This is a genomic window from Streptomyces sp. NPDC050997, assembly GCF_040660135.1.
GTDB lineage: Bacteria > Actinomycetota > Actinomycetes > Streptomycetales > Streptomycetaceae > Streptomyces.
Window position 1 is genome coordinate 1 of the sequence record NZ_JBFAGK010000031.1, and the last position, 56,974, is coordinate 56,974.

Consider the following 56,974-nt stretch of genomic DNA (forward strand, 5'->3'; position numbering starts at 1 on the left):
GAATCGGTTTCTTGAGGAGCGGGCGGTGTTGACGCGCCAACCGCTGCGGGCGGACACCCCCCGGCCCGTCCCCTTGGCGCCGTGGGCGGGTGCGGGTCGCCGTCCAGCCGGATGGGGGCGGAGACCCCTCCCGGCCCGTCCCCTTGGCGCCGTGGGCGGGTGCGGGCTCGCCGTCCAGCCGGATGGGGGCGGAGACCCCTCCCGGCCCGTCCCCCTGGCGCCGTGGGCGGGTGCGGCGGGGGCCGGGGCGGAGCGGGGTGCGGGCCGCCCCGGCCGGTCGGTGCGCGCGTCAGCGCAGGCGGCCGGCGCCCGCGCCGTGGTCGACGATGGTGGGCACCGCCTTCGGGCGGTCGACCTTGGTGCGCAGGGTCGGCTGCCAGCCCGCGCCGGACGGGAGGGTCTCGCCGGGGATCTCCGCGTTGTGCACGGCGATCAGGTCGACGGGCTCGCCGTTGACGTGGTTGTCGGCGGCGGTGACCGGCGACTCGTTCCACCGCTTGAGGACCTTCGCCGCGCTGACACCGGAGGGCAGCGTGAACGCGTTGTGCTCGGCGACGAGTTGGGACTCCTTGCCGACGCCGTAGCTGTAGGCGTAGCCGGAGTCCGCGACGAAGTGGTTGTTGTACGAGTCGACCTGGCCGAAGCGGACCCGGGGGGCGCGCTCGACCAGCTTCGAGAACAGGTTGTGGTGGAAGGTGACCTTGAGGTGGCCCCGGTCGCCCACCGCCGTGGACTCGCTGTCGCTGTTGCCGATCAGGATGGTCTTGTCGTGCTCGGTGAAGACGTTCCAGGAGGCGGTGACGTAATCGGCGCCCCGGACGACGTCGAGTTCTCCGTCGTGCTGCTGGTAGAGCATCCCGAAGTAGGTGGGCGCCGCGCTGTCGGGGTGGGTGCCGTCGGTGAACGTGTTGTGGTCCAGCCACACGTGGGTGGCTCCGTAGACGACGGCGGTGTCGTACTCGGAGTTCCAGTTGCCGGTGTTGCCGTCCGTCGGGTCCCACTGCGGGAAGCAGTCGATCGGGCTCTCGAAGGTGAGGTTGCGGACGATGACGTTGTCCACGGCCTTGATCTGGAGGCTGGCGCCCTTGAAGCCGGCGTTCTTACCGATTCCGATGATCGTGGTGTTGGCCGGGACGGCGGCCTTGATGGTCGTGTCCTGGTTGGTGGCGGAGGCCCTGCGCAGCCCCTCGGGAGTGTCCGCGGGTTCGGCGCTCAGGTCGGTGTCCAGGCCCCAGGTCTCGGGCGAGTACTTCTCCAGGTAGGCGTCGAAGTCGTAGCCGGGCGCGGCGAGCGCGGCGCAGCCCTCCGACACCGCGTCGATGGTCCCCCGTACCTTGATGATCTTCGGGGCGCTGCCCCCGGCGGCCAGTGCGGCCTTGAACTCGGCCCAGGTCGTCACGGTGTGGACGTGATCGGCGTCTGCGGCGGCACCGCCGGTCGTCCCCGTCCCGTACGAGGCCCAGCCGTCGTTCGCGGCGAGCGTGGCCCGGGCCGGGTCGCGGGGCTGGGCCTGGGCGGCGGGACCGGTGGCCGTCAGGGCGAGGGCGGTGCAGCCGACCAGAGCGATCGTGGTGGCATGCCCATGCCATCTTTGTGTGTTCACTGTGCGGCTCTCTCTTCCGGATCGGGGTGGGTTACGCGGCGGCCTGCGGCCAGTTGATCCAGGACGCGGGGATCTCGTCGTGGAGCCGACGGACGTCCTGCGGGGTCAGCACCCGGGTACGCAGCAGTTCCCGGGCCACCAGCCGGGCCACGGCGATCGCGCCCGGCGGGTTGAAGTGTGTGTTGTCCTGCTCGGTCGCGGTCCAGTTGAAGTACGTCTTCGTCTCCTCGACCCCCAGCTTCTGCCACAGCGCGAGCGACAGGGCCTCGATGTCGAGCAGCGCGACCCGCTCCCGCTCGGCGAGCGCACGCATCGCCGCCGGATAGTCGCCGTGGGTCGGCACGGCGTTGCCGCTCGCGTCGAATCTCCTGCGTTCGACGGGCGTGGCGAGCACCGGCCGGGCACCACGGGCCCGGGCGCCGTCGACGTACTGGCGCAGATGATCCTGGTACGTGGTCCAGGGCTCCGTGTAACGAGTCGGGTCGTCCGCCTTCTCGTCGTTGTGCGCGAACTGGACGATCAGGAAGTCGCCGGGCCGGATCGCGCCGAGGACGACATCGAGCCGTCCCTCGTCGATGAAGCTCTTCGAACTCCGCCCGTTCACGGCGTGGTTGGCGACGGGCCGGTCCTGGCGCAGGAAGAACGGAAGCGCCATGCCCCACCCGGTCTCGGGTGCGGCGTCGGCGTACTTCTGCGCGGCGGTGGAGTCACCGGCTATGTAGAGCGTGCGAGGCCTCTTGGAGGAGGCGGAGGCCTGAGCGGCCCCCTGGGGCGCGAAGGCGAGAGGAACAGCGGCAAGAGCCGCGGAGGTGACCTGTCTGCGGGTGAGCGACACGACGATGTGCCTTTCTCGACAGCCTTGCTAGATAAGAGGGCCTTTCGAAATGGGGGTGGTGCCCCCGCGCCCCGAAGGGGCGCGGGGCTGTGCCGGGTACGAGGTCTCAGGCCTTCTGCTCATTCCATTCGGCCTGAGCCGTGTTCAGCTGCTCGGCCAGCGTGTCCAGGAAGTCCTTCGCGCTCATCTTGCCGAGGAGCACCTTCTGGAAGTTCGGCTCGTTGTCCGACTTGGAGATCGTGTTCCAGTCCGGCAGGTAGTACGGCAGTTGCACGATCTTCGTGGAACCGTCGGTCAGCGCGTCCGCGGCCAGTTTCGTCGGCTCGGCCTTGGCGATCCACGCGTCCTTGGCCGCGTCCAGGTTGGCGGGAACCTGCCCCGCCGACTCGTTGAACTTCGAGTTCTCCTCGTGCGAGGTGGCGAACTCGATGAACTTCCAGGCGGCTTCCTTGTTCTTGGAGTTCTTGAACAGTCCGAGCCCGTCCACGGGGTTGGACACCTGGACCCGCTTGCCGTCGGCCCCGGTCGGCTGGGGAATACCCCGGAACTTCCCGGCCCCGAGCGCCTTCACATGGTCCTGGTAGGAACCCAGGTTGTGGTTCAGCATCCCGATCGTGCCGGAGTCCCACTGCGCGACCATCTTGGTGAAGTCGTTGTTCAGGTCGGCGGCCGGAGTGACCTTCTTGAAGAGCTTCGCGTACTTCTCCAGGCCCGCGACGTTCTTCGGGTCGTTGACGGTGGTCTTCTCGCCGCTCGCGTCCCAGAACGAGGTGATGCCGGACTGCCCGTACATCGCGTCCAGTGCCTGGGCGATGGAACCGGCGCCGCCTCGGATGGTGTACCCGAACTCGTTCTTGCTCGCCTTCGTGAGCTTGTCCGCGGCCGCGTAGAAGTCGTCCCAGGTCGTCGGCGCCTCCAGCCCCGCGCTCTTGAACAGGTCGGTGCGGTAGTAGAGGACGCCGTTGTTGGCGGACGTGGGGATCGAGTAGAGCGTGTCGTCCCTGCCGCCGGCGGCCTTCAGCGACTTCACCATGTCCTCGTTGAGCTTGCCGTTCAGGGAGGACTTGGAGAGCCGGTCGTCCAGCGGGTCCAGCGCGTTCTGCGCGGAGATGGACGCGATCATCGCCGCGCCGACACCGCCGACGTCCGGCAGACCGCCGCCCTGGATGGCGGTGTCGACCTTCGACTGGTAGTCGGTGGAGGGGATCCCGACGTACTCGACGTCGATGCCCGGGTTCGCCTTCTCGAAGTCGGCGATGACCTCCTTCCAGATGTCGGTGCGGACACCGCCGTTGTTGTCCCAGAAGACGATCTTTCCCTTGCCGCTGCCCTCGGCTCCCTTGTCACCGCCCGAGCCGCTGCCGTCGTCACCGCAGGCGGTGGCGGTCAGCGCGAGGACGGAGCCCAGGGCGACGGCTGTGGCGACGCGCCTGCTTCTGCGGATGCTGCTCTTCATTGGTCGGCTCTCTTCTTTTTCTGGATCGAGCGGAGATATGAAGTTGTGGGGGGGTCTGCGGTCCCGACAACGGGACTCAATGGCGGGTGTACGGCGCCCAGTTGTCCGTGCCCTTGAGGTAGGCGGTGACGGTGTGTCCCCGCGCCTCTTCGTCGCTCAGCTGCGGCCGGTCCGCGGTGACCGTCGCGCCCGCCCCGCGGTTGCGGTACTCGGCGAACCGCGCGTCCTTCCACGAGAACCCGCTCATGTCGGTCCACGGGGCGGCCTTGACCGCGGCGGGCAGCTCGGTGTCCCGGATCAACACCTGGGCGACGGCGGCCGGTTCACCACCCGGGTGCCAGGGCCGTCCGAGGTGGAAGGTCGCCTCCGGCGCGTCGCTCACGACCTTCGACCGGGTGACGAGGAAGCCGTACGGGTTGCCCGTCCACGTCGAAGCGGCGGTGATGTAGCCGTTGTTGGTGGCCGAGCCACGGCTCAGCGCGCGGATGACGGAGCGCTCGATGACGGTGGTCGCGCGTCCGTAGACGAAGTCGACATCGCCCTCGATGTACGAGTCGCGGATGTAGACCCGGCTGATCACGTCCAGCTTGGGGCTGTCGGTCATCAGGGTGTCCTGGTTGCCCAGGAAGGCGGTGTCCTCGAAGACGATCCGGTCCCCGGTCGTCTTCATGGCGAGGGCCTGCTCGCCGTTCAGCTCGACCGCGGCCTCGTCGAAGTCGTTGCTGAAGGTGAGGTTGCGGGCGGTGACGTCGTTCGCGGCGATCCGTACGGTCGCGCTCCCCGTGGAGCCCCCGTACTCGGCGGGCGTGTCGTACACGAGGACGGTGTCCGAGCGATCGCGTCCGGTCCCCAGCAACACGATGTTCGGCTTGGTCGCCGGGATCAGGACCTTCGCCCGGTAGGTGCCCGGCGCGATCGCGATGGTCACCGGGACGGCGTTGGCGTCGGGGACGGCGTCCACGGCGGCCTGGACGGTCGGGTGGTCGGCCGGGACCCGAAGCGTGACACCGATCTGCTTCTGCGGCCCGGAGAAGCGCTTGACCAGCGCCGGAACAGCCGCGGCCGGGTCCAGTCGGTAGTCGTAGAAGTCACGGGGATCGAAGGCTGCACCCCACTCGTCGTGCCGGCCCGTCGTGTTCTTCAGGATCGACCCGCGCTGCACCAACTCCGCGGTGGCGTCGGCCTGGTAGGGGTGCTGGACGTCCCGGTAGTAGCTGTTCTCGATGACCATCCTGGTCCGGCCGCGCGACCAGTTCCCGTACGTCCACACCGGGTCACCCGGATCCACCTGTGCCGTCAGGTAGTTGTTGTAGAGGTGCGCGTAGGCGGCGTTGTCGACGGACGGGTTGCGCTGCTTGGTGTGCGCGAACCAGTTGTGGTCGATGGTGATCTGCGTCTTGACGTCGGTGGTCCAACCGAGGCCGAACGTCTTGTTGTTGTTCTCGAACCGGTTGTACGAGACGGTCACGTACTCGCTGTCCTTGCGGATGTCGAGTTGCCCGTCGCAGATGTTCGAGAAGCGGTTGTGGTCGACCCACACGTGGTGGACGGTGTCCATCTGGATGCCGTCGAAGTCGGTGTCCTTGCAGTCCCAGTTGCCCTCGATCGCCGAGTCACGGATCGTCAGATTGCGGATGATCACGTTGCTGGTGCCGGGATCGAGGTGCAGCTCGCCGTGGACGATCTCGCCGGTGTCGCCGACGCCCACGATCGTCTTGTTCGAGGCCACGACGACGTTCGCGCCGAAGGGCTCGACGGCCAGCGCCCCCGACACCCTGATGACGTACGGCTCCTCGGCCGCCGCGTACCGGGCCAGCGAGGCCGGTTCTGTGACGGTGACGACCTTGCCGCCCGCGCCGCCCGTTGTGCCGCCGGCCAGCGAGGCGAAGCCGTGCGGCCGGTCGTCGAAGCGGTCCACGGACGCCGGCGCCCGGTCCACGGACGCGGCCTTCGCCTCTCCGCCCGCGGCCTTCGCCTCCCCGATCGCCCCGAGGCTCAGCGCGGCCACGAGGCCGAGCACGGCGGCCATCACCTTGCCGTACCCAGGTCTCGGCAAGCGCTTGCTACGGAGGTGCGTCATTGCGGCTCCCAACAGGCGTACGGGGTGGGTTACAAGGGGGTGATCCGGAACTGCGTGAAGCTCGCCGCGCCGGCGTGTCCCGAGCCGGCGGGCGCGAGGGCGAAGAGGCCGAGCAGGGCACCGACCCAGCGCCAGGGGGTGGCGGCGAAGACGGGACCCGACGGCTCGAGTCCGTCACCGACGTCGTGGAAGAAGCGGCAGCGCGCCCCCGCGCCGATCTCGATCCGCAGTCGCGCGCGTCCCTCGGGGGCCGGCCGCGGGTGCTCGGCGTCGCGTTCCCTCTCGGCGACCGCCTCGGCGAACCGGTGCACCAGGTGCACGCTCCCGTCGGTCCCCCGCTGGAGTCCGATCCAGCCGAAGGCGTCCCCGAGGACCGCGAGCCCTGCCCGCGCCCCCGGCTCCTCGCCGTGCAGCGTCAGCTCCACCTCGACCACGGACGGCACGCCCGGCAGCCGCTGGGTGAGGACGTTCGGCAGTTTCCGCAGGTCATGCGTGTCGACCGAGCGGACGCAGGCCAGCCGTAACCCGTCCCCGGAGTGCTGGGTGGCCCAGCCGTCCCGAGGGTTGGCGCTCCACTGCCACTGGCGGCCGAACCGTCCGCCGGGGAAGTCGTCGTCGGTGACGGGTGCGGTGGGCGGCTGCGGCGGCAGGTCGGGCCGCCGGTGTACGGCGACGGGGGCGCCCTCGGCACCGAGCACCGGCCAGCCGTCGGTGCCCCAGCTCATCGGCTGGAGGTGGACGACCCGGCCGTAGGCGCCGCGCTGCTGGAAGTGCAGGAACCAGTCCTCGCCGGACGGGGTACGCACCCAGCCGCCCTGGTGCGGCCCGTTGACGTCGGTGTCCTTCTGCTCCAGGACGACCTTCTCCTCGTACGGCCCGAAGAAGCCGCGCGAGCGGAAGGCGCCCTGCCAGCCGGTCTCCACGCTCCCGGCGGGGGCGAAGATCCAGAACCAGCCGTCGTGCCGGTAGAGCTTGGGGCCTTCGAGGGTGAACCAGCCGGGGATCCGGTCGCCGTCGACGATCACCTTGCCGTCGTCGAGAAGTGACGTGCCGTCAGGGTGCATGCGGTGGCCGGTGAGCCGGTTCTTGATGCCGGAGCGGGACTTGGCCCAGGCGTGCACCAGATAGGCCTCGCCGGTCTCTTCGTCCCACAGAGGGCAGGCGTCGATCAGGCCCTTGCCCGCCTTGAGGAGGTGCGGGCGGGTCCAAGGGCCGCGTATCTCGGGGGCGTTGACCTGGAAGACGCCCTGGTCGGGGTCGCCCCAGAAGATCCAGAAGCGGTCGTCGTGGTACCGGAGTGACGGTGCCCAGACCCCGCAGTCGGGCCGCGGGGTCCTGAACTCGCCCGCCGGCTCCAGGCGTTCGAGGGCGTGGCCGACCAGGGTCCAGTTCACCAGGTCGCGGGAGTGCAGCAGGGGCAGGCCGGGGGCGCGGCCGAAGCTGGACGCGGTGAGGTAGAAGTCGTCGCCGACACGGACCACGTCCGGATCGGACCAGTCGGCGTTCAGGACCGGATTCGTGTACGTTCCGGCGGTCACAGGCTCACCGCCTTGCGTATGAGGGTGGCGGCCGCGTCCCGGTCGAGGCGGCCGTCGGCCACCACCGTGACGATCCGCCGTACGACGGTGTCGCCGGGCTCGATCGGCAGCCGCTCGTCGGACGCCAGGGACGAGCCGACGCCCGGGTACTCGGCGGTGCGCACGAACCACGGGTCGCGGCGGGTCCGTTCGGTGGCACCGGCGAAGACCAGGGTCCAGGCGGAGCCGGCCAGGGCGAGCCAGTCGGCTCGGGTGCCGTGGATCTCGGCCTCGCCCTCGGCGCCCGCGGTGAACACCCTCGGTGCCTCGCTCTCCTTGCGGGCCCGCCAGAAGTAGCCGCCGTAGGCCGCGCCGGGGCGCCCGTTCGTCGCCGGGGAGCCGATCGACAGCGGGCCCGGGGTGACGTTGGTGAGCGAGAAGGTGAAGTCCAACGCCCAGGCGGAGTCGGTGAGTTCGGTGGCGGAGACGGTACGGCGCTCGCGCAGCAGCTCGGCTCCCGGGGCGACCCAGCGCAGCTCCTGAACGAAGCCGTCGGGATCGCGCAGCTGGAACGTGGTGTGGCGCTGGGCTCCGTGGTTGTCGAGCTCGGTCGGGCCCTGGTCGCGGACGTAGGTGCGTCCGCCCCAGAAGTTGGTCCCCTCGACGTCGGGAACGGCGACACCGACGCCGAGGTGGTGTGTGTGGTCGGCAGGGCTGAGTTCGGTGACCGCCGTGCCGGCCAGGGTGGTGACGGGGTGCAGATACGGGCGCGGGGAGAGCCGGGCGGGCAGTTCGGGCCGGGTGACGTACCGGCCGACCGGCCGGCCCGCGACCCGCAGCACCGGCGTGTCGTTGGTCGTCATCAGGTGCTCACCTCTTTCGGTAGGGCCCAGGTGGCGCCGAGTTCGGAGAAGAGGGCGAGGTTGTCCGCGGAGGCCGCGACGAGTCCGTCGATGCCGGGGACGACCCTGCGGTCCTCTCCTGGGAGCAGATGCCAGGCGGTCTCGGGCAGCGGGGCCGGGTCGGGGGCCCGGCGGATCGCCTCGACGACCTTCATGAAGGCACCCGTCGCGTCCGGCGGCACCAGCAGGTCGACACCGTCGGTGAGGTGCTCGACGAGGTTCTCCAGCAGGTCGGTGCGGCCGTACTCGTACTCCTCGGGGCCGTGGTCGGCGCGCTGGAGCAGCACGCGGTCCTGCTTGTACCAGAACGTGATCCGGCCGCTGTCGCCGTGCACGACGACGTAGGGATCGTCGGGGTCCTCGGCGCACAGGGTCGCGGCGACGGTGACCGGAAGGCCGCGCGTGGTGGTGACGCGGACGCAGGAGGTGTCGTCGGACTCGATGTCGTTGGCGCGCAGCAGCTCGGTCTCGATCCCGGCGACGTCCTCCGCGTGCGGGGCTCCGGCCAGCGCGAGGCCGGTCGCGACGGCGTGCGCGAGCGGGTTGGTCAGCGCCCCGTCGATCACGTCGACGCCGTTCAGCCGCCGCTTGCCCGCCCAGGGAGCGCGCCGGAAGTACGACTGGGGGCGCGCCCAGGCGCCGGCCCCGCCGACTCCGGCCACCTCGCCGATCGCGCCCTCGGCGATCAGCTCCCGGATCGCGGGCACGGCGTGCGAGCCCAGCGACTGGAAGCCGATCTGGCAGACCACGCCGGCCTCGGCGACGCCGTCCGCCATCCGTCGGAACTCGGCGTAGGAGGGGGCGGGCGGCTTCTCCAGCAGGAGGTGCACACCCCTGCGCGCGGCCGTCAGCGCCAGGTCGGTGTGGGTCGGGATCGGTGTGCAGATCACCGCGATCCGGGCGCCGGTCGAGTCGAGGAGGGCGCCGAAGTCCGCGGACTGCTCGGGCGTGCCGAGGCCCTCGGGGAGCTCGTCGGCGGTCAGCGGGTTCAGCTCGCAGACGCCGGCGAGCCGGACGATCCCCTTGTCCTGGAGCCCGCGGATGTTGTCCAGGTGCCAGCGGCCGTGGCCACGCGCGCCCGCCAGGACGATGTCTGTGCTCATGGGGTCCTCCCCGCGCCCGCGCCGCGTGCCACCTCTCGGTCGGCCGTGTCGGCGCTGTCGATCTTTGTGTGCAGGGTAGGTGTCCAGCCGACGTCCGGCGTGAGGTCACGCTCGCTGCCCGAGTTGTAGGCGTTGTAGATGGCGAGCAGATCCACCGGATAGCCGTTGAAAACGGTGCCCGTCTGGTGCAGGGCGGTGCCGTTCCAGCTCTTGACCAGGTCGGCGACCTCGATGTGGCCGGGGGTGTGGAAGGCGTTGTTCTCCGCGTAGATCCGGGACTCGGTCGACACGCCGAGCGAGTAGCGGTAGTCGACCGCGTCCGCGGGGGCCACGTACCGGTTGTCGTAGAGGTGCACCTGCCCGAAGCGGACCCTGGGCGCCCGCTGGACCACCGACTCGAACTCGTTGTGGTGCAGTGTGACCCGGAGCCTGCCGCGGTCGCCGGTCACCGTGTCGCCGTTGCCGATGAGGATCGCCTTGTCGTGGTCGGCGAACCGGCTCCAGGAGACGGTGACCAGGTCGGAGCCGCCCGTGATGTCCAGCAGGCCGTCGTGGCGCAGGTAGTTGCGGGCGAAGTAGGTGGGTTCCCGGTCGTCGGGGTGGCCCTTGTCGGAGGCCGTGACGTGGTCGACCCAGACGTGGGTGGCGCCGTTCAGCCACAGGTTGTCGTACGCCGTCTTCCAGTCGCCGAGGCCGCCGGTGTTGGGCTGCCAGACGGGGAAGCAGTCGTAGGCGTCGCGCAGTTCGAGGTTGCGGACGATGACGTTGTCCGCGTTCCTGACCTGGAGACTGGCGCCCTTGAGGACCGCGCCTTCGAGCCCGACGATCGTGGTGTGGGAGCCGACCGGCAGGACGATCCGCTCGGCCTGCCGCGCCGCCGACGCCTGGCGGGCCTCCTCCTGCGGGCCGCTGGGCCTGGCCGACCCCCAGGTGCGCGGGTCGTAGGCGGCCAGGTACTTCTTGGTGCGGTAGCCGTCGGTGGCGTAGTCGGCGCAGTCCAGGTGGTCGCCGTCGTCGTCGGTGTTGGCGTCGATGGTCCCGGCGATCCTGATGATCTTCGGGGTGTCGCTGCCGCCGTCGAGGGCGCGGACCAGGCCGGCCCGGTCGGTGACCGTGTACACATGGGCGTCGTCGGCGGCCGAGCCGCCCGTGGTGCCGCCCTCGGCCCAGGCCCAGCCGTCGTTCTCGGCGAGGACGTCGCGGCTGATGTCGCGGGCCTCGGCCTGCGCCGGGACGCACAGCAGCCCCAACAGCGCGCCCGCGACGGCCATCTGACGGAGTCTCATCCCTTCACCGCCCCCGCGCTGAACCCGGTGATCAGCCACTTCTGGATGAAGGCGAACACGATCACCACGGGTACGGCCGCGATGATGCCGCCCGCGGCGAGCGCGCCGAGGTCGACGCTGTCCGCGCTCATCAGGGTGTTGAGGCCGACCGGGATGGTCTGCTTGCTCTGGTTGTTCAGGAACATCAGGGCGAACAGGAAGTGGTTCCAGGAGTGCACGAAGGCGAAGGAGCCGACGGCGATCAGACCGGGCCGCAGCAACGGCAGGACGACGATCCTGAAGGCGGTCAACCGGTTGCAGCCGTCGACCCAGGCCGCCTCCTCCAGCGAGTACGGCACATTCTTGATGAAGTTGCTGATCAGGATCATCGACAGCGGCAGCTGGAAGACCGTCTCCGCGATGATGACGCTGCCCAGCGAGTTGATCATGTTCAGCTCGGCGAAGATCTCGAACAGCGGGACCAGCAGCAGCGCGCCCGGCACGAACTGGGAGCACAGCAAGGCCAGCATGAACGCCTTCTTGACCCGGAAGTCGAAGCGGGCGAGGGCGTAGCCGCCGGCCAGCGCGACGAGGGTGGTCATCAGCAGGGTCGCGACACCGACGAGCAGGCTGTTCTGGAAGTAGGTGCCGAAGCTGCGGTCCGTCCACACCTTCTCGAAGTGGTCGAAGGTCATCGGCCAGGGCACGAGCGAGGTCGAGCCGGCCGGGCGCAGCGCGAAGAGCAGGATCCAGTAGAACGGGATCAGGGTGAAGACGAGGTAGATCGACAGCGGCAGGTAGATCTGCCAGCGCGGAACCTCGTCCCAGTTGCGGCCGGCCTTGAGGGGGCGCGGGGGGTCGGCGATCACGTGCGCGGGAGCGGGCGCCGCCTTGGTGGCCTCCTTGGTGATCACTTGTCCGTACCTCCGAACTTGCTCAGCCGCAGATAGACCATCGAGCAGAAGAGCAGGATCACGAACGCGACCGCGGTCAGGGCGGACGCGTAGCCGAAGTTGTGGGCGTCGACGCTGGTGTTGGCGATGTAGAGCGGGAGGGTCGTGGTCTCGCCCGCGGGTCCGCCGCCGGTCAGGGTGTAGAGCAGGTCGACGTTGTTGAACTCCCAGACCGCGCGCAGCAGCGTGGACAGGATGATGGCGTCCTTCAGATGGGGCAGCGTGATGTGCCAGAACTGCTTGACGCGGCTCGCCCCGTCGACCTCGGCGGCCTCGTAGAGGTCCTTGGAGACGGACTGGAGGTCGGCGAGGATGAGGATCGCGAAGAACGGCACTCCGCGCCACAGGTCGGCGACGACCGCCGCCGGGAACACCGTCGAGGTGTCCGACAGCCAGCTGGTCCCGTAGCCGCCGATGCCCATGTCCGCGAGGTAACGGGTGATGCCCGTCTGGGAGTTGTAGAGCAGCACCCAGATCGCGGAGGTCAGCACACCGGAGACGGCCCACGGCGAGAAGACCATCGCGCGGCCGAGGCCCCGCCCCACGAAGGTCTGGTTGACGATCAGCGCCAGCGCCAGACCGAACAGCAGCTGGAGTCCGACCTCGACGACGACCCACTTGGCGCTGAAGGTCAGCGTGTCCCAGAACACCGGGTCGTCGGTGAAGGCGTGGACGAAGTTGTCGAAGCCCGCGTAGCCGTTCCGCCACGGTTTGGTGGGGTTGTAGTTCCGCAGGCTGTAGTAGAAGACGCTGATCACCGGGTAGGCGATGAAGCCCAGCATGAGCAGGGCCGCCGGGGCGATCAGCAGGTACGGCAGCCTGCGCGGCGTGGCGGAGGCCCGGCGCCGCCGGGGTGGCGCGGGCGGTTTCGCCACGGCTGCGGCTTGGGCCATGACAGTTCTCCGTTCTCGTGCGTCTGGCGCACCTTGTGCGTTTCGTGCGGGCAAGCGCTTGCTGTGCGGCGTGCGCGAGGCCGGCCGTCGTGGTGGGGGCGGCCGTGAGGTGGTGCGGTGGCGGCTCTGTGGTGCCGTGACGCTGCGCCGGCATGGGGTGCCGTGGTGGCGGCGGCTCGGTGGTGCCGTTGTGGCTCTTGGTGCCTGTGCAGTGGCGTTGGTGCCGTCGTTCCGGCTGTGCCGTGGTGCGGTCGGTGCCGTGGTGCGGTCGGTGCCGTGGTGCGGTCGTTCAGCCCGCGTACGGGTCCTGCACCTTGCCCGGACGGGCCAGGAACTCGAAGTCGCAGCCGGTGTCGGCCTGCGTGATCTGCTCGTTGTAGAGCGCGCCGTAGCCGCGCTCGTACCGGACGGGCGGCGGCGTCCACTTGGCCCGGCGGCGTGCCAACTCCTCGTCGTCCACGTGGAGATGGAGGGCGCGCGCCTCGACGTCCAGGGTGATCGGGTCGCCGGTGCGTACCAGCGCCAGCGGTCCGCCGATGTACGACTCGGGGGCCACGTGCAGCACACAGGCGCCGTAACTCGTGCCGCTCATACGGGCGTCGGAGATGCGGACCATGTCCCGCACGCCCTGCTTGAGCAGGTGGTCCGGGATCGGCAGCATCCCGTACTCGGGCATCCCGGGACCGCCCTTGGGTCCGGCGTTGCGCAGCACCAGCACGCTGTCCGCGGTGATGCCCAACTCCGGGTCGTTGATGGTGCGTTGCATGGTCCGGTAGTCGTCGAAGACGACCGCGGGCCCGGTGTGCGCGAGCAGGTGCGGCTCCGCGGAGATGTGCTTGATGACGGCGCCGTCCGGGCAGAGGTTGCCGCGCAGCACGGCGACCCCGCCCTCGCCGGCGACCGGGTTGTCCCGGGGTCGGATGACCTCGTCGTTGTGCACCTGCGCGCCGGCGATCTGCTCGCGCATCGTGTCGTACGAGACGGTCGGCCGCTCCAGATGGAGCAGGTCCGGGATCCGGGACAGGAACCCGGGCAGCCCGCCGGCGAAGTGGAAGTCCTCCATGAGATACGTCTGTCCGCCGGGCCGTACGTTGGCCAGCACCGGCACCGTGCGGGCGATGCGGTCGAAGTCGTCGAGGGTGAGCTTCACCCCGGCCCGGCCCGCCATGGCGATCAGGTGGATCACGGCGTTGGTGGAGCCGCCGAGGCCGAGGACGGTCGTCACCGCGTCCTCGAAGGCGTCACGGGTGAGGATGTCGGAGAGCCTGCGGTCCTGGTGGACCAGGTCGACGATCCTGAGGCCCGCGGCGGCGGCCATCCGGTCGTGCCCGGAGTCGACGGCCGGGATGCTGGAGGCCCCCGGGACCGTGACGCCGAGGGCTTCCGCGGCGGCCGTCAGCGTGGACGCCGTACCCATCGTCATGCAGTGGCCGGGCGAGCGCGCGAGGCCGCTCTCCAGTTCGGTCATCTCGCAGTCGCCGATGAGGCCGGCCCGCTTGTCGTCCCAGTACTTCCACATGTCGGTGCCGGAGCCGAGGACCTCGTTGCGCCAGTGCCCCGGCAGCATGGGCCCGGCGGGCACGAAGACGGCGGGCAGGTCGGCCGTCGCGGCGCCCATCAGCAGGGCCGGCGTGGACTTGTCGCAGCCGCCCATCAGCACGGCGCCGTCGACCGGGTAGGACCGCAGCAGCTCCTCGGTCTCCATCGCGAGCAGGTTGCGGTAGAGCATCGGGGTCGGCTTCTGGAAGGTCTCGGAGAGGGTGGAGACCGGGAACTCCAGCGGGAATCCGCCCGCCTGCCACACGCCCCGCTTCACGGCCTGCGCACGGTCACGCAGGTGGACGTGGCAGGGGTTGATGTCGGACCAGGTGTTGAGGATCGCGATGACCGGCTTGCCCAGGTGCTCCTCGGGGAGATAGCCGAGCTGGCGGGTACGGGCGCGGTGGCTGAAGGAACGCAGGCCGTCGGTGCCGTACCACTGGTGGCTTCTCAGTTCCTCGGGGCTCTTCTTGTGCCGCGGCTGGTTCATATGGACCACCCGGAGGCGATGGCGGCGACCTCGGCACGTTCGTCCTCGGGCAGCTGCCGGCTCGGCGGGCGGACGTCGCGGCGGCACAGGCCCAGGGAGGCGAGGGCCTCCTTGACGACGGTGACGTTGTTGGCGGAGCCGTTGGCCGCGCGGAGTTCCTCGAAGCGGCGGATCTGCTCCCAGACCTTCATGGCGGCCGGGTAGTCGCCGGATCGAAGCGCTTCGATCATGTTCAGCGAAACGGACGGGGCGACGTTCACCAGACCCGAGGTGAAGCCGGTGGCGCCCGCGGAGAAGTACGAGGGGGCGTAGGGCTCGGCGAGACCGGCGACCCACACGAAGCGGTCGAGGCCGGCGTCCCGGGCGAACGCCGCGAACCTGGCCGCGTCCGGGACGGCGTACTTCACACCGATCACGTTGGGGCAGGCGTCGGCGAGTTCGGCGAGACGGGCACCGAGCAGTTGGGTGTTGCGGATGTACGGGACGACGCCCAGCTCGGGCACGGCCTCGGCGATCGCGCGGTGGTAGTCGACCCAGCCGCTCTGCGAGACGTACGGGTGGACCGGCTGGTGGACCATGACCATCTGGGCGCCGAGCTCCCGGGCGTGCCGGGCGGAGGCGATGGCGGTCGGCACGTCGTGCCCGACCCCGACCAGGATCACGGCACGGTCGCCGGCCTCGTCGATGGTCCACTCGGTGACGAGCTGCCGCTCCTGCGGGGTGAGGGTGTAGAACTCCCCGGTGTTGCCGTTGGGGGTGAGGGTCCTGACCCCCGCGTCGAGCATCCGGCGCAGCAGGGCCCGGTGGGTGTCCTGGTCGAGGCTGCCGTCCTCGGCGAACGGGGTCACCGGGATCGCCACCACGTCGGCCAGAGCCGTCCGCCGGGTCTCGAACGACGTTGTCATGCCTGACCGCCCTCTTTCTGGACCTCGGGCTCGGATTCCGCTTGCGGAAAGGCCCGTTGCACGAACGACCCGATGTGCGCGTGCAGCGCGCGGGCCGCGCCGTCGGCGTCACCGGCGAGCGCGAGCCGCAGGATCTCCCGGTGCTCGCCGGCCTCCCGTTCCCAGGACGGCGAGGCCGCCCAGGCCACGGCGGAGACCAGGGCCGCCTGGTCGCGGACCTCGTCGAGCATCCGGCCCAGCAGCGGGTTGCCGCACGGCAGGTACAGGGCGCGGTGGAACTCCCGGTTGGCGAGGGAGCGTTCGGCGGTGTCCGTGGCCTCGTCGGCCCGGGTCAGCGCGTCGCGGGCGGCGGCGAGTGAGGCCCCACGCCGCACCGACCGCTTCAGCGCCTCGGGTTCCAGGAGGAGCCGTACGTCGTAGACCTCGCGAGCCATGTCCGCGTCCACCATGCGCACCGTGACGCCCTTGTACTGGCTCATCACCACGAGCCCGGTGCCGGCCAGCGTCTTGAGCGCCTCACGCACCGGGGTCTTGGACACCCCGAACTGCGCGGCGATCTCGGTCTCGACGAGGGCCTGACCGGGCGTCAACTGCCCGGTGAGGATGCGGTGTTTGATCCCTTCCAGCACGTACTGCGTGCGGGAGGGGATCGGCGTGGGCACAGAGGTCATGCGCGCCTCTCGGATATCGCGTATCGGATCTCACGTATCGCGTCTCATATATGACGTACGAAGTACGACGGGTTGAAGGTAGGGAGGGGCGCGTGTTTCGTCAATGCTTCTGACAAAGGACGGTGAGATTGCGGTGAGAATCTGCCGGATCGGTCACGGCCTCGGCGACCACCGCGGATCGCGTCCGCTCAGTCCCACCGCCCGGTCGAGCAGCGGGGCGTCCGCGGGGACCGGGACGACCGGGCCGAAGATGCCGCCTCCGCGGTCGTCTTCCTCGGCGACGGCGCGGAGGAAGCCGTGCGAGGCCTTGAGCGCGATGGGGTCCGGCGCGTAGGGCTGCCCGGTGGCGCGGGCCAGGTCCCAGCCGTGGATGACCAGTTCGTCGGCCGCGACGGCGGCGGCGACCGCGCCCGGAAGGTCGACGCCACCCGCTCGGGTCATGCCGGTCCAGGCGGCCGGGTCGCGCCAGGCGTCCGCGAGTTCGTCGAGGACCTTGGGGAGGTCCTCGCGCCAGCCTGCGCCGATGTCGGGCACGGCGGCGTCCGGGCTGCTGTTCGTGGTGACGCCCAGGTCCTTGCGGGCGGCGTCACGGAAGGCGACGGCCAGACCGGACAGGTGCCCCAGCAGGTTCCGCACCGCGAGGTCCGGGCACGGCGTCGCGTCCGCGAGCTGCTCGTCGGTCACACCCTCCGCGAGGCGGGCGACGATCCGGGCCTGCGGTTCGAAGTCGAAGGTCGTCGGGTCGGTCATGTGCTGCTCCTCCGGACGGGATGCGGGCTGCGGTCCGCGGACCGCGGACCGCGGGCTGTCCTCGGATGGTGGACCGGCCCCACGACCGAAACTCATCGCACCACCGAAACTCGTCGCACCGCGGCCTCGGCACGCACCGTCCGCACGAGCTCGGCCGGCGTCCGGCCCCCGCCCAGGCACCACAGCGCGATCACCGGGTCGCAGATCGCGCAGCCCAGGGAGGAGTCATGAGCGAACGGGACGATCGGGTTGCCCTTGAGGTGGTGGACGACATCCCACGCGGTGTGCAGCAGCCAGCCGACGCCGATGAACGTCCATGAGTCGAGGCCGCGGTAGGCGACGTAGGTGACCACCGCGGTGAACGCGAACTCCCAGCCACCGAGGCCGCCGCCGCTGAGGTAGGCGGCGCCCGCTCCGGCCACCATGAGGGCGTTGAGACGGCGTCGGTGCGGTTCGCGCAGGAGGCACATGACCAGGACGTAGAGGACGCCGATGACGACGGGAAGGACGTAGTTCATGACTCCTGACGCTAGGGCGGTCGCCGCACGTGCCCCAGAGGCATTACCGACAGCCACCCACGGGTTCCCGCCCGGCCCCCCGCCCTTCTAGGGAACCCGCCCGATCCGTACGCCCCCTCCTTAGCCGCACGATGACCGGGCATGACGACGAAACGTACGAGGACAAGGGCCCGGGCACTGACACGGGCACGGACCTGGCCGGTGGCGCGTGTCCTGCGCGACCGCGACGCGGGGCTGTACCTCGCCACAGTCGTGGTCTCCGGCTTCGGCACGGCCGCGCTGTGGCTGGCGTCGGGCGTGTGGGTGAAGGAACTCACCGGGTCGGACGGGCTGGCCGCGCTGTGCCTGCTCGCCATGTGGGCACCGACCCTCGCCGGTCCGCTCCTGGGCACGATCGCCGACCGGTTCCGCCGCAAGCCACTGCTGATCGGCGTGAACCTGTCGCTGGCCGCCCTCCTGCTCACCCTCCTCACCGTCGACTCCGCGCGTGACCTCTGGCTGCTGTACGCGGTCCTGTTCGTGTACGGCGCCGCCGGTGCCGTACACGACGCAGCGGAGTCCGCCCTGGTCGCCGCCGCCGTGGACCCGTCCCTGCTCGGCGACTTCAACGGGCTGCGGATGACGGCGAGCGAGGGCATGAAGCTGGTGGCCCCGCTGGCGGGAGCCGGCCTCTACGCGGCGTACGGCGGCCCGGGCGTCGCCCTGCTCGACGCGGTCACCTTCGTCCTCGCCACGGGCCTGTACGCCGCTCTGCGCGTCCACGAGGAGAGGCCCGCGCCGACCGCGAACGGCTGGCTCGAACGGACCGCCGAGGGGGCCCGCCATCTGTGGACGCGTCCCCGGCTGCGGTCGCTGGTCCTGGCGGGCGGCGCCACCATGCTGTGCGCGGGCGTCAACGGGGCGTCCGTCTACGCCGTCGTCGAGGGCCTCGGGCACTCCCCCGCGTACGCCGGTGTGCTGTACGCCGTGCAGGGCGCCGGCTCGGTCGCGGTCGGCCTGGCCTCGGGCCCCGCGCTGCGGCGGCTCGGGGCACGCCGGTTCGCGGCCTGCGGCACGGCCGTCACGGCCGTCGCGGTGGCGCTGCGGGCCGTTCCGTGGGACCCGGTGGCCCTGGTGTGCAGCGCGGCGATCGGCGCGGGCCTGCCCTGTGTGCTGATCGCCGCGCTCACGGCCGTGCAACGCGAGACGCCGGGTCCGCTGCTGGGCCGGGCGGCCGCCACGGCCAACACCCTGATGTTCGCGCCGAACGTGCTCGGTCTGGCCGCGGGCGCCGCCCTGGTCGAACCGGTCGACCACCGGGCCCTGTTGGCCGTCCTCGGCGTGCTGTGGCTGCTGACCGTGGTGCCGCTGCTTCACAGCCCGGCGAGCGCCTCCCGTGCCGTCTCCAGGTCGCCGTCCGACGCCAACCCGGCGTGATACAGCCGCAGTTCCGTGGCTCCCAGTCCCCGGGCCCGTGCCGCGTCCGCCGCGAGGGTGCCCGGGCTGCCGCCCATCCCGGAGACCAGACCGAAGTTGGCGGCGATCACGGTGTCGTCCCGCCGGTGCGCCGCGAACGGGGTCAGCAGGGAGGCGCCGCCCGCGCACGGTACGACCACGCCGTCCGCGACGGACAGGATGTGCGCGGGGTCGACGCCCGGGTTGGCACCGACGTGGTAGGTGACGGGGTCGGCGTGCAGCAGGACCTGGAACCCGTCGGGAGCGGCGGCCCGGACGGCGGCGACGGCCGCCTCCTGGAGCGTGCGGGCGACGTCGTCGCGCCACGCGCGCGTGGCGGCCGCGGTCGTCTCCCCGAGCAGCTTCTCGACCCCCGCCCAGCCCTCGCCGTCGGGCGCGCCCCGCCACACCGGTGCCAGCGCCTCGCGCACGGCGGTCGCCAACTCGTCCGCGTCCAGGCCCTGTCGGCCGTAGCCCTCCCGGCAGGTCGGGCAGAAGCAGAGCGCCATCAGGTACTGGCCGGCGTCCCCGAGGCCGATCCCGGCGGTCTTGTCGTGGGCGTGCAGGTGCTGGAGTCCGTACCAGCCGAGGGACTCCAGCTCGGTGCCGGCCGCGCCGGGGCGTACGGCGGCCTCGGCGGCCAGGTCGACGAGGTACGCGCGGGTGGCGGGCTGCGCGATACAGGGGGCCCAGGGGTAGCGGTCGCCGTAGGCGTTGACGACGGAGGTGTCCGGGTGTTCGGCGCCCAGGCGGGAGTTGTGCGCGAGGACGACCCAGGTGTGCACCTCGAGGCCGGCGTCGGTGAGCGCGCCGGCCGCCTCGCCGAACGCGTCTCCGGGTGCCCAGTCCCCTGCGGTGTACGGGCGCAGCTCCCGCCCCTCCCACCGGTCGTCCGGGGGGTACAGCACGGCCGCGTGCTCGGCGGTGACGATGCGGTGGCGCGGGTGGCGAGGGGTGAGCGCGCGGGTGGAGTGGTAGGCGGCGGCCAGCGTCACCTGCCGCACGCCGAGCGCGGCGATGCGTGCCGCGGCCTCCGGGTCCCCGTTGACATCCCAGGGGTAGACGAACGTCGACGCCTTCACTTGTCCTCCGCGTTCACGTGCTCGGTGGCTGACTTCAGTGGCCCTCGTCCAGCAGGGCGTAGCCCCGCTCGACGATCTGGGCGAGCTGTTTCACATGATCCTCGCGCGGCTCGTGCAGCGGGGGCCGCACCTCCCCCACGTCGAGTCCGCGCATCCGTACGCCGGCCTTGACGAGGGCGACGGCATAGCCGCGGCCCTGGGCGCGCAGTTCGACGAAGGGCCGGTAGAAGCCGTCGAGGAGACGGTGGGCGGTGGTGTCGTCGCCGGTCTTGTGGGCCTCGTAGAAGGCGAGGGCGATCTCCGGGGCGAAGCAGAAGACGGCGGAGGAGTAGAGGGTGATGCCGATGCCGCGGTAGGCGAGCTGGGTCTGTTCGGCGGTCGGCAGCCCGTTGAAGTAGAGGAAGTCGTCGAGGGCCTCGGTGCGGACGGCGCTGATGATCCGCTGCATCAGGTCGAGGTCGCCGAGGCCGTCCTTGAAGCCGATGATCCCGTCGGTCCGGGCCAGCTCGACGACGGACTCGGGGGTGAACACGGCGTTGTCGCGCTGGTAGACGATCACCGGCAGCGAGGTCGCCGCGGCCACCTCCCGGTAGTGCCGCAGCAGCCCCTCCTGCGCGGCGACGACGAGGTAGGGCGGCATGGCGAGCAGCCCGTCCGCCCCGGCCGCCTCGGCGAGCCGCGCGTACCGCACGGCGAGCGCGGTGCCGTATCCGGCGCCCGCGACGACCGGCACCCGGCCCGCCGCCTCCGCCACCGCCGCGCGCACACACGCCTCGAACTCCTCCGGCGCGAGCGCGTGGAACTCCCCGGTTCCGCAGCACGCGAAGACGGCGGCGGCGCCGTTCTCGATCCCGCGGCGCACATGCGCGCGGTAGGTGTCCAGGTCCACCGAGCCGTCGGGGCCGTAGGCGGTGACGGGGAAGAACAGCGGCCCGCCGGGGATGCCGAGTCGAGCGGAGAGGGGGGCTGACGTCACGGGCTCTCCCTAGAACGAGCGCTCACGTTTATGATTCGAATCCATATTTATGAACGACTCCACCCTAAGGATCCCCTTCGAGGCCGGTCAAGCGCGCAAACCCGCGTCACGGAGTGGATCTGCCGGGTTCGCGCCACACTTGACGGAGGACACCCACGATCCCTAGCGTGTCCACGCATGTGAATGGGATCCATGCATGCGGCCGCCGACTCAAGGAGACCCGAGGATGCCCGCTCCCCGCACCGTTCTGCTCACCGGCGCCGCCGGCGGGCTCGGCACCCTGATGCGGAACCTGCTCCCGGCCTTCGCCTACGAACTGCGCCTGCTCGACGTGCGCCCGATCGAGGGCGACCCGGACGCCGTCACCGCGGACCTCGCCGACAAGGACGCCGTGCGGGAGGCGGTGCGGGGCGTCGACGCGATCATCCACCTCGCGGGCATCTCCCTGGAAGCCCCGTTCGAGAAGATCCTCGCGGCGAACATCGAGGGCACGTACAACCTGTACGAGGCCGCCCGTGAGGAGGGCGTGAAGCGCATCGTCTTCGCCTCCTCCAACCACGCGGTCGGCTTCACCCCGCGCCCCCAGGGCGACGACCCCCTCATCCCCATCGACGCCCCGCGCCGCCCGGACACCTTCTACGGCCTGTCCAAGTCCTTCGGCGAGGACCTCGCGCAGTTCTACTGGGACAAGCACGGCATCGAGACCGTCTCCGTCCGCATCGGCTCCTGCTTCCCCGAGCCGACCAGCGTGCGCATGCTGTCGCTGTGGATGAGCCCGGCCGACGGCGCCCGCCTCTTCCACGCGGCCCTGACCGCCGAGAACGTCGGGCACACCGTCGTCTACGGCTCCTCCGCCAACACCCGCCTGTGGTGGGACCTGAGCACCGCGCGGGCCCTCGGCTACGAACCGCGGGACGACTCCGAGCCGTACGCCGAGAAGCTGATCGCCGAGCAGGGCGAACTGGACCCGGAGAACGTGGGCCACGCCTACCTGGGCGGCCACTTCGTCAGCGACCCGCCGATCTGGCCGTACTGACAAGGCGACCGCACTGACGGACCGGCCGCACGGACAAGGCGACCGCACTGGCGGACCAGCCGCACCGACACGGCGCAAAATCATCGTTCGCGGCGGCGGGCGGGCACCGAACGGGCCCGCCCGCCGCCGCATCCGGGCATCCGCGCTGCCCGATCGCCCGCCTGAGACCCCTGCCCCGCAGGTCCGAGACGGTCATGGCACCCCGTGAACGGGCACACACGGGCAGCATCGAGTCCGCAACAGGCCTGGTCAGTGCCGCGCACCCGCTGTAGAACTTCCCCCATGGGCCCCACCGGGCCCGAACGGGCACGCAGGCACGGAAGCGGGTGACGGCCATGCACACGAGAACGGCGGAAGAACGCCAGCGGGAGATCGTCCGGGTCGCCCGCACCACCGGTTCGGTCGACGTCACCGCGCTCGCCGACGAGTTGGGCGTGGCCAAGGAGACCGTACGGCGGGATCTGCGCGCCCTGGAGGACCACGGCCTGGTCCGCCGCACCCACGGCGGGGCCTATCCCGTGGAGAGCGCCGGCTTCGAGACGACGCTCGCCTTCCGCGCCACCAGTCACGTTCCCGAGAAGCGCCGGATCGCGGCCGCCGCGGCCGAGTTGCTCGCGGACGCGGAGACGGTCTTCGTCGACGAGGGCTTCACCCCGCAGCTCATCGCCGAGGCACTGCCCCGGGACCGGCCGCTGACCGTGGTCACCGCGTCCCTGCCGGTCGCCGGCGCGCTCGCCGAGACCGAGAACACCTCCGTCCTGCTGCTGGGCGGCCGGGTCCGCTCCGGCACCCTCGCCACGGTCGATCACTGGACGACGAAGATGCTGGCCGGCTTCGTCGTCGACCTCGCCTACATCGGCGCCAACGGCATCTCCCGCGAACACGGACTGACCACGCCGGACCCAGCGGTCAGCGAGGTCAAGGCGCAGGCCATCCGGGCCGCGCGCCGCACGGTGTTCGCGGGCGTCCACACCAAGTTCGGAGCGGTCAGCTTCTGCCGGTTCGCCGAGATCGGCAGCCTGGAGGCGATCGTGACGAGCACCCTGCTCCCGACGGCCGAGGCCCACCGCTACTCGCTGCTGGGACCACAGGTCATCCGCGTCTGACAATCCACCCCACCCTACGCAGGGCACCCCTTTACCGGACAGCGCCCCTTATCTCCCGATGCACCCCTCTTCTCCCTCTCCTTCATCTCCCCCATCTCCTCATACGTCCAGGAGCGATCCATGCGAACCCAGAGCCGACGACGGCCCCCGCGAGCCACGCTCGCCATGGCCGCCGTAGGGACGCTGCTCGCCCCGCTGCTCTCCGGCTGCTGGGTCGGGGCGGGCGGGTCCGGGTCAGGCGGCAACTCCATCAACGTCCTGATGGTCAACAACCCGCAGATGACCGAGCTGCAGAAGCTCACCGCCGCGCACTTCACCAAAGAGACCGGCATCAAGGTCAACTTCACCGTCCTGCCCGAGAACGACGTCCGCGACAAGATCAGCCAGGACTTCGCCAACCAGGCCGGCCAGTACGACGTCGCCACCCTCTCCAACTACGAGATACCGATCTACGCCCGCAACGGCTGGCTGCACGAGATGGACTCCTACGTCGCCAAGGACCCGGCGTACGACGAACAGGACGTGCTCAAGCCCATGCGCCAGTCACTGACCGGCGACGACGGCAAGCTCTACGGCCAGCCCTTCTACGGCGAGTCGTCCTTCCTGATGTACCGCAAGGACATCCTCGCGGAGAAGGGCCTGACGATGCCCGCGCACCCGACCTGGACCCAGGTGGCCGACCTGGCCGCGAAGGTCGACGGGGCCGAGCCCGGCATGAAGGGCATCTGCCTGCGCGGCCTGCCGGGCTGGGGCGAGGTCATGGCACCCCTGACCACGGTGGTGAACACCTTCGGCGGCACCTGGTTCGACAAGGGCTGGAAGGCGCGGCTCGACTCCCCCGAGTTCGAGAAGGCGGTGAAGTTCTACGTCGACCTGGTCCGAGAGCACGGCGAGTCCGGCGCCGCCCAGTCCGGCTTCGCCGAGTGCCTGAACAACATGACCCAGAGCAAGGTCGCCATGTGGTACGACGCCACCTCCGCGGCCGGATCCCTGGAGGCGGCGAACTCCCCCGTCAAGGGCAAGCTCGGCTACGCCCCCGCCCCCGTCGAGAAGACCGAGTCCGCCGGCTGGCTCTACACCTGGGCCTGGGGCATCCAGGACGCGTCGCGCAACTCCGACAAGGCCTGGAAGTTCGTCTCCTGGGCGTCCAGCAAGCAGTACGAGCAGCTGGTCGGCGACCAGATCGGCTGGTCCAACGTCCCGGCCGGCAAGCGCGCGTCGACGTACACGAACCCCGCCTACGTCAAGGAGGCGGCCGCCTTCCAGGAGATGACCAAGGAGGCCATCGAGGGCGCCAAGCCCAACGACCCCGGCGTACAGCCGCGCCCCGCGCCCGGCATCCAGTTCGTCGGCATCCCCGAGTTCACCGATCTCGGCACCAAGGTCTCCCAGGAGATCAGCGCGGCCATCGCCGGACGCCAGTCCGTCGAGTCGGCCCTGAAGAAGTCCCAGCAGCTCGCCGAGCGGATCTCCGAGGAGTACGAGGGACGATGACCGCTACCGCAACAGTTCCGACAGCCACCGCTTCCGTACCCACCCTGCGGCAGCCCTCCGCCCGCCTGCGTGCCTGGGCCACCCGCGCCCCCCTGCTCCCCGCCCTGGTCTTCATGATCGTGGTCACCCAACTCCCGTTCGTGGCCACGCTGGTGATCTCCTTCTTCGACTGGAACGCCCTCTATCCCAAGGCCCGCCACTTCACCGGCCTCGACAACTACCAGCAGGTGCTGACCGACGCCGATCTGCGCCAGTCCGTGTGGACGACGGTCCTGCTGACGGCCGCGGTGGTCCTGGCCAGCCTGGTCCTGGGACTGGCCCTGGCGCTGCTGCTCGACCGGAAGTTCCGCGGCCGGGGCGTGGTCCGCACGCTCCTCATCGCCCCCTTCCTGGTGGTCCCGGTGGCGGCGGCCCTGCTCTGGAAGCATGTGCTGTACAACCCTGAATACGGCCTGTTCAATGGGTTGTTGCACTATGTGGGCGGTCCACAGCCGGACTGGATCTCCAACACCCCGCTGCTCGCGGTCGAGGCCTCCCTCGTCTGGCAGTGGACCCCGTTCATGATGCTGATCCTGCTGGCCGGCTTGCAGAGCCGCGACCAGCAGCAGATGGAGGCGGCGAGGGTCGACGGTGCGAGCGACTGGCAGATCTTCCGGTATCTGACGCTCCCGCACCTGCGCCGCTACCTCGAACTCGGGGGGCTCCTGGGCTCGATCTACATCGTCCAGAACTTCGACGCGGTCTTCACGATCACGTCCGGCGGCCTGGGCACCGCCAACCTTCCCTACACCGTCTACCAGAGCTTCTACCAGGCCCACGAGAACGGCCTCGCGTCGGCCGCCGGCGTCCTGGTGGTCATCGGCTCGATCATCATCGCGACCTTCGCCCTGCGCGTGGTGTCGTCCCTGTTCCGCGAGGAGGTGGGTCGGGCATGAGCGACATCGCCGTACGACCGCGCAGTGGCCGCAGCAAGGGAGCGGGCCTCGGCCTGGTGGCCTGGCTGCTGGGGATCGTCTTCTTCCTCCCCATCGCGTGGATGGCCCTGACGTCCTTCCACTCGGAGCAGGACGCGGCAACCAATCCGCCCTCCTTCGGGGCCGCCTTCACCCTTGACGGCTACCGCGAGTTCTTCGGCACGGGCGGCGGCGCGAGCCCCTGGCCGGCGCTCATCAACTCGACGGTGGCCTCGCTGACGTCGACGCTGTTCGTCCTCCTCCTGGCCTTCCCGGCGGCGTACGCGCTGTCGATCCGGCCGGTGAAGAAGTGGACGGACGTCCTGTTCTTCTTCCTGTCCACGAAGATGCTGCCGGCGGTGGCGGGCCTCCTGCCCATCTACCTGTTCGCCAAGAACACCGACATGCTCGACAACATATGGCTGCTGGTCATCCTCTACACCTCCATGAACCTGCCGATCGCGGTGTGGATGATGCAGTCCTTCCTCGCGGAGGTCCCGGTGGCGGTGATCGAGGCGGCGAAGGTGGACGGGGCGCGCCTGCCGACGATCCTGGCGCGCGTGGTGGCCCCCATCGCCCTCCCGGGAATCGCCGCGACCGCGCTGATCTGCTTCATCTTCAGCTGGAACGAACTGCTCTTCGCCCGGGTGCTGACCGGCGTGGCGGCCGAGACGGCCCCCGTCTTCCTGACCGGCTTCATCACCAGCCAGGGCCTGTTCCTGGCGAAGGTGTGCGCCGCGTCGCTCGTGATCTCCCTGCCGGTGCTCGCCGCGGGGTTCGCCGCCCAGGACAAGCTGGTCCAGGGCCTGTCGTTGGGAGCCGTGAAATGAAGGCCGCCGTCATCGAGTCCGTGGGCAAGGCTGTCGTCTCCGAAGTCCCGGACCCGACACCGGGCCCCCGCGAGGTCGTCGTCGAGGTCGCGGCCTGCGGTCTGTGCGGCACCGATCTGCACATCCTTCAGGGCGAGTTCGCACCGAAGCTGCCGATCGTGCCCGGGCACGAGTTCGCGGGCGAGGTGGTCGGGGTCGGCACCCAGGTCACCGAGGTCTCGGTGGGCGACCGGGTCGCGGTGGACCCCTCGCTCTACTGCTACGAGTGCCGGTACTGCCGTGCGGGCCACAACAACCTCTGCGAACGCTGGGCCGCGATCGGCGTGACGACGGCGGGAGGCGCCGCCCAGTACGCGGTCGCGCCGGTCGCCAACTGCGTGAAGCTGCCGGAGCACATACGCACCCAGGACGCGGCCCTCGTGGAACCCCTGTCCTGCGCGGTGCGCGGCTACGACGTGCTCCAGTCCCGCCTCGGCGCACACGTCCTGATCTACGGCTCCGGGACGATGGGCCTGATGATGCTGGAGCTCGCCAAGCGGACCGGGGCGGCGAGCGTGGACATGGTGGACATCAACGAACAGCGCCTGACCACGGCCCGGTTGCTCGGAGTGTCGTCCTCGGCGACCGGCGCCGACGAACTCGACCGGCCGCAGGGCTGGGACGTGGTGATCGACGCGACCGGCAACGCGGCGGCGATCCAGGACGGCCTGGACCGGGTGGCGAAGGCGGGCACCTTCCTCCAGTTCGGCGTCGCCGACTACGCGACCCGCGTGACGATCGACCCGTACCGCATCTACAACCAGGAGATCACGATCACCGGCTCGATGGCGGTCCTGCACAGCTTCGAGCGGGCGGCGGAGCTGTTCGCGGGCGGTGTCCTGGACCCGGAGGTCTTCATCAGCGACCGCATCCCCCTGGACCGCTACCCGGAGGCACTGGACCAGTTCAAGGCGGGGGTCGGGCGGAAGATCGTGGTGGTGCCGTAGCGGACGGTGCTGGGCCTGCCCGACGGTACGGCCGTCGGGCAGGCGGTCACAGCGGCAGCGTGCCGTACAGCGCGGCACCCACGGCGGCGAACGCCGGACCGGCCCACCGGGGCCAGGAACGGGTGCGCCGTCCTGCCGCATAGGCGAGGGCCGATGCCGCCATCGCCGGCCACAGAGCGGCGAAAGCGGCGTCGGGCGCTCCGTGGACGGATGGAAAAACGGGTGTTCCGAGGCGTGGTCCTCGATCCGTCCCCCGTGGGCTCGGCTCCCGGGGTGACGGGTCTGTACCCGATTGGCCCTCGGGTAAGGGAACGGTAAAACGCCCTCGCTCGTTCAAACGGTCATGACAGCTATGACCCCCGGCTCGAACATCCCCCTCTCCGCCGCCCGCGTGACGGTGGACGTCGCCGCCCCGGTGCGGCTCGACGTATCGGGCCTGCTGCTCACCGCCGATGGCAAGGTGCGCTCCGACGACGACTTCATCTTCTACAACCAACCCACCGGCCCCGGCGTGACCTACCGCTCGGGCGGTGGCACGGCCCCGGACGCGATCACCGTCGACACCTCCGCCGTTCCCCCGGGCATCGAGAAGATCGTCGTCACCGCCAGCCCGGACGCGGCCGGCCAGACCTTCCAGGGCATCGAACCGACGGCCACCATCCGCAACGCGGACGACAACAGCGTCCTGGCCACGTTCACGCCCCCGCAGCTGGGCACCGAGACGGCCCTGGTGATCGTGGAGGTCTACCTCCGCAACGGCGCCTGGAAGGCCCGCGCCGTAGGCCAGGGCTACTCCAACGGCCTGGCCGGCATCGCCACCGACTTCGGCGTCTCCGTGGAGGAGCCCGCGGCCCCGGTCGCCGCTCCCGCGCAGCCGGTGACTCCTCCGCCGCCGGCCACGCAGCCGCCGGTGGCGCCGCCGGCCCCGCCGCTCGACCCGCGGGTCTCCGCACCCCCGGCCCCCGCCGCTCCCCCGGCCCCGCCCGCCCCCGTCCCCGGTACCGGAAAGATCAACCTCGACAAGGGCCGGGTCAGCCTCCAGAAGAACCAGACCGTCTCCCTGGTCAAGGGCGGCCGCCCGCTGCTGTCCCAGGTCAAGATGGGCCTCGGCTGGGAACCGGCGTACCGCGGCAAGGACATCGACCTGGACGCCTCGGTCATCGCGTACGGCCCGCAGCGCAACCACGTCGACAGCTGCTACTTCGGCAAGCTGTCCATCGTCGGCGGCGCGATCAAGCACTCCGGCGACAACCTCACCGGAGAGGGCGGCGGCGACGACGAGGTGATCGTCGTCGACCTCGGCCGAATCCCGCAGGAGGTCACCGGCCTGGTCTTCACGGTCAACTCCTTCTCCGGCCAGAAGTTCACCGAGGTCGCCAAGGCGTACTGCAGGCTCCTGGACGCCGCGACCGGCGAGGAACTCGTCCGCTTCGACCTCACCAACGCCGAAGCACAGACCGGCGTGATGATGGCGAAGCTGGTCCGCCAGTTCTCCGGCGAGTGGGACATGACGGCGATGGGCGACTTCGTGAAGTCCCGCACGGTACGGGGCATGGTGAAGCCGGCGGCCCAGGCGCTGTAACAACCGCTACGACCACCGGGGCGCCCCCGTCGCAGGGGGCGCGCCCGGCGTTCAGCTCTCCTCGTCCGCCGTCGCCGGTCTCAGGCCTTCCGTCAGCAATGACACGTACCGCCGGATGGCTCTCCCCTGCCCGTCCGCCAGCTCCGACGCCGTGGCGACTCCGTGCGCGAGCCGCAGCACGTCGATCGGTTCGACGTCTGCTCGCAGGGTCCCCTCCCGCTGCGCCGCCCGCACCAGCCGCGTCGCGGCCGCCCTCATCTCGTCGGCGCACACCGTGGCCGCGGCCGAACTGCCGTCCGTGACGGCCGACCCCAGCAGCGCCTTCAGCCCGCGGACCTGGATCATCCCCACGCCGAGTTCGTTCAGCCACTCCACCAGCGCATCGCCCGGCGGCAGCCGCCCCGCGATCTCGTCCGCGCGCGCCGCGATCGCCTCGACCCGGTCGACGTACGCCGCCTCAAGCAGCGCCTGACGCGTGGGGAAGTGCCGGTACAGCGTGCCGGATCCGACACCCGCCCGCTTGGCGATGTCGTCGAGGGACGCGCCTTCCCCATGCTCGGCGAAGGCCTCCGCGGCCACCTCCAGCAACCGCTCGTAGTTACGCCGAGCGTCCGCGCGCATGGGCCTGACCTGCGTCATCCAGTAACTCCCTCGCGACCGGGGACCTCCTCCGTACCCTACCGAGCACCGAACCGGTCCAGACCCCATGGCGACGACGTCGGCCTTCGAGACCACCGGCGGTGGTCTCGAAGGCCGACGTGATCGTGGACGAGGGAAGAGGCGGTCACATCTTCGTCGCCCCCGCCGCGAGGTCCCGCAGGAAGTGCCGTGCCCCGAGCAGGAAGACGATGATCAGCGGGATGACGCTCATCAGGGCCCCGGCCATCACCAGGGAGTAGTCGGTGTTGTACAGGACGTTGAGGTTCGCCAGAGCGACCTGGAGGGTGACCTTGTCGGGGTCGATCATGACGACCAGCGGCCAGATGTAGTCGTTCCAGATGCTGATGAACGTGAAGATGCCGAGGAAGGCGAGGGCCGGCCGAAACAGCGGCATCGCGACCTGCCAGTACAGCCGGAAGAAGCCGGCGCCGTCGATCCGCCCGGCGTCCAGCAGCTCGTCGGGCAGCGAGTTCTGGGCGTACTGGCGCATCCAGAAGATGCCGAAGGCGTTGGCCGCACCGGGAATGATCAGCGCCTTCAGTGAACCGGCCCAGCCGAACTCGGCCATGGTGACGAACTGCGGCACCAGGGAGAGCTGCGCGGGAATCATGTACGTGACCAGCAGCGTGCCGAAGAGGAACTTCTTGGCCGGGAACTCGTACTTGGCGAAGGCGAACGCGGCCAACGAGTCGAAGAACAGCACGAGCGCGGTCCCGAGCACCGCGGCGACGACGGTGTTGAGCAGCGAGCCGAAGAAGTCGACGGTGTCGAGCACCCGCCGCATGTTGCCCAGGAGATGCGGTCCGGGTACCAGCTTGGGCGGGTAGCGGTAGATGTCCTGGGTGGTGCCGGAGGCCATCACCACCAGCCAGTAGAAGGGGAACAGCGAGATCAGCACACCGAGCAGCAGCACGCCCCGGACACAGACCCGGGTGAGCATGCTGCCGGAGCCGATGGCGAGGCCCGCGCTGCCGGTCGTTCTCTCGTCAGCGGCCATTGCGGGCTCCCTTGCGTCGCAGCAGTGACCTGATGCCGCCGCGGTCCTCGCGGTCGGAGCCGGAGACCAGCCGCCAGTTGATGAGGGTGAAGACCGCGATGATCGCGAAGAGGAGCCAGCCCATCGCGGCCCCGTAGCCGAACTGGTGGTCCTTGAAGGCCTTCTGCCACAGATAGAGCACGATGGTCATACCCTCCTGGCCGGGTCCGCCCGTGGTTCCGACGTCGGTCGACTGGAAGAGCACCTGGGACTCGGTGAAGATCTGCAGGCCGTTGATGGTGGACGTGACGGCGGCGAAGAGGACCACCGGCCGCAGCTGCGGCAGCACGACCCGGAAGAGGGTCTGCCAGCTGTTCGCGCCGTCGACCCGGGCGGCCTCGAAGTGCTCGGTGGGAATGGCCTGGAGCCCCGCCAGGAAGATCAGGGCGTTGTAACCCACCCACCGCCAGATGATCATGATGGAGAGGGACGACTTGATCCCCCACTCGGAGGACAGCCAGCCGACACCGTCCAGCCCGACCAGCCTCAGTGCCGAGTTGGCGAGGCCCGTCTGGGCGAAGACCGAGCCGAAGACGACGGTCATGGCGACCATCGAGGTGACGTTGGGGATGAAGTACGCCACCCGGTACGCGCCGGTGAACCGGACCTGCGAGTGCAGCAGGAACGCGAGCACCAGGGCCAGGAACAGCATCGGCACCGTGGACAGGAACCAGATCTCGAAGGTGTTGAGCACCGAGTGCCAGAACACCGAGTCCTCGAGCAGCCAGCCGTACTGCTTGAGGCCGACGAAGCGCATGTCTCCGATGCCGTCCCAGTCCTGGAAGGACAGGTACAGGGAGAAGACCACCGGGAAGGCGCCGAAGACGGCGAACAGCACATAGAACGGGGAGATGGCGAGGAGCGGCCCGACATGGCGTCGGCGTCCGCCCGGGGCGCTGGAGCGGGAGCCGCGACCGTCCGCCCGCTCTCCGCGGTCGGCCGCGGGGGCACCGGCATCCGCCGGGTCGGCGACTGTGGTCACGTCAGCTCACCCCCAGCCGGGACAGCGTGGTCTCGGCGGTGTTCACCGCGTCCCGCCAGGCCCTGTCGGGTTTCTTGCCGAGCGATTCCACGTTGGTCAGCTCCTGGAAGAACGGGGTGTTGGCGGTCTCCTCGTACGGACTGAAGTAGACGACCGGTGCCCTCTGGGCGGCCGGGCCGAAGACGTCGATGGGCTGCTGACCGCCGAAGAAGGGGTCGGGCGTATGCATCGCGGGGTCGGCGTAGGCGGCCGGAGTGGTGGGGAACAGGGCCATCTCCTGGTAGCTCTTGAGCTGGTTCGCCGGGCCGAGCAGCCACTTCAGGAAGGCGAAGGCGGCCTCCGGGTCGCGGCAGTAGCGGGTCAGGGTTACGTACGAACCGCCGTAGTTGGCGGGGCCGTCCGGCATGGTGGTCAGCCGCCAGGCCCCGGACGTCTTCGGCGCGGTGTCCTTCAGGCCGTTGATGGCCCACACCGCCGTGGTCATCGAGGCGACCCGGCCCCCGCTCATGGCCGCGTTGTAGTCGGGCGTGCCGTCCGTGATCCTGGCGCTGATCCCCTGGCGGAGCATCTCCACGGACAGGTCCCAGGCGTGCCGGATGTGGGGCTGGTCGCCGATGAAGCGGTTGTCGGCGTCCACGAACTGCTTGGGGCTCTGGAGCAGGACCTGTTGGAAGACGTTGCCGACGTTGCTCACCAGATACGGCTTGCCGGGGCCCTTCGTCCGGAGCGTCCGCCCGGCGGCGAGGTACTTCTCCCAGGTGTCGATCTCCGCGGCGACCTCCTTCGGGTCGTCGGGCAGTCCGGCCCTCCGGAAGAGGTCCCCGCGGTAGTAGAGCGCGGTGGGGCCGGCGTCGAGAGGGAAGCCGATCATCCGGCCCGACGGGGTGAAGCAGGCCTTCCACTTCCAGTCGAGGTACTGGTCGCGGACGGCTTCCGCACCCAGCGTCCGCAGGTCGAGGAACTCGTTCTCGTCGGGGAAGAACGTGGCGAGGTTGTCGTTGTTCACGACCGTCAGGTCCGGCACATAGGCACGGGCGGCGAGGCTGGTGCGCACCTTCGAGTCGATCTCGCCGTCGGGGATCTGGGAGCCCTTCACCCTCAGCCCCGGCACGCCGGGTACGGCACGCCTGGCGGTGGCGAGCAGTTTGTCGCTCAGCGAGCCCTTCCAGTACCAGAGGCTCAGATGGTCGGTGCCCGCGGAGGCCGAGCCGTCGTCCACCCCGCATCCCGACAGGCCCAACAGGGCTCCGCCGACACCGCCGAGGGAGGCCCCCAGCAGACGTCTGCGGGAGATCGTTCGGTGTTCCATCGGCGTGCACTCACTTTCCGGGCACGGCTCGACCGGGGCAGGGCGCTGCCGCGGGCCCGTCTGCGGGGTGGGGGGACAAACGAAGACAACGATGTCGACCGGTGGTTCCGGGCTCGGGGCCGACAGCGACTTGGGGGTTCTTGGGAGGCCGTGAACGTTCACGTGAACGTTGCCGTTGAGTATCAGCGCGGCCGAAAACCAGTGTCAAGGGACCTCACACGGCAATCTGCTGACACACCTTCAATGGCCCGGCGACGTCAGGTTCAATGGCCCGGCGACGTCAGGCGGAACCCCGTACCACCAGCTCGGGAATCACCCAGGCGTCCGCGTCGCCGAGCGGCTCCTCGCCGGCCCGCAGCCGGGCCACCTGCTCGACGGCCAGGCGTCCCAACTGACGCTTGTCGAGATGCAGGGTGGTCAGCGCGGGCTCCACCAGTTCCCCCAGCGAGAGGCCGTCGAAGCCCATCACGGCCAGGTCCTCGGGAATCCGACGGCCACGGCGACGGGCGGCGCGCATCGCGCCGACGGCGATCAGGTCGTTGAACCCGAAGACCGCGGTCATCTCGGGCCGCGCGTCCAGGAGTTGCTCCATCCCGGCCTCGCCGCCGGTCACGCTGTGCTCGGGGCACATCACGATCCAGTCGTCGTCGACGGGCAGCCCGTGCCGTCGGATCTCGGCCACAAAGGCCTCCCGCCGGGGGCCGCGGGCGTCGAGCCGAACGCCGTCCAGCATGCCGATCCTGCGGTGCCCCGCACGGACCAGATGGGCGATGCCCTTCTCCAGGCCGGCGGCGGCGTCGATGCCCACGGCCGCGAACCGGGTCTGCTGCGGGCCGCGCTCCAGCAGCACCAGCGGCACACCGCCGAGATGCCGGGCGAGGACGTCGTCCCGGTTCTTGAAGTAGCCCACGACCGCGTCCGCCTGGTGGGACAGCACGTCGAGCGCCTCCCGCTCCCGGACGTCGTCGGTGCGGGAGTCCCACACCACGACCTGCCAGCCACGCTGTTCGGCGGCCTCCAGCACTCCGGCGGCCACCTCGGGGAAGAACGGGTTCATCAGGTCCGGGATCACCAGACCCGCCGTCACGGTCCCCTTCCGCACCAGCCCCCGCGCGAACCGGCTGGGCCGGTAGTCCAGCAGGCGTGCCGCCTCCAGTACCCGCTCCTTCGTGGCCGGGTCGATCTCGCCCTTGTCGTTGACCGCGCGGGAGACCGTCTGACGGGACACTCCCGCCAGCTGAGCGACATCGTGGATGGTGGCCCGGCGGCGGGGGCCGTCGGGCACGTCGGTACGCGGCTCCCGCTGCTGGTTGTCGGCCCACACGGTGTGCACTGTATCCGGCCGGGCAACACGGTGTGCGGCGCAGCTCGTGCCCGGCTCGGTGGCCGTGTGGCCACCGCCCGCATCACCCGACCGGAGGCCAACCAGGTATTGACCGCGGCTTTCCGCACCACGAGGACAGCCCGACAATCGGAACCATCCATTCGAGCTTCCCACTCGATGCTCACCATGCGCCGCGTATCACGAACCTCTGCCCGAGTAACAGGAATTCGAGACTTTCTCCGGTTGCGTCGAAGGATCGTTATCCTTCCCGCACGGGTAGATCCGCCTTGGTGGAGGGGCGGACATCATAAGGCTGCGGGCGGGGCTATGGCGCACATCGTAGGAGTCCACGGAATCGGTCAGCAGTATTCCGGCGCGCATGCATTACATGGGACGTGGCAACCCGCTCTGGCCGACGGAATGGGGGCGGCAGTCGACTCCCTCTCCGGCTCCGCCGACTCGTTCTCCGGCGCGGCCGACGCGCGAGCCGCGATCAAGAAGCTGAGCCTGCGAGTCGCCTTCTACGGCGACCTCTTCCGGCCCGTGGGAGGGAAGGCCCTGGGTGATCCACCGTACGACGCGACCGATGTCGACGACACGGTCGAGGCCGAACTCCTGGACCTGCTGTGGCACGAGGTGGCACACCTGGAGGACCGCCCCACCGGCCATCCGACGAAAGCCAGGACCCCTCTGGTGGCACAGCGCGCACTGAGCCGACTGTGTTCCTCCCGTTTCTTCGCCGGTATCGCCGAGCGGGCACTGATCGCCGACCTGAAACAGGTGCGGGCATTTCTGTGCGACGCGGAAGTGAAAAGACGTGTACTGGACCGCGTCGCAGACTGCGTGGAGTCGAACACGCGTGTATTGATCGGTCATTCACTGGGTTCGGTCGTGGCGTACGAAGCGCTGTGCGCACATCCGGAATGGGCCGTGCACACCCTGGTCACCCTGGGTTCTCCCCTGGGAATTCCGCACGTGGTCTTCGATCGCCTCACTCCACGCCCGGAACAGGGGCGCGGGACGCCGCCTCCGTCGATTCGCCACTGGCTCAACGTCGCCGATCCCGGCGACCCGATCGCTCTGGAGAAGCGGCTCGCGCACAGGTTCGGCTCCGGTGTCCAGGACGAGCTGGTCCACAACGGCGCCAACGCGCACGACGCCACCCCGTATCTCACCGCGCGGGAAACCGGGCACGGCGTCCTGGCTGCTTGCCTTGGTTGAGCACGAGGACCTGTACCGGCGCTACATCGTGTCCGCGGGTACCGCTCACTACGATCACCTGGAACCGGGTGAGCAACTGCTGTCCGTGGCGCATGACGTCGCGTCGATGGCGTCACTGTTCTGCGAGCACCTCGGTTACCAGCGGATCCTTTCCGAACTGGGCGAGAGCCCATCGAGCGGCCGGCTCCGGGAGCTGCTCAGCAACTGGCTCGCCTCGTCCGAGCGCACCTCCTCCGACGTGCTCGTCTTCTACTACTCGGGACACGGATCCACCGGCCTCGACCGCCGCCACTATCTCCTCGCCCGTGACTCGAAGCCGTACAACCTGGTCGGGACGGCGGTGGCGACCGAGGACCTGGTACGGATGTTCGCCGGCAGCCCCGTGCGGCATGCGTTGATCATCCTGGACACGTGCTACGCGGGCGCGGGGGCCGAGGATCTGGTCGCGGCGATGCGGAGCATCAGCGGTACGCGGTACGCACAGGAGTCATCCGGATCGGGACTCTGGTACATCGCCGCGACGCGCCCCAAGGAAGAGGCCGTTCAGCACGCTTTCGCCCAGGCACTCACGCAAGCCGTCGCGGATCCGCGGAACGGACGCGTCCACCAGCCGTACCTCGATCCGAACGCCCTCGTCGGCTCCGTCAACGAGCGCCTGAGCCTCGACGGCAGGAGCCAGCGGGCACGGGGCTCCATGGGGGACAGCAGCGGCATCTCACCACTCCTGCCGAACCCGCGCCACCGCCCCGCGATTCCCGCCGGGATCGACATCGAGACACAGCGCGGACTTCTGGACCGTGAGGACCTGATCGGCCACTGGAGCCCAAGGGCCCGGGGAGTCGAGGTCGAGGGCCAGGCCGGCTGGTACTTCACCGGCCGGTCACGTGCCCTGCGCGAGCTTGTCTCCTGGCTGACCTCCGGTCAGGACGACGCCAGGATGAGGATCGTCACGGGTGGTCCCGGCTCTGGGAAGTCCGCGGTCCTCGCGCGGCTGCTCACTCTCTCCGACCCGCTGTACCGGGCCCGGATGCCACGCGATCAACTGCCCGACGACGACACCGCCCCGCCCGTCGGATGCGTCGACGTGGCCATCGTCGCCCGTGACAAGACCCTGTCCGACATCATCGCGGCGATCGCCGCCGACACGGGCCTGCCCGCGGCGGAGCCGGCCGTCTTCGTGGAGTCGCTGCTCGCCGGTGAACGCCCCGTCACCATCGTGCTGGATGCCCTGGACGAAGCCATCGCGCCCAAGTCCGTGGCACGCAGACTGCTCGCCCCGCTCGCCGCCGCCCACCAACCCGGCGTGCGTCTGATCGTCGGCACCCGCCGGGAGATCCTCCGTTCGCTCGGCAGTGGTCATGTCGCGATCGACCTGGATCTCCCGGAGTACCTGGAGTTCGCCGATCTCTCCGACTACGTCCTGAAGTCGCTGCTCGCCGCGGACGCCCCCGGAACGGTGACGCCCTACCAGGGGAAGCCCAGGCTGGCCCGGCAGGTGGCCGACGCGGTGGCCGTCAGGGCCAGACCCACGTTCCTGATCGCACGGATCGTCGCCCATTACCTGGCCTCGTCGGCCGAGCCCGTGGACGTGAACCGAAGAAACTGGCGGTCGCAGTTCCCCGCCACGGTCGGGGACGCGCTCGACGAGTACCTGGAAAGGTTCGGCGACAACGAACAGCGCGTACGTGATCTGCTCATGCCGCTGGCGTACGCGAGCGGGGCCGGACTTCCGTGGGAGGACCTGTGGGCGCCGGCCGCGAGCGCCATCTCGGGCGTCCCCTACACGGACACCGACATCCGGTGGCTGCTCGGCAGCGCGGGCGCCTACATCGCGGAAGGCGCGGAGGGCGGCCGATCGGTCTACCGGCTGTTCCACAACGCCCTCGCGGAGCACATGCGCGCGTCGACGCGCGGTCTCGACGCCGATCACAGGATCGCGCGGGTCCTCGTCGAGCGTGTGCCACGATCGGCCGGCATACCGGGCCCGGACTGGCGAATGGCTCATTTCCACACCAGGAACCACCTGGCCTCCTATGCAGCACGGGCAGGCAGGCTTGATGCTCTGATGAGGGATCCCCTGTTCCTCGTCGCTGCCGCGCCCGATCGCCTGGTGGAGGTGCTGTCCGCCGTGAGTGACGATGACGCCGTCCGCATCAGCCGTACCTTCCAGCTCGCGGCGCACCGCCTGTCCTCCGGTCGGTTCGCCGAGAACGCCGCCCTGCTGGAGCTGGCCGCTCGCTGTGACGGCGATCTGGTCCTGGCGGACGGGCTGGGACGACTGCCTCTCGGCCAACCGTGGCGGGCCCGGTGGGCACGGTGGGAACACAGTCACCACTACCGGCTGATCGGCCGTCATGACGGCGCGGTGTGGACACTCGCCATGACGGAGTTCGACGGGCAGCAGATCGTGGTCTCCGGCGGGGAGGACGGCTTGGTCCGGCGTTGGGACCTCGCCGGGGGAAGCCCTCTTGGAGAGCCGCTGTCCGGCCATGTCGGTGCGGTTCTGAGCGTGGCCTCGGCGACGGTCGAGGATCAGCCGGTGATCGTCTCCGCCGGGTACGACGGCACGGTCCGCCGGTGGGAGCTGGTGGACGGCATTCCCTTGGGCGAGCCCCTGACAGGCCACCAAGGACCGGTGAGATCGGTCGCCGTCGTCACCGAGGGAGGTCTCAGCGTTGCCGTCTCCGGGGGCGAGGACGGCACGGTCCGCCAGTGGGACCTGGTCCAAGGCAGGCCGCTGGGGCCGCCACTGGTGGGCCACCAGGGCCCGGTGCACAGCGTCGCCGTAGGGAAGGTCGGCGGCCGGATCGTCGCCGTCTCGGGCAGCGCGGACGGCACGGTCCGACGCTGGGACCTGACGTCCGGGACGGACTTCGGTGAACCCCTGACCGGGCATCAGGGGGCGGTACGGGCGGCCGCGATCACCCGGTCCGAGGGCCGCCCGGTCATCCTGTCCACCGGACACGACTGGTCGGTTCGGCACTGGGATCTCGCCGACGGTTCGGCACTGGGCGAACCGCAGACAGAGCACAACGCCCATGTGATGGCTCTCCACGCCGACCCGGACGAGCCAGGCCGGTTCGTCTCCGGCAGCTCCGACACCAACGCACGGCTGTGGTACGCCGATGGATCACCCGGCATGTCCTTCACCCACGACGGCACGGTGACCTCGGTTCTCCTCGGACGGATGGACGGTCGCCCGTGCCTCGTGACGGGCAGTGCCGATTCGACGATCCGGCAGTGGGAGCCGGAGGCAGCCGCAGCGGTCGACGCGCCCGCCGCCTGCCACGAGGGCGGTGTGTCGGCGATCGCCTGCGGACGGGCGGGAGGGCGCCCGGTCGCCCTGACCGCGGGAGCCGACCGCACCGTGCGGCGCTGGGAACTGACGACGGGTGAACCCGTCGGGGACAACGCTCCCGGTCATGACGACTGGGTCAACGAGATGACGTCCTACCAGAGCCGCGGCCGTTCGATCGTCCTCTCCGCAGGGGGTGACGGCGGTGTACGACGCTGGGACGCGGAGAGCGGCACTCTCATCGGGGAGCCGCTCCTGTTCGGCGAAGGCAGGTGGGTGAACACGGCCGTGGCCGGTGCCGTCGGCGAGGTCGACGTCGTCGTCGCCGGAGCGGACGACGGTGTGCTCCGCAGATGGGATCTGTGGACCGGCGCCGAGTGGGGTGACCCGATCGTCGCTCACACCGCCTCGATCACCACGGTGCGAACCGTGGTCGTCGGCGGAGAGTCGTTGATCGTTTCCGCCTCGTCCGACCGCACCCTGCGCTCCTGGAGGCTGGGGGACGGCCAACCGGTCGGCGCTCCGCTCGCGGCTCATGGGGCCGCCGTCTGGTCGTTGGCGACAGGTGAGCTGGGCGGCAGGACGATCGTCGTGTCCGGTGACGCGGCCGGCATGGTCGCCGGATGGGACCTGACCACCAGAGCGCGCATGGGCGAACCGTTCCGCGCACACGACTCGGAGGTGCTGTGCGTCGCGATCGGCCGGTGGGGCACGGCCGACTGTCTGGTCACGGCGAGCGACGACGGCCTGGTGAGGATCTGGCACGGCTGGGGACGCCTCAGGCATTCCATCCCGACGGGAAGTGGCGTCATGGCGATCCAGCCGACCTCGACCGGAGCCGTCGCGGTGGGCACCTGGCGGGGACTCCTGCTCCTCGCGCCAGGAGACCGGTACGCGTCCGCCGAGTCCGACCCCCTGAGGTGAGCACACCGGGACCGAACCCACCGGCCCACCGCCTTGCCGACGGCCTCAGAACAGCGCGCTGTACGCGTTGAGCGCGGGCTGCCCGCCCAGGTGGGCGTAGAGGACGGTGGAGTCGCTCCCGATCTCCCCGCGCCGGACCAGGTCGATCATCCCGGCCATCGACTTGCCCTCGTAGACGGGGTCGGTGACCATGCCCTCGGTCCGGGCGGCGAGCCGCATCGCCTCCAGGGTCGTCTCGTCCGGGATGCCGTACGTGCCCGCGTGGTAGCGCTCGTCCAGCTCGACGTCCGATTCCGTCAACTCCTCCTGTACGCCGATGAGCTGTCCGGTGCGGTGGGCGATGCGGGCGATCTGCTCCCGGGTGCGGACGGGCGCCGCCGACGCGTCGACACCGAGCACCCGGCGTCGCCGCCCGCCCGCCTCCTCCAGCGCACGGAACCCGGCGACCATGCCCGCCTGGGTGGAGCCGGTCACCGAGCACACCACGACCGTGTCGAAGAAGACGCCCGACTCCCGCTCCTGCTCGGCGACTTCGTACGCCCATCCGGCGAAGCCGAGACCGCCGAGCGGGTGGTCGGAGGCGCCGGCGGGGATGGCGTACGGCTTCCCGCCGCCCTCCTCGACCTCCCTGAGCGCCTGCTCCCAGCTCTCCTTGAACCCGATCCCGAAGCCGGCCTTCACCAGCCGTACGTCGGCTCCGGCGAGCCGGCTGATCAGGATGTTGCCGACCTTGTCGTACACGGCGTCCGGCCAGTCCACCCAACTCTCCTGTATCAGCACGCACTTGAGTCCGGCGCGGGCGGCACAGGCCGCGACCTGGCGGGTGTGGTTGGACTGCACCCCGCCGATCGAGACGAGCGTGTCGCAGCCCTTCGCGAGGGCGTCGGCGACCAGGTACTCCAGCTTGCGCGTCTTGTTCCCGCCGTACGCGATCCCGGAGTTGCAGTCCTCGCGCTTGGCCCAGAGAGAGGCACCGCCGAGATGCGCGGTCAGGCGCTCCAGGGGGTGCACGGGCGAGGGACCGAAGAGAAAGGGGTAACGGTCGTACGAGGAAAGGGACATGGGTCCTCCCGGGGTCGGGATCAGTCGTCGTCGGTCAGATCGACGAGGTCTGCGAGGCTCCGCCAGATCTCCGCGGTGACACGGACCGCCGCCTGAGCGTCACCGGCCGCGCAGGCCTCGATCAGCCGCTCGTGCAGTCCGGCCGAGCGGCAGGTGCTCTCGCCGAAGCGGCGGCGCTCCAGCCGGCGGATGAGCGGGGTGTAGCGGGCGATGGTGGCGGCCGCCGCGTGGTTGCCGGCGACCCGGACGACGACGTCGTGCAGGGCGTCGTCGGCGCTCAGGGCCCCGTCGACGTCACCCGCGCCGACGGCGGCGGCGAACCGTTCGTTGGCCGCGCGCATCGCCTGGACGTCAGCGGCGAAGAGGCGGGGCACGGCGACCCGGGTGGCCAGCTCGTGCATGGCGCCGACCACGGCCGCCGCGTCCCGTACGTCGGCGGTCACGACCGGGGTCACCCGGGTGTAGCTCTGCGGCTTGCTCTCCAGCAGCCCCTCGTCGACCAGCCGCGCGAAGGCCTCACGCACCGGCGCCCGGGACAGTCCGAGCCGCTCGGCGAGCTCGGCGTCGCGCACCACGGCGCCGGGTTCGAGCTCCCCGGCCACGATGGCGTCCCGGATGGCCTCGTAGGCGCGGTCCCTGAGGAGGGTGCGGGGAACTGGTCTGATGGCCTCCATGGACTGAAATGTTAGATATCAATGTCCTGGGTGCACAAGAGGGGGCCCGCACAGATGTACGAGCCCCCTGGTGGGGAGCGTCAGGCCGCCCACGGCCAGTCGCTGTCCCGCGCTCCTTCGAGCAGTGGAACCATCCGGAACGCCGCGTCGGACAGGCCGCCGAAGGTGTGCCTGTTCCCCTTCCCCGACGGGCCGTGGCCCGCCCGGTATCCGGCGAGGTTCCAGGTGTAGACCGGCACGTTCGCCGGGACCTGCTCGGTCGGGTCGCCGTGGTGGCTGAAGGCGTACTGCTCGTCGGTGACGATCAGCACCCGGTCGTGCTTCTTGTAGTGGCGGCGCACCGCCGCGGTGGTGTCGGTGCCGCCCAGGTCGCCGAAGCGCCCGAGGATCTTCAGCACGGACTCGCCCCGGCGGTACTTGATCTTGTTGCTGCCGGTGCCGAACTCGACGAGGTCCGCGTCCGCCGCCCGCAGCGCGAGCGCCGTACCGAAGATCGCCGCCGCGTCGGCCCGGTTGAGCTCCGAGCGGTCGGACAGCCGCGCCCACATCGAGCCCGACCGGTCGACCAGCACCAGCGTGCGGCCGGGCAGCGCGGGCACGTTGGCCAGCGAGTGGCCGAGCGCCTGCTCCAGCGGGTACGACCAGCGCAGCGACGGCGCGTGCTGGTACGCGGCGAGGTACCGGAAGGGGAACTGCCGGGAGCGCGCGACCTCCGCCGGGTCGCTGATCTTCGCCGCGACCTGGGCCGCGACCTCGTCGGAGACACCCGCCTGGTCGAGGTTCCGCAGGTTGCGGACCAACGCCATCGACCCCATGGAGGGCACGACCGCCTCCCAGGCCGCCTTGTCCATCGGCCCCTGCAGCCAGCCCGCCAGCGCCTCCCACGTCATCCCGGCCGCCGCGAGCCGCTCGGCAGCGTGGTCCGACAGGACGACCGCGCGACGCTCGTCGACCGGCAGCGCCATCAGCTCGCGGTGCGCGGTCAGGACCCGGTTCGAGGCGGGCGGTACGGCGGTGTCCGGGTTGTGCCGGCGGTCGAGGGCGTACTGGAACAGCTCGCCCTGCCATGGCTTGTCCGGGTCCGGGGCCGCGTGCACCAGGTTGAGGATGTCGCCGAAGCGGTAGCCCTTGGACGCGGTGTCGTACTTCAGCAGCGACTTGCCGTGGTACAGGCGGCGTACGGCGTCGGCGATGCCGCGCTTGACGGGCTTGGGGACGCTGCGGCCGTACGTCGCCGTCCAGTAGGCGAGCAGCTCGCCGGGCTCGTCGGGGCGCCGCAGTACGGACGCCACGACCTGGCGGTTGGCCGGGCCGTCGGTGGCGCCCGCGTCGAGACGTGCCTTCACGTACTCGGCGGCGCCCACGATCGAGGCCGTACGAAGGTTTCCCTCGCCGCGCAGCCAGCCGAGCAGACCGGCGGTCCAGGCCGGGTCCTCGACGGCGAGCCGGCGTACGAGCTTCGCGAACCGGTCGTCGCGGTCGGCGCCGGTCTCGTAGAAGGTCTGCTGCGAAACGAAGTTGGCGACCGACAGAAGGAAAAGCTCGGAGCGTGCGTCTCGCTCGCGGCCGCGGCCGCCCTCGTAGGTACGGAGCACACGGCCCGTGGAAGTGACCCGGGAAGTGGGCTGCGCCTTCGCGGCCTTGGTGTTGAATCGCGCCATGGTGAATTCCCCCGAATTCTTTGCTGTTTCGGAGGAAGGCGCAGCAAAAGGAGGGTGCCCGAGGTCAGGGGCCGGCGACGGGCTAACGCCTGGCGCGTCTTCCATTTTCGCCACATCGACCCTGGGTCGATGACGGGATTCGAACCCGCACCAATTTCTTGACCAGGTCCCTGAAGTATCCGCTGCCTGCGCACCGGGCACCCACCATGTGCTGCGCCTCCCGAGATCGGATCGGCGGCGGCACTGATTCACTTTGCAAGGGAAGTAGCCGCAGCCTGCGCACCGGGAGGTGCGATGAAGTTGTGGTGTCCAGAGATCGAAGTCGGCGGAACCGACGTAGGTGCTCTGACCCCTGAGCTACACCGGCCTGTTGTACCGGTGGCGGGACTCGAACCCGCGGCCGCCCCATTATCAGTGGAAGTAGGTCCTGCCTTCGCACCTGGACGTGCATAACTTTAGGAGGACGGCCGCGGGTCGAGCGAGCGAATTAAATTCAGGGAGAGCGTCAGCCGCTCTTCTGCCGCTTCCAGGGCCCCGTGATCGCCAGCATGATGCCCGGCGTCTGGATGTTGGCGTACAGCGTCCGGCCGTCGGGCGAGAAGGTGACGCCCGTGAACTCGCTGTATTCCGGGTCGTCCTCGGTGCCGATGTTGAGTTCGTTGCGGGCGATGGGGTAGGTGCGGCCGCTGTCGGTGGCGCCGAACAGGTGCTGGATGCCCTCGCCGTCCTCGGCTATGACGAGGCCGCCGTAGGGGGAGACGGTGATGTTGTCGGGGCCGTCGAAGGCGCCGTCCTTGGAGGGGTCGGGGTTCACGCCGAGCAGGACCTTCAGGGTCAGGGTGCGGCGCTTGGGGTCGTAGAACCAGACGGCGCCGTCGTGCTGGACGGGGCTCTCGTCACGGGCGTAGGAGGAGACGATGTAGGTGCCGCCGTCGCCCCACCACATGCCCTCCAGCTTGCGGGCGCGGGTGACCTGGCCGTCGGTGAACTGCTTGCGGACGGGCACCGACTTGGCGTCGCGGTCCGGGACGTCGATCCAGTCGACGCCGTAGACCGTGCCGATCTTCGTGGCGCGGGAGAGGTCGTCGACGAACGTGCCGCCGGAGTCGAAGCACTTGAAGGCCTGGAGGACGCCGGCGTTGTCGGCGAGGGTGCGCAGCTTGCCGCGGCCGTGGCGGAAGCCCGCCGGCGGGGTCCAGCGGAAGAGCAGGCCGTTGGGGCCGGAGGCGTCCTCGGTGAGGTAGGCGTGGCCGCGCTTGGGGTCGATGACGACCGCCTCGTGGGCGTACCGGCCGAACGCCTTGACGGGCTTGGGGTCGCGGTTGGCGCGGCGGTCCGCGGGGTCCACCTCGAAGATGTAGCCGTGGTCCTTGGTCATGCCGTTCTGGCCGGCCTTGTCCTCGGTCTCCTCGCCGGTGAGCCAGGTGCCCCAGGGGGTGGTGCCGCCCGCGCAGTTGGTGGAGGTGCCGGCGATGCCGACCCACTCGGCGACGCGTCCGTCGGGGCGGACCTCGACGACCGTGCAGCCGCCGGACGCGGTCGGGTCGTAGACGAGGCCCTCGGTGAGCGGCACCGGGTGGGGCCAGTCGGCGCGCGGGCCCTTGAGCTCGTGGTTGTTGACGAGGAGGGTGGTGCCGCGCGGGCCGTCGAAGGTTGCTGTGCCGTCATGGTTGGACGGGGTGGACTCGCCCGACTCCAGCTTGGTCTTCCCGCTGTAGGTGATGACGCGGTACTTGAACCCGGCGGGCAGCGCGAGCAGGCCCTTGGGGTCGGGGAGCAGCGGTCCGTAGCCGACTCCGCCGTGCGCGGCCGCCGATTCCGCTCCGGTGTTCTCGGCCTCCGGGGAGGTCTCCGTGGACGCGAGGGCGCCTGGCGCGGTGGCGAGGGCGCCGACGCTGCCCGCCAGCGCGACACCGGCACCGGTGATCGCGGAGTTTCTGGTGAAGTCCCTGCGGGTGAGCGACATGGTGTCTCCTGTGACGGTGGGCGTTCCGTGGAGGGTGGCGGTCCTCGGTCCGCGCCACAGTCCCGCCCGCGCCTGAACGGCGGTTGAACACCGGGCGACGCCATGGGACCCGCTTCCATGAATCCGTACGGCTCGCCCCACCAGAACCAAAAGAGCACCGCACCGAAGAACCAAGCCCGACCCCGACCCGGAAACCCGGCTGAGCCGGGACGTCGCCCCGGAAAGCCGCCTCGACCCGGGCCCTCACCTCGAAGCAGACCTCGCCCCGGGAGCCCCAGCTCACCCGGACCTCCGACTCGGCCCCAGCCCTTGCCCCCGAAACGCAACCCACATCAGCCCGGCCCGGAAGCCGCCTCAGCCCCAGACCCCGATCCCGGAACCCGCCTCAGCCCAGGCCAAGACCAGGCAACCGCCTCGACTCAGCCCTCCCCCGCCCGCGTCCTCAACCCCCTTGCTGCGACCGCGCCTTGAAGGCCGCCTTTCGTGCTTCCTTCGCGATCCGCTTGTCCGGGTGGAGTCGTCCCATCGCCTCCAGGACGTCCGCTGCCGCCGGGTGGTCGACCCGCCAGGCCGCCGTGAAGAAGCCGCTGTGCTGCTGGGCCAGGCCTTCCACGAGTTCTCGCAGCTCGTCGGAGTTGCCCTCGGCCGCCAGTTGCGCGGCGACCGTGTCGACGGTCAGCCAGAAGACCAGGTCCTCGGAGGGCGCGGGCACGTCCGGGGCGCCCCGCTCGGTGAGCCAGACCCGGGCCAGGCCGCCCAGTTCGGGGTCGTCCAGCACTTCCCGCAGGGCCGGTTCGGCCTCGTCCCCGACCAGGGACAGCGCCTGCTGGCAGCGCAGCCGGCGCAGCGGAGCGCCGGCGTCCAGGCCCCGCGCCGCCGCCAGCAGCTCCCGTGCCGCGGCGAGGGAGTCACGGCGGGTGAGCCACCGCTCGGTCTCGGCGTGGGCCGCCGCGGGCGGGAAGGTCGCCGTGCCGTCGAGCAGCGCGTCGGCCCCCTTGTCCGCGAGGTCGCCGACCGCGGGCGCCTCGAACCCTGCCTCCTGGAGCCGGGCCCGCAGTCCGTACCGGCCGAGCGGGGTCAGCCGGACCATGCCGTAGCGGGAGACGTCGGTGTCGTCGACGGGGGACGCGGGCTCGTCCTCGGTGTCCGCCATCAGCGCCTCGTCGACCGGCTGGTACTCGACCAGTCCGACCGGCCCCAGCAGCCGGAACTGGTCGTCCAGCCGCATCATCGCGTCGGACACCTGCTCCAGCACGTCGTTGGTGGGCTCCCCCATGTCGCTGGGCACGATCATCGAGGCGGCCAGCGCGGGCAGCGGCACAGGGCTCTCGCCCGGTCCGTCCTCGGTGACGGTGAGCAGGTAGAGGTTCCCGAGCACGCCGTTCAGGAACTCCGACTCGGCCTCCGGGTCCCACTCCAGGGAGGAGAGGTCGACCTCGCCGCCGGAGCCCATCGCGTCGACCAGGTCGTCCAGGTCCGGCACGCTCGCGTCGGCCAGTACCGTCTCCAGCGCGCCCAGCCACACCGCGAGCACGTCGTGCGGGGAGCCCGCGGTCAGCAGGGTCAGGTCCTCGCCGGCCGCGACGGTGCCCGCCTCCTCGTCGACGACCTCGACCAGTCCGGTGTCGACGGCGATCCGCCAGGCCTCGCTCGCGTGCGCCGCGGCCTCGTCGCCGGTCAGCCCGAGCAGCTCGGCAGCCGCCGGGAGCTGTTCGTCGACGAGTCCGCCCCCGGCGTCGACGCGGGTGTCCGGGCCGGCCCAGCGGGCGAGGCGCGCGGCACGTGACAGCAGGGGCGTGGACAGCGCGTCCCGCGCCAGCTCCGCTTCGGGGTGCAGCCGCACCGGCGGCAAGGGGGAGCTGTCTGACATGGGTTGGTTCTCCTAGGGACGCGTCCTACCACTCAACCGCTCAGCCTAGACGGATATCCACCCATGCCGCCCGGTTCATCTGCCGGTCCGCTGGAGTACATGGCCGGATCCTTGACAACTGGCCGGACCACGCAGGAGATTGACGCGCGTAGAAATCAACTGGACATCTGTTCACTGTATTTTCTACGCGCGTCGCGACCGCCGCACAGGTCGCTCCCGCCGTTCCACGCACCACCCTCGTCCCGGCGCCCATGTACGTCCCCGGAGGGATCCCGTTGCCGAGCAAATCTTCCGCGCGTCTCGCCGCGCTCACCGTCGCCGCCGTCTGTTCCGCGGCGTCCACCGTCGTCCTCACCTCGCCCGCGCACGCGGACTCCGTGCGCGTCCACGACATCCAGGGCAGTACCCGGATATCGCCGTACGCCGGACAGCAGGTCACGGATGTGACCGGAATCGTCACCGGCGTGCGGACGTACGGTTCGTCCAGAGGCTTCTGGATCCAGGATCCGAACCCGGACGCGAACCCGGCCACCAGTGAGGGCGTCTTCGTCTTCACCGGTTCCGCGCCGAAGGTCGCGGTCGGCGACGCGGTGACCGTCTCCGGCACGGTCTCGGAGTACGTCCCGGGCGGCACCGCCACCGGCAACCAGGCGCTGACCGAGATCACCAAGCCGACGGTCACCGTCGTTTCCAGCGGCAACGCGGTCCCGGCGGCCACCGTCATCACCGCGAGGTCCGTGCCGAGCGCCTACGCGCCGGCCGGTGACACCGCCGCGAGCGGCTCGGTCAACGGTCTGACGCTGCGGCCGTCGACGTACGCCCTGGACTACTACGAGTCCCTGGAGGGCATGAACGTCCAGGTCACCGACGCCCGCGTAGTCGGCGCCACCGACCCGTACAGCGAGCTGTGGGTCACCGTGAAGCCGCGCGAGAACAGCGACCGCCGGGGCGGCACGGTCTACGGCTCCTACGACTCCCAGAACACCGGCCGGCTGCAGATCCAGTCGCTGGGCGCGACGGCCGACTTCCCGGTCGCGAACGTCGGCGACAGCCTCAGCGGCACCACCGCGGGCCCGCTGGACTACAACCAGTTCGGCGGCTACACCCTGGTCGCGGGCCGGATCGGCGCGCTCCACAGCGCCGGGCTGAAGCGCGAGACCACCGAGAAGCAGAAGAAGGGCGAGCTGGCGGTCGCGACGTACAACGTCGAGAACCTCGACCCGGGCGACGCCACCTTCGAGGAGCACGCCGCCGCGATCGTGCACAACCTGCAGTCGCCCGACATCGTGTCCCTGGAGGAGATCCAGGACGACAACGGCGCGACGAACGACGGCACGGTCGCCGCCGGCCAGACGGTCACGAAGCTGATCGACGCGATCGCCGCGGCGGGCGGCCCGACGTACGACTGGCGCTCCATCGACCCGGCGGACAACGCGGACGGCGGCGAGCCGGGCGGCAACATCCGCCAGGTGTTCCTGTTCAACCCGCAGCGGGTGTCGTTCACGGACCGTGCGGGCGGCGACGCCACGACCGCCGTCGGTGTCACCAAGGAGCACGGCAAGGCCGCGCTGACCGTCTCCCCGGGCCGGATCGACCCGACGGACACCGCCTGGGCCAACAGCCGCAAGCCGCTGGCCGGCGAGTTCGTCTTCCGCGGCCGGACGGTCATCGTGATCGCCAACCACTTCAACTCCAAGGGCGGCGACCAAGGTCTGACCGCGCAGTACCAGCCGCCGGCGCGCAGCTCGGAGACGCAGCGCCACCAGCAGGCGGCCCTGGTGAACGGGTTCGTCAAGGACATCCTGGCCACGCAGAAGAACGCGGACGTCATCGCCCTCGGCGACATCAACGACTTCGAGTTCTCCGGCACCGCCAAGATCCTGGAGGACGGCGGAGCGCTCTGGTCGGCGGTCAAGTCGCTGCCGAAGAGCGAGCGTTACTCGTACGTCTACCAGGGCAACACCCAGGTCCTCGACCAGATCCTGGTCAGCCCGTCGATCCGGCGTGACTGCGACTTCGAGTACGACAGCGTGCACGTCAACGCGGAGTTCAACGACCAGATCAGCGACCACGACCCGCAGGTGCTGCGGTTCCAGCCGTGACCCTCCGGCTCAGGGCTGGCTGAACACCCCGTTCAGCCAGCCCTTCCAGGCGGTCTCGACCGCCTGCGCGTCCGCGCCGGGCGCGAAGTCGTGGACGCTGATCCCGACCGGGTAGCCCCAGTGGTTGCGCCCGAAGACGCGCAGCAGCGTGTCTTCGGTGCGCAGCCCGATGAAGTACGGGTCGCGGAAGTCCAGTACGGCGTCGAGGACTTGACCCTCGGGGCCGCGGGCCCGGATCCGCGCGCCCTCGGCCGTGTCGTCCGCGAGGCCCAGGGCCCGGCCGACGGCGGCGAGGGCGTCGGCGCCCTTGGAGGTGTCGGGTCCGTCGAACGTGGTGAAGGCGACCGGGCGGCCGTCGAAGTGCGTCAGGTACTGGCGCAGGGTGTGCAGATAGAAGTCGGTGTGCCGGCCCGCCGCGTCGTACTGGTTGTCCCAGTCGTCGACGAAGATGCCGCTGTGCACGTACCGCACCCAGGCGCGGCGGCCTTCGTCGCGCGGTTCGATCGTGTAGTCGAGCTGGTTGAGGGTCTGTTCGGAGATGCTCTCGACGTCCTCGACACGGTTGGTGTACCGGTGCGGAGGGTCCCAGGCGGTGACCGTGGACCCGAAGGGTCCCTGGCCGCCCTCGCGCGGCTCGGGGGCCTCCATCGGCCACAGCCAGCCGCCGGTGCCGGCGGTGACGGCCTCCCACACCTGCTCGGGTGAGGCGTCGACCTCGAACTCGCGGGCGATCTCGAATTCCTTGGACATGGCGGGCTCCTGCTTAGTGTGCGTCGAGTTCCGGGGTGGTGTGGTCCTTGACCGTGGGATGGAGGGCCACGACGATCCGGTGGTCCCGGCCGCCCTCGGCGTCCGGGGCGTCGTACTTGCGGATCAGGGCGCTCACACCGGCCGTCAGTTCCTGGACGAACGCGGCCCGGTCGGCGGCCGAGGCGAAACGGACCTCGCCGTCCAGCGCGTACGTCGCCAGCCGCTTGCGGGCCTTGGCCGCGCCGGTGATCAGCGCACCGACGTCCCGCACCAGCCGGGCGCCGAGAGCGAGCATCCAGCGCGCGGAGAGCTGGTCACGGAAGCGGTCCGGGTCCGGCTGCACGGCGGCGAGCGCGAGCGGCGAGATGACGTACGACGCGGCGGTCGCGCGCATCAGCCGCTCGGTGACGTTGCCCTTGCGGCGTTCGCCGTCCAGCTCGACCAGGCCGTGCCGCTCCAGCGTCTTGAGGTGGTAGTTCACCTTCTGCCGGGGCAGTCCGACCTGGCCGGCCAGCATGGCGGCCGACGCGGGGCCGGCCGTCAGCTCGGCGAGCAGCCGGGCCCTTATGGGGTCCAGGGAGGCGGCTGCGGCCTCAGGGTCCTCGATCACGGTCACGTCCAACATGGGTCCACCGTCTCACCGAAAACTTTTCTTGTCCAGACGGTTCTGATGTTCGGTGAGTCTCTCGATACGGCCCGCCCGGCGCCGTCAGTCCGGCACCAGCCCGAGGGCGTGGTCGTACCGGCTGACCGTGCTGCTCTTCACTCCCGGCCAGGCCCGCACGCGCTGCCACGCGGCCGTGGCCGAGCCGACCCCGTCGCCGGGCGCGGCGAGCGCGTCGATGTGGGCCTGGGCGGTCTCCCACTCGGCGTAGTTCAGGACCCTGGTGCCGTCGGTGCTGACGTGGAAGTGGGCGGAGATGCCGCCCGGGTGCGGGTTCGGCTCGCTCTCCAGCGCCTCGAAGACGGCGTCGACCCAGGCTCGCTGCCGATCGGGGTCGGGCCCCTCGAACTCGATGTCGACGATCACGACGCAGCCCGGCACCTTGGCGGGGCGGTCCTCCCGGACGCCGCTGCGGTAGCGCCGGTACCGGTCGAGCCGCACTCGCTCGATTCCCGGCACCATGGTGTCGATCTCGTCGACCCGCTCCTGGCGGTGGGTCCTCACGAAGGCCTCGTACGCCTGCTCGCTCCGCCACTGCGAGTGGTGCAGCAGGGTGGTCCCGTCGTGCCCGGTGTAGATGTGGTAGCCGAGAAGGTCCGGGGTGGGCCAGGGCCGGCGCGTCCAGGTGCGCGCGATGGCGTCGACCGTCTGCCGCTGACGCTCGGGTGTGCCGACCCGCCAGGTACTGAAGAAGGGGGCGCCGGTGCGGGGGTCGGTGAGGTCGGGGTGGCTGTCGGTACGGCGGGTCATGGTGGGCTCCGTCGAACGGTGGGAGTCGGTTGGGATGTGCGGGATCCGGTACGGGATTTCCTGCGCGACGCGCTACTGGAATCGGCACCGGATGCGTGCGCCAACCACTCTTCAACCTCAACCATGATTCAGGTCAAGTGACACCTTCGGGCGGCGGAATCGGGGGCCGGACCAAGGCCCGCCGAGAAGCGGCACGGACAAAGGCGCCGGCGTCACCCCTCAGGGCAACACCGGCGCCTTGCCGCTGTGCGCCTCAACACCCCTGACGGCGCCGCCGCAGCACCCCCACCGCGACGATCGCGCCCGCCACGGCCGCCACCCCGGCGACCAGCACCGGCCGCGGATGGCGGCGGCCCGCCTCGACCGCGTTGCGGACCGGAACGGGAAGGTTGTCTTCCGCGGTGTGGGCCCGGTGCTGAAGGCCTTGCTCCACGGCGTGGGCCTTCTCCTGGACCGTGTGGCCGGTCTGCGCCGCCGTGCTGCGCAGCTGGACCGTCATCGCGCCGGCCTTGTCACGCAGGTCGGCGGCCCTGGCCCGAGCACGGCCCTTGACGTCGACCTTCCCCGCCAGTTCCTCGACCGTGTCGCCGAGTTCACCACGGGTCCGCTCGATCTGGCGGCGCAGTTCGTCGGGCCCCTTGGCGCCGACCTGCTGCTCCGGCTCGTCGCCCGACTCGTGATCGTGCGCCGACTTGTCCTTGTCCGTCATCGGTGCGCCCTTTCCTTGATCTCCTCCACGTCGGCCTTCACGCTGCCGATGGCCTCCTCGGGCGTGGGCGGTGCGGCGCGTTTCAGCTGGGCGCGGCCGGTGGCCGCGAGCAGGGCCGCGAGGGCGAACAGCACGCCGGTCACTATCAGTGCCGCGGCCCACACGGGCAGCACCAGCGAGAGCGCGGCGGCGCCCGTGGCGGCCAGGGCGAGCAGACCGGCGTAGCCGACGGCGCCCGCGGCACCGAGCAGCCCGCCGCCGCGTCCCGCGCGTCGGCCCTTCTCGGCCAGTTCCTCCTTGGCGAGTGCCACTTCCTGTCGTACGAGCCGGGAGAGCTGTTCGGTGGCCTGTCCGACGAGCTCTCCCACCGAGTGGTGTTCGTCGTGTGTCGGCCTGGGGGCTATGGTCCCGGTCACGGTTCCGCCTCCTCTCGGTATCGGAACCTCCGGGTACCCTGGCCTGCCCTGCCTTACCCCTGCGTCACTGCCCCGCTACCGCTGCGGTCCGGCGCCGGAACCGCGCTCGCCCAGCCGGGCCAGCTGTGCCTGGAACCAGTCGAGTCGCGCCTGCAACAGGGCGGCCTCCGCGGCGAGTTCGGGCACACCGAGCCCTTCGGCCGCGCCGAGGCCTGCCGAAGGGCTCGGGGGCGTGCCCGTGCCGGCCACCACGCGCAGGCCGTCTCCGGCCAGCCGGGCGAAGGCGGCGAGTGAGACCGACGTACGGCCGCGCAGGCAGCCCACGCAGGAGGGGGCGAGCGCCGACCGGCCCGGGCGGCCCCAGCCGGCGTCGGCCAGGGCGGACGCGACCGCGCCGCAGAGGCAGGGGCCGACGGTCGCCGTACGGACGCGCTGCCGGGCGTAGCGGTAGCCGCGCTCGAAGCGGAAGTAGCGGCCGAGCACGGACACCTCCAGCAGCACGGCCGTGCGGTGCTCGGCCGTGCACAGCAGTGCCTCGGCCCCCGTGCGGTCGTGCACGCAGTGGAAGCCGCAGTCGCAGCGGCGGTGCGGCGCCCGGTGCCGCAGTCCGTAGACGCAGGACGCGTCGGCCACGACCGGGTACGGCAGCGCGCCGCCGAGCGACACACCGGTGAAACCGGCCCGGGTGCCGTCCTGGGACAGCACCGGGTGGGCGATCTTGTATCCGGTCGGCGGCTCCGTCGGGCGTTCCTCGGGGAGCCGCAGCCTCATCGGGCGGCCGGAGCCTCTTCGGGTGCCTTCGGTTCCGTGATCTCCTCGGGGAGTTCGAGCTCCTCCTCGTGGACCTGAGGCCGCTCTTCCGCGACTCCGGTGGCGAGTGCCTTGCCGAGCTTCATGACGCCTCCCATGACCAGGGGTCGATGACCGTCCTGGCCATGGTGACCCATGAGGGGCCGACTTGCACATAGGGCCTGCCGCCCGCGCGACGACCGGCAACGCATCAGTATCCCTTACCTGTATCTCGTAGAAAAATTAAGTGGAGCTTCACTGTCGGTGCGCCGAGACTACCCGCATGACCACACCTCGGCCCTTCGGCCGCACCCTCTGCGCCATGATCACTCCCTTCACCGAGGCCGGCGCGCTCGACCTCGACGGCGCGCAGTGGCTCGCCGAGCGGCTGGTGGCGGACGGCTGCGACGGGCTGGTGCTGTCCGGCACCACGGGCGAGTCGCCGACCACGTCGGACGCGGAGAAGGCCGCCCTGATCACGGCCGTTCGCGAGGCCGTCGGTGGTCGGGCCTCGATCGTGGCGGGTGTGGGCACGTTCGACACCCTGCACACCGTCGAGCTGTCCCTGGCGGCCGAGAAGGCGGGCGCGGACGCCCTGTTGGTGGTCAGCCCGTACTACAGCAGGCCCCCGCAGGACGCGTTGGAGGCCCACTTCCGGGAGATCGCGGACGCCTCCGGGCTGCCGCTCGTCCTGTACGACATCCCGGACCGCACCGGCACCCGCATCGAGCCCGAGACCGTGCTCCGCCTCGCCGAACACCCCGGGATCGTCGCGGTCAAGGACTGCTCGCACGACTTCCTCGGCGCCCAGAAGGTGCTCTCCCGCACCGAGTTGGCGTACTACGCGGGCTGCGACGAGCACAACCTCGCCCTGTACGCGGTCGGCGGCGCGGGATACGTGAGCACCGTCGCGAACGTGGCCCCACGCCAACTCCGGGCGGTTCTGGACGCGTTCGACGCGGGCGACACGGCCGCAGCGGCCCGCCTCCAGCAACGCGCCATCCCTCTCATCGAGTTGATGATGTCCTCGGGTCTGCCCGGCACGGTCACCGTCAAGGCGCTGCTCGCCGAACTCGGCCTGCCCGCCGGCCCGGTGCGGGCACCGCTCAGGCCCGCCGACCGCGAGGCGGTCGACGGGCTGCTGGCGGCGTACGAATCGCTCACCGCGGGTTGATCAGCGGCGCGCGAAGACGGGCTCCCACTCCAGCCCGCCGGTGTTGTCGCCCTGCTCACTGACGCCGCTCAGCGGTACGACCTTGTCGCTGCCGATCGTGACCAGCACCAACTGGGGCCGGTACGACTCCTCCAGGCTCGTGACCCGCTCCCAGCCGATGAGCCGCTTGTCGTCGACCCAGGCGAGCAGCTGGCCGCTGCGAACCTTGGTGATCTCCTTGTTCGTCAGGGGATCACGGATCGAGGAGTACGACTTGCCGGGGGAGCCGGCGACCTCCTTCTCCAGGCCGAGTGCGGCCAGCCTGCCGTTCGGGGACAGTCGCGCGTCGACGTCCGACCGCAGGTAGCGTTCGTTCGCGGGCGCGGCGACCTTCTTGCCCTTGAGGTCGTAGAACTGCTGCAGACCGTCTGCGCGGCCGATGATCTGCGAGTACACCCGGTCGCCTGCCCGGCTGAAAGCGAAGTCCTTGCGGCCGAGGATGTCGCGATCGCGTGCGACCGGGCTCCAGGAGCCCTGGCCGGAGGCCACGTCGAGGACGTAGAAGCCGGACCGGATCGCGTCGCGGTACACGGACACCCACCCTGTCTCGCCGCCGGCCTCGTCGCGCCGATCGGGGTTCTCGTTGTACGTCGTCGCGACGAGCCTGGTGCCGTCGCGCGAGAACGCGAGCCCGCCCACTCCGTGCTCGACCTGGATCCACCGATCGACCTCCCCCGTCGCGAGGTCGAGCAGGCCGATCCGGTCGGCGGGCAGGTTCTGCTCCAGCACGGCGGCGGTCTTCAGGCCGGGGGCGACGGCGACGAAGGACCACCGGGGATCCTTCTCGTACGTCCCGGTCTTCGGGTCGAGCAGCCAGTAGGTGCGCACCGAGGTGCCGCTCTTGCTGCCGGACGTGTAGTGGGTCTTCGCCGTGTAGTACGCGGCCAGCACGGCGTCGCCGGCCCCGATCAGGTCGCGCGGCGGCGACTGGTCCGGGTGCGCGCTGTCCCCGCCCCGCTGGACGATTCCGGCGGGGCGTACGTCGTCCTTGCCGGAGTCCAGCAGCGGCACTCCCACGGCGACGGCGACCACGGCGGCGGTGGCCGTGGCCACGGCCACGAAGCCGCGGGTCCGCCTGCGCCGGCGGACCGCCAGCACCCGGTCGGCGAACCCCGCCCTCGCCGGGGCCTGTTCGTCGGCCTGCTCCCGCAGGGCCTCACGCACGAGTTCCTCGACGTTCATGGACGCACCTCCACGGGCGAGAAGTCAGGGGACGGCTGCCGCGCGGTGTCCGGCGGACCCGGGGCGGCCAGTTCGGGCGCGAGGGTGCGCAGCCGGGCGAGGGAGCGATGGGTGGTGGAGCGGACGGTGCCGACCGAGCAGCCAAGGAGCCGGGCCACATCGGCCTCGGGCAGGTCCTCGAAGTAGCGCAGCACCAGCACGGTCCGCTGTCGTGCGGTGAGCCGGGACAGCGCCTCACGCATCACGACGCGCAGGTCGGCCGCGGCCGCCGCGTCCAAGGCGCCCGCGCCCTCGGGCGGCTCCGCGACGGTGACCTCCCGTCCGCGCCACTTCAGCCGCCAGCGGCTGACCTGCTGGCGGTAGAGGATCCGTCGTACGTACGCCTCGGGCTCGTCGATCCGCTGCCACTTGCCGGCCGCCTTGACCAGCGCGCTCTGCAGCAGATCCTCACCGGCGTGCCGGTCTCCCCCGCACAGCAGCACCGCCGTCTTCAGCAGCGCCGACGACCTGTTGTCCACGAACTCCCGGAAACTCTCCAGCTCCGCGGCATCCATCGTCACCTTCTCTTCCCCGGCGGTACCTGCGCCCCGCCCCTGTGCTCCTTGTGACGCGCGCGGCGGCCCGCTGCTATGCCACCCCGGAAGAAATTCTCGGACAGCGACGGAATGAGAGAAGCCGGGGCCCGTACCGCTGGTGTGTGCGGTACGGGCCCCGGCCTCACCGTCGGGGGGCTGCGGTCAGCGGGATCAGTTGTGGCTGTGCAGGATGTCGTTCAGGCCGCCCCAGACCGCGTTGTTCGGGCGGCCCTCGACCGTGCCGGTGACCGAGTTGCGGCGGAACAGGATGTTGGAGGCGCCGGACAGCTCACGGGCCTTGACGATCTGCCCGTCGGGCATGGTCACGCGCGTCCCGGCGGTGACGTACAGCCCGGCCTCGACGACACACTCGTCACCGAGCGCGATACCGACGCCCGCCTCGGCGCCGATCAGGCAGCGCTCGCCGATGGTGATACGGACGTTGCCGCCGCCGGACAGGGTGCCCATGGTGGAGGCGCCGCCGCCGATGTCGGACCCGTCGCCGACCACGACGCCCGCGGAGATACGCCCCTCGACCATCGATGTGCCGAGGGTGCCCGCGTTGAAGTTGACGAAGCCCTCGTGCATCACGGTGGTGCCCTCGGCGAGGTGCGCGCCGAGCCGTACGCGGTCCGCGTCGGCGATCCGGACGCCCTTGGGGGCGACGTAGTCCGTCATCCGCGGGAACTTGTCGACGGACGTCACCTGGAGGTGCAGTCCCTCGGCGCGGGCGTTCAGCCGCGCCTTCTCGACGTCGTCGACGGCGACCGGGCCGAGCGAGGTCCAGGCGACATTGGCGAGGAAGCCGAACATGCCGTCCAGGCTCTGCCCGTGCGGCTGGACCAGCCGGTGCGAGAGGAGATGAAGCCGCAGGTAGACGT

Annotated in this window: 49 protein-coding genes (1 of these 49 cut by a window edge); 12 read left to right on the plus strand and 37 right to left on the minus strand. The window is 70.5% G+C overall.

Annotated features, from left to right (window positions below; genetic code table 11):
• Positions 1-289: 289 nt before the first annotated feature.
• From AB0H86_RS40565 to AB0H86_RS40635, 15 genes are all read right to left on the minus strand, one after another.
• Entirely contained in the window at positions 290-1,603 is a 1,314-nt protein-coding gene (locus tag AB0H86_RS40565) for a polysaccharide lyase family 1 protein (RefSeq protein WP_362450639.1), read from the minus strand.
• Positions 1,604-1,634: 31 nt separating this feature from the next.
• The gene (locus tag AB0H86_RS40570) at positions 1,635-2,438 is read right to left on the minus strand and encodes a rhamnogalacturonan acetylesterase (protein WP_362450641.1); all 804 of its coding nucleotides are present in this window, start codon (positions 2,436-2,438) and stop codon (positions 1,635-1,637) included.
• A gap of 106 nt (positions 2,439-2,544) precedes the next feature.
• Positions 2,545-3,894, minus strand: coding sequence for a sugar ABC transporter substrate-binding protein (locus AB0H86_RS40575; protein ID WP_362450643.1), 1,350 nt, complete (start codon positions 3,892-3,894; stop codon positions 2,545-2,547).
• Positions 3,895-3,970: 76 nt separating this feature from the next.
• Positions 3,971-5,974 (minus strand): pectinesterase family protein, encoded by a 2,004-nt coding sequence (locus AB0H86_RS40580; protein WP_362450645.1) that lies wholly within the window; start codon positions 5,972-5,974, stop codon positions 3,971-3,973.
• A gap of 29 nt (positions 5,975-6,003) precedes the next feature.
• Positions 6,004-7,512, minus strand: coding sequence for a family 43 glycosylhydrolase (locus tag AB0H86_RS40585; RefSeq protein WP_362450647.1), 1,509 nt, complete (start codon positions 7,510-7,512; stop codon positions 6,004-6,006).
• Complete coding sequence (locus tag AB0H86_RS40590) at positions 7,509-8,354, minus strand: PmoA family protein (protein ID WP_362450650.1); 846 nt, start codon at positions 8,352-8,354, stop codon at positions 7,509-7,511. The genes AB0H86_RS40585 and AB0H86_RS40590 overlap by 4 nt, the downstream gene beginning before the upstream one ends.
• Positions 8,354-9,496, minus strand: a complete 1,143-nt coding sequence (locus AB0H86_RS40595; protein WP_362450652.1) for a Gfo/Idh/MocA family oxidoreductase — start codon at positions 9,494-9,496, stop codon at positions 8,354-8,356. The genes AB0H86_RS40590 and AB0H86_RS40595 overlap by 1 nt, the downstream gene beginning before the upstream one ends.
• Positions 9,493-10,782, minus strand: a complete 1,290-nt coding sequence (locus tag AB0H86_RS40600; RefSeq protein ID WP_362450654.1) for a pectate lyase — start codon at positions 10,780-10,782, stop codon at positions 9,493-9,495. Before AB0H86_RS40600 ends, AB0H86_RS40595 begins: the two co-directional genes overlap by 4 nt.
• Positions 10,779-11,675 carry a carbohydrate ABC transporter permease gene (locus tag AB0H86_RS40605; protein ID WP_362450657.1) on the minus strand — a complete coding sequence of 299 codons (897 nt, stop codon included), beginning with the start codon at positions 11,673-11,675 and terminating at the stop codon, positions 10,779-10,781. Before AB0H86_RS40605 ends, AB0H86_RS40600 begins: the two co-directional genes overlap by 4 nt.
• Positions 11,672-12,607, minus strand: a complete 936-nt coding sequence (locus tag AB0H86_RS40610; RefSeq protein ID WP_362450660.1) for a sugar ABC transporter permease — start codon at positions 12,605-12,607, stop codon at positions 11,672-11,674. The genes AB0H86_RS40605 and AB0H86_RS40610 overlap by 4 nt, the downstream gene beginning before the upstream one ends.
• Positions 12,608-12,896: 289 nt before the next feature.
• Positions 12,897-14,636, minus strand: a complete 1,740-nt coding sequence (gene araD, locus AB0H86_RS40615) for an L-arabinonate dehydratase (protein ID WP_362450662.1) — start codon at positions 14,634-14,636, stop codon at positions 12,897-12,899.
• Positions 14,633-15,541 (minus strand): dihydrodipicolinate synthase family protein, encoded by a 909-nt coding sequence (locus tag AB0H86_RS40620; RefSeq protein WP_362450665.1) that lies wholly within the window; start codon positions 15,539-15,541, stop codon positions 14,633-14,635. The genes araD and AB0H86_RS40620 overlap by 4 nt, the downstream gene beginning before the upstream one ends.
• Positions 15,538-16,212: a GntR family transcriptional regulator gene (locus tag AB0H86_RS40625; protein WP_362450667.1), complete on the minus strand. Its 675-nt coding sequence runs from the start codon at positions 16,210-16,212 to the stop codon at positions 15,538-15,540. The genes AB0H86_RS40620 and AB0H86_RS40625 overlap by 4 nt, the downstream gene beginning before the upstream one ends.
• Before the next feature lie 153 nt (positions 16,213-16,365).
• Positions 16,366-16,962, minus strand: coding sequence for a TIGR03086 family metal-binding protein (locus tag AB0H86_RS40630; RefSeq protein WP_362450670.1), 597 nt, complete (start codon positions 16,960-16,962; stop codon positions 16,366-16,368).
• Positions 16,963-17,054: 92 nt separating this feature from the next.
• Positions 17,055-17,480 carry a DUF6010 family protein gene (locus tag AB0H86_RS40635; protein ID WP_362450672.1) on the minus strand — a complete coding sequence of 142 codons (426 nt, stop codon included), beginning with the start codon at positions 17,478-17,480 and terminating at the stop codon, positions 17,055-17,057.
• 141 nt (positions 17,481-17,621) lie between these two features.
• Between AB0H86_RS40635 and AB0H86_RS40640 the strand changes: the two genes are divergently transcribed.
• Positions 17,622-18,896, plus strand: a complete 1,275-nt coding sequence (locus tag AB0H86_RS40640) for an MFS transporter (protein WP_362450674.1) — start codon at positions 17,622-17,624, stop codon at positions 18,894-18,896.
• Here AB0H86_RS40640 and AB0H86_RS40645 read toward each other — a convergent pair.
• Together AB0H86_RS40645 and AB0H86_RS40650 are read right to left on the minus strand one after the other, a co-directional pair.
• Positions 18,833-19,996 carry a hypothetical protein gene (locus tag AB0H86_RS40645; protein ID WP_362450676.1) on the minus strand — a complete coding sequence of 388 codons (1,164 nt, stop codon included), beginning with the start codon at positions 19,994-19,996 and terminating at the stop codon, positions 18,833-18,835. The genes AB0H86_RS40640 and AB0H86_RS40645 overlap by 64 nt on opposite strands.
• Positions 19,997-20,030: 34 nt before the next feature.
• A complete protein-coding gene (locus AB0H86_RS40650) occupies positions 20,031-20,972 on the minus strand; it encodes a 5-dehydro-4-deoxyglucarate dehydratase (RefSeq protein WP_362450678.1) in 942 nt (313 codons plus the stop codon).
• A gap of 226 nt (positions 20,973-21,198) precedes the next feature.
• Here AB0H86_RS40650 and AB0H86_RS40655 point away from each other — a divergent pair, with 226 nt between their 5' ends.
• From AB0H86_RS40655 to AB0H86_RS40685, 7 genes are all read left to right on the plus strand, one after another.
• Positions 21,199-22,008: an NAD(P)-dependent oxidoreductase gene (locus tag AB0H86_RS40655; protein WP_362450681.1), complete on the plus strand. Its 810-nt coding sequence runs from the start codon at positions 21,199-21,201 to the stop codon at positions 22,006-22,008.
• A 335-nt stretch (positions 22,009-22,343) separates the two neighbouring features.
• Positions 22,344-23,114, plus strand: coding sequence for a DeoR/GlpR family DNA-binding transcription regulator (locus AB0H86_RS40660; protein WP_362450683.1), 771 nt, complete (start codon positions 22,344-22,346; stop codon positions 23,112-23,114).
• Positions 23,115-23,234: 120 nt separating this feature from the next.
• A complete protein-coding gene (locus AB0H86_RS40665) occupies positions 23,235-24,608 on the plus strand; it encodes a sugar ABC transporter substrate-binding protein (protein WP_362450685.1) in 1,374 nt (457 codons plus the stop codon).
• Positions 24,605-25,543 carry a sugar ABC transporter permease gene (locus tag AB0H86_RS40670; protein WP_362450687.1) on the plus strand — a complete coding sequence of 313 codons (939 nt, stop codon included), beginning with the start codon at positions 24,605-24,607 and terminating at the stop codon, positions 25,541-25,543. The genes AB0H86_RS40665 and AB0H86_RS40670 overlap by 4 nt, the downstream gene beginning before the upstream one ends.
• Positions 25,540-26,391 carry a carbohydrate ABC transporter permease gene (locus AB0H86_RS40675; RefSeq protein ID WP_362450689.1) on the plus strand — a complete coding sequence of 284 codons (852 nt, stop codon included), beginning with the start codon at positions 25,540-25,542 and terminating at the stop codon, positions 26,389-26,391. Before AB0H86_RS40670 ends, AB0H86_RS40675 begins: the two co-directional genes overlap by 4 nt.
• On the plus strand, positions 26,388-27,377 hold the full coding sequence (locus AB0H86_RS40680; RefSeq protein WP_362450691.1) for a zinc-dependent alcohol dehydrogenase family protein: 990 nt from the start codon (positions 26,388-26,390) through the stop codon (positions 27,375-27,377). The genes AB0H86_RS40675 and AB0H86_RS40680 overlap by 4 nt, the downstream gene beginning before the upstream one ends.
• 352 nt (positions 27,378-27,729) lie before the next feature.
• On the plus strand, positions 27,730-28,959 hold the full coding sequence (locus AB0H86_RS40685) for a TerD family protein (protein ID WP_362450812.1): 1,230 nt from the start codon (positions 27,730-27,732) through the stop codon (positions 28,957-28,959).
• A gap of 51 nt (positions 28,960-29,010) precedes the next feature.
• Here the strand turns inward: AB0H86_RS40685 and AB0H86_RS40690 are convergent, their stop codons facing one another.
• The 5 genes from AB0H86_RS40690 to AB0H86_RS40710 form a co-directional block, all read right to left on the minus strand.
• Positions 29,011-29,598, minus strand: coding sequence for a helix-turn-helix domain-containing protein (locus tag AB0H86_RS40690; protein WP_362450693.1), 588 nt, complete (start codon positions 29,596-29,598; stop codon positions 29,011-29,013).
• 145 nt (positions 29,599-29,743) lie between these two features.
• A complete protein-coding gene (locus AB0H86_RS40695) occupies positions 29,744-30,616 on the minus strand; it encodes a carbohydrate ABC transporter permease (protein WP_362450695.1) in 873 nt (290 codons plus the stop codon).
• Positions 30,606-31,637: a sugar ABC transporter permease gene (locus AB0H86_RS40700; protein WP_362450698.1), complete on the minus strand. Its 1,032-nt coding sequence runs from the start codon at positions 31,635-31,637 to the stop codon at positions 30,606-30,608. Before AB0H86_RS40700 ends, AB0H86_RS40695 begins: the two co-directional genes overlap by 11 nt.
• A 1-nt stretch (position 31,638) precedes the next feature.
• Positions 31,639-32,946 (minus strand): ABC transporter substrate-binding protein, encoded by a 1,308-nt coding sequence (locus AB0H86_RS40705; RefSeq protein WP_362450700.1) that lies wholly within the window; start codon positions 32,944-32,946, stop codon positions 31,639-31,641.
• A 280-nt stretch (positions 32,947-33,226) separates the two neighbouring features.
• On the minus strand, positions 33,227-34,270 hold the full coding sequence (locus AB0H86_RS40710; protein WP_362450702.1) for a LacI family DNA-binding transcriptional regulator: 1,044 nt from the start codon (positions 34,268-34,270) through the stop codon (positions 33,227-33,229).
• Positions 34,271-34,690: 420 nt separating this feature from the next.
• Here AB0H86_RS40710 and AB0H86_RS40715 point away from each other — a divergent pair, with 420 nt between their 5' ends.
• Entirely contained in the window at positions 34,691-35,491 is an 801-nt protein-coding gene (locus AB0H86_RS40715) for a hypothetical protein (RefSeq protein WP_362450705.1), read from the plus strand.
• Entirely contained in the window at positions 35,484-39,710 is a 4,227-nt protein-coding gene (locus AB0H86_RS40720; RefSeq protein WP_362450707.1) for a caspase family protein, read from the plus strand. Before AB0H86_RS40715 ends, AB0H86_RS40720 begins: the two co-directional genes overlap by 8 nt.
• 45 nt (positions 39,711-39,755) lie before the next feature.
• Here AB0H86_RS40720 and AB0H86_RS40725 read toward each other — a convergent pair whose 3' ends face one another.
• The 5 genes from AB0H86_RS40725 to AB0H86_RS40745 all read right to left on the minus strand — a co-directional run bounded on the left by AB0H86_RS40725 (position 39,756) and on the right by AB0H86_RS40745 (position 46,943).
• On the minus strand, positions 39,756-40,772 hold the full coding sequence (locus AB0H86_RS40725) for a 1-aminocyclopropane-1-carboxylate deaminase (protein ID WP_362450709.1): 1,017 nt from the start codon (positions 40,770-40,772) through the stop codon (positions 39,756-39,758).
• Positions 40,773-40,792: 20 nt separating this feature from the next.
• Positions 40,793-41,446, minus strand: coding sequence for a GntR family transcriptional regulator (locus AB0H86_RS40730; RefSeq protein ID WP_362450711.1), 654 nt, complete (start codon positions 41,444-41,446; stop codon positions 40,793-40,795).
• Positions 41,447-41,526: 80 nt separating this feature from the next.
• Positions 41,527-43,107 (minus strand): TROVE domain-containing protein, encoded by a 1,581-nt coding sequence (locus AB0H86_RS40735; protein ID WP_362450714.1) that lies wholly within the window; start codon positions 43,105-43,107, stop codon positions 41,527-41,529.
• A 505-nt stretch (positions 43,108-43,612) separates the two neighbouring features.
• Positions 43,613-45,073, minus strand: a complete 1,461-nt coding sequence (locus AB0H86_RS40740; RefSeq protein WP_362450716.1) for an alkaline phosphatase PhoX — start codon at positions 45,071-45,073, stop codon at positions 43,613-43,615.
• A 442-nt stretch (positions 45,074-45,515) separates the two neighbouring features.
• Positions 45,516-46,943 carry a hypothetical protein gene (locus AB0H86_RS40745; protein WP_362450718.1) on the minus strand — a complete coding sequence of 476 codons (1,428 nt, stop codon included), beginning with the start codon at positions 46,941-46,943 and terminating at the stop codon, positions 45,516-45,518.
• Positions 46,944-47,218: 275 nt separating this feature from the next.
• Between AB0H86_RS40745 and AB0H86_RS40750 the strand changes: the two genes are divergently transcribed.
• On the plus strand, positions 47,219-49,045 hold the full coding sequence (locus tag AB0H86_RS40750; RefSeq protein ID WP_362450720.1) for an endonuclease/exonuclease/phosphatase family protein: 1,827 nt from the start codon (positions 47,219-47,221) through the stop codon (positions 49,043-49,045).
• Between the two features lie 9 nt (positions 49,046-49,054).
• Here AB0H86_RS40750 and AB0H86_RS40755 read toward each other — a convergent pair whose 3' ends face one another.
• From AB0H86_RS40755 to AB0H86_RS40785, 7 genes are all read right to left on the minus strand, one after another.
• Complete coding sequence (locus AB0H86_RS40755; RefSeq protein ID WP_362450722.1) at positions 49,055-49,795, minus strand: SRPBCC domain-containing protein; 741 nt, start codon at positions 49,793-49,795, stop codon at positions 49,055-49,057.
• A gap of 13 nt (positions 49,796-49,808) precedes the next feature.
• The gene (locus tag AB0H86_RS40760) at positions 49,809-50,420 is read right to left on the minus strand and encodes a helix-turn-helix domain-containing protein (RefSeq protein WP_362450725.1); all 612 of its coding nucleotides are present in this window, start codon (positions 50,418-50,420) and stop codon (positions 49,809-49,811) included.
• Positions 50,421-50,504: 84 nt separating this feature from the next.
• Complete coding sequence (locus AB0H86_RS40765; RefSeq protein ID WP_362450727.1) at positions 50,505-51,209, minus strand: antibiotic biosynthesis monooxygenase; 705 nt, start codon at positions 51,207-51,209, stop codon at positions 50,505-50,507.
• A 253-nt stretch (positions 51,210-51,462) separates the two neighbouring features.
• The gene (locus tag AB0H86_RS40770) at positions 51,463-51,918 is read right to left on the minus strand and encodes a DUF3618 domain-containing protein (protein WP_362450730.1); all 456 of its coding nucleotides are present in this window, start codon (positions 51,916-51,918) and stop codon (positions 51,463-51,465) included.
• Entirely contained in the window at positions 51,915-52,334 is a 420-nt protein-coding gene (locus tag AB0H86_RS40775; RefSeq protein WP_362450733.1) for a phage holin family protein, read from the minus strand. The genes AB0H86_RS40770 and AB0H86_RS40775 overlap by 4 nt, the downstream gene beginning before the upstream one ends.
• A 75-nt stretch (positions 52,335-52,409) precedes the next feature.
• Complete coding sequence (locus AB0H86_RS40780; RefSeq protein WP_362450735.1) at positions 52,410-53,105, minus strand: hypothetical protein; 696 nt, start codon at positions 53,103-53,105, stop codon at positions 52,410-52,412.
• Positions 53,102-53,230, minus strand: coding sequence for a hypothetical protein (locus AB0H86_RS40785; protein WP_362450738.1), 129 nt, complete (start codon positions 53,228-53,230; stop codon positions 53,102-53,104). The genes AB0H86_RS40780 and AB0H86_RS40785 overlap by 4 nt, the downstream gene beginning before the upstream one ends.
• Positions 53,231-53,406: 176 nt before the next feature.
• Here AB0H86_RS40785 and dapA point away from each other — a divergent pair, with 176 nt between their 5' ends.
• Complete coding sequence (gene dapA / locus AB0H86_RS40790; RefSeq protein ID WP_362450740.1) at positions 53,407-54,297, plus strand: 4-hydroxy-tetrahydrodipicolinate synthase; 891 nt, start codon at positions 53,407-53,409, stop codon at positions 54,295-54,297.
• Here dapA and AB0H86_RS40795 read toward each other — a convergent pair whose 3' ends face one another.
• From AB0H86_RS40795 to dapD, 3 genes are all read right to left on the minus strand, one after another.
• Positions 54,298-55,518, minus strand: a complete 1,221-nt coding sequence (locus AB0H86_RS40795) for a WD40 repeat domain-containing protein (RefSeq protein ID WP_362450743.1) — start codon at positions 55,516-55,518, stop codon at positions 54,298-54,300.
• Positions 55,515-56,072 carry a SigE family RNA polymerase sigma factor gene (locus tag AB0H86_RS40800; RefSeq protein WP_362450813.1) on the minus strand — a complete coding sequence of 186 codons (558 nt, stop codon included), beginning with the start codon at positions 56,070-56,072 and terminating at the stop codon, positions 55,515-55,517. The genes AB0H86_RS40795 and AB0H86_RS40800 overlap by 4 nt, the downstream gene beginning before the upstream one ends.
• A 192-nt stretch (positions 56,073-56,264) precedes the next feature.
• Positions 56,265-56,974 carry the 3' portion of a 2,3,4,5-tetrahydropyridine-2,6-dicarboxylate N-succinyltransferase gene (gene dapD, locus AB0H86_RS40805; RefSeq protein ID WP_362450746.1) on the minus strand. 280 nt of this gene lie beyond the right edge of the window, so only the last 710 of its 990 coding nucleotides appear in the window; its start codon lies off the right edge, out of view; it ends in the stop codon at positions 56,265-56,267.

Coding starts and splice junctions, on each gene's coding strand:
- AB0H86_RS40575 (WP_362450643.1), bottom strand. CDS start 3,894: ATGAAGAGCAGCATCCGCAGAAGCAGGCGCGTCGCCACAGCCGTCGCC.
- AB0H86_RS40580 (WP_362450645.1), bottom strand. CDS start 5,974: ATGACGCACCTCCGTAGCAAGCGCTTGCCGAGACCTGGGTACGGCAAG.
- AB0H86_RS40590 (WP_362450650.1), bottom strand. CDS start 8,354: ATGACGACCAACGACACGCCGGTGCTGCGGGTCGCGGGCCGGCCGGTC.
- AB0H86_RS40595 (WP_362450652.1), bottom strand. CDS start 9,496: ATGAGCACAGACATCGTCCTGGCGGGCGCGCGTGGCCACGGCCGCTGG.
- AB0H86_RS40600 (WP_362450654.1), bottom strand. CDS start 10,782: ATGAGACTCCGTCAGATGGCCGTCGCGGGCGCGCTGTTGGGGCTGCTG.
- AB0H86_RS40610 (WP_362450660.1), bottom strand. CDS start 12,607: ATGGCCCAAGCCGCAGCCGTGGCGAAACCGCCCGCGCCACCCCGGCGG.
- araD (WP_362450662.1), bottom strand. CDS start 14,636: ATGAACCAGCCGCGGCACAAGAAGAGCCCCGAGGAACTGAGAAGCCAC.
- AB0H86_RS40620 (WP_362450665.1), bottom strand. CDS start 15,541: ATGACAACGTCGTTCGAGACCCGGCGGACGGCTCTGGCCGACGTGGTG.
- AB0H86_RS40625 (WP_362450667.1), bottom strand. CDS start 16,212: ATGACCTCTGTGCCCACGCCGATCCCCTCCCGCACGCAGTACGTGCTG.
- AB0H86_RS40630 (WP_362450670.1), bottom strand. CDS start 16,962: ATGACCGACCCGACGACCTTCGACTTCGAACCGCAGGCCCGGATCGTC.
- AB0H86_RS40635 (WP_362450672.1), bottom strand. CDS start 17,480: ATGAACTACGTCCTTCCCGTCGTCATCGGCGTCCTCTACGTCCTGGTC.
- AB0H86_RS40640 (WP_362450674.1), top strand. CDS start 17,622: ATGACGACGAAACGTACGAGGACAAGGGCCCGGGCACTGACACGGGCA.
- AB0H86_RS40655 (WP_362450681.1), top strand. CDS start 21,199: ATGCCCGCTCCCCGCACCGTTCTGCTCACCGGCGCCGCCGGCGGGCTC.
- AB0H86_RS40660 (WP_362450683.1), top strand. CDS start 22,344: ATGCACACGAGAACGGCGGAAGAACGCCAGCGGGAGATCGTCCGGGTC.
- AB0H86_RS40665 (WP_362450685.1), top strand. CDS start 23,235: ATGCGAACCCAGAGCCGACGACGGCCCCCGCGAGCCACGCTCGCCATG.
- AB0H86_RS40670 (WP_362450687.1), top strand. CDS start 24,605: ATGACCGCTACCGCAACAGTTCCGACAGCCACCGCTTCCGTACCCACC.
- AB0H86_RS40675 (WP_362450689.1), top strand. CDS start 25,540: ATGAGCGACATCGCCGTACGACCGCGCAGTGGCCGCAGCAAGGGAGCG.
- AB0H86_RS40680 (WP_362450691.1), top strand. CDS start 26,388: ATGAAGGCCGCCGTCATCGAGTCCGTGGGCAAGGCTGTCGTCTCCGAA.
- AB0H86_RS40685 (WP_362450812.1), top strand. CDS start 27,730: ATGACCCCCGGCTCGAACATCCCCCTCTCCGCCGCCCGCGTGACGGTG.
- AB0H86_RS40690 (WP_362450693.1), bottom strand. CDS start 29,598: ATGACGCAGGTCAGGCCCATGCGCGCGGACGCTCGGCGTAACTACGAG.
- AB0H86_RS40695 (WP_362450695.1), bottom strand. CDS start 30,616: ATGGCCGCTGACGAGAGAACGACCGGCAGCGCGGGCCTCGCCATCGGC.
- AB0H86_RS40705 (WP_362450700.1), bottom strand. CDS start 32,946: ATGGAACACCGAACGATCTCCCGCAGACGTCTGCTGGGGGCCTCCCTC.
- AB0H86_RS40715 (WP_362450705.1), top strand. CDS start 34,691: ATGGGGGCGGCAGTCGACTCCCTCTCCGGCTCCGCCGACTCGTTCTCC.
- AB0H86_RS40725 (WP_362450709.1), bottom strand. CDS start 40,772: ATGTCCCTTTCCTCGTACGACCGTTACCCCTTTCTCTTCGGTCCCTCG.
- AB0H86_RS40730 (WP_362450711.1), bottom strand. CDS start 41,446: ATGGAGGCCATCAGACCAGTTCCCCGCACCCTCCTCAGGGACCGCGCC.
- AB0H86_RS40735 (WP_362450714.1), bottom strand. CDS start 43,107: ATGGCGCGATTCAACACCAAGGCCGCGAAGGCGCAGCCCACTTCCCGG.
- AB0H86_RS40740 (WP_362450716.1), bottom strand. CDS start 45,073: ATGTCGCTCACCCGCAGGGACTTCACCAGAAACTCCGCGATCACCGGT.
- AB0H86_RS40745 (WP_362450718.1), bottom strand. CDS start 46,943: ATGTCAGACAGCTCCCCCTTGCCGCCGGTGCGGCTGCACCCCGAAGCG.
- AB0H86_RS40755 (WP_362450722.1), bottom strand. CDS start 49,795: ATGTCCAAGGAATTCGAGATCGCCCGCGAGTTCGAGGTCGACGCCTCA.
- AB0H86_RS40760 (WP_362450725.1), bottom strand. CDS start 50,420: ATGTTGGACGTGACCGTGATCGAGGACCCTGAGGCCGCAGCCGCCTCC.
- AB0H86_RS40765 (WP_362450727.1), bottom strand. CDS start 51,209: ATGACCCGCCGTACCGACAGCCACCCCGACCTCACCGACCCCCGCACC.
- AB0H86_RS40770 (WP_362450730.1), bottom strand. CDS start 51,918: ATGACGGACAAGGACAAGTCGGCGCACGATCACGAGTCGGGCGACGAG.
- AB0H86_RS40780 (WP_362450735.1), bottom strand. CDS start 53,105: ATGAGGCTGCGGCTCCCCGAGGAACGCCCGACGGAGCCGCCGACCGGA.
- AB0H86_RS40785 (WP_362450738.1), bottom strand. CDS start 53,230: ATGAAGCTCGGCAAGGCACTCGCCACCGGAGTCGCGGAAGAGCGGCCT.
- dapA (WP_362450740.1), top strand. CDS start 53,407: ATGACCACACCTCGGCCCTTCGGCCGCACCCTCTGCGCCATGATCACT.
- AB0H86_RS40795 (WP_362450743.1), bottom strand. CDS start 55,518: ATGAACGTCGAGGAACTCGTGCGTGAGGCCCTGCGGGAGCAGGCCGAC.
- AB0H86_RS40800 (WP_362450813.1), bottom strand. CDS start 56,072: ATGGATGCCGCGGAGCTGGAGAGTTTCCGGGAGTTCGTGGACAACAGG.